36 protein-coding genes, 12 tRNA genes and 2 pseudogenes are annotated in these 40,995 nt (G+C 47.1%); 18 read left to right on the top strand and 32 right to left on the bottom strand.

All coding sequences use genetic code 11. The features are described from left to right. Window positions 1–132: 132 nt before the first annotated feature. The 13 genes from NFR98_RS10620 to NFR98_RS10680 all read right to left on the bottom strand — a co-directional run bounded on the left by NFR98_RS10620 (window position 133) and on the right by NFR98_RS10680 (window position 1,950). Window positions 133–206: transfer RNA gene (locus NFR98_RS10620), tRNA-Gly, on the bottom strand. A gap of 7 nt (window positions 207–213) precedes the next feature. After that, window positions 214–287: transfer RNA gene (locus tag NFR98_RS10625), tRNA-Pro, on the bottom strand. Between the two features lie 136 nt (window positions 288–423). Continuing rightward, window positions 424–497: transfer RNA gene (locus NFR98_RS10630), tRNA-Arg, on the bottom strand. A gap of 5 nt (window positions 498–502) precedes the next feature. Beyond that, window positions 503–587 (bottom strand) — tRNA-Leu (locus tag NFR98_RS10635). Window positions 588–648: 61 nt separating this feature from the next. After that, window positions 649–723, bottom strand: a tRNA-Gly gene (locus tag NFR98_RS10640). Window positions 724–738: 15 nt separating this feature from the next. Continuing rightward, window positions 739–820: transfer RNA gene (locus tag NFR98_RS10645), tRNA-Leu, on the bottom strand. A 7-nt stretch (window positions 821–827) separates the two neighbouring features. Continuing rightward, window positions 828–903 (bottom strand) — tRNA-Lys (locus NFR98_RS10650). Between the two features lie 5 nt (window positions 904–908). Then, window positions 909–983, bottom strand: a tRNA-Gln gene (locus NFR98_RS10655). A gap of 1 nt (window position 984) precedes the next feature. After that, a tRNA-Asp gene (locus NFR98_RS10660) sits at window positions 985–1,060 on the bottom strand. Between the two features lie 24 nt (window positions 1,061–1,084). Continuing rightward, window positions 1,085–1,156: transfer RNA gene (locus NFR98_RS10665), tRNA-Glu, on the bottom strand. A 21-nt stretch (window positions 1,157–1,177) separates the two neighbouring features. Then, window positions 1,178–1,268: transfer RNA gene (locus tag NFR98_RS10670), tRNA-Ser, on the bottom strand. Window positions 1,269–1,272: 4 nt separating this feature from the next. After that, window positions 1,273–1,347: transfer RNA gene (locus tag NFR98_RS10675), tRNA-Asn, on the bottom strand. Between the two features lie 111 nt (window positions 1,348–1,458). Continuing rightward, window positions 1,459–1,950 (bottom strand): SprT family protein, encoded by a 492-nt coding sequence (locus NFR98_RS10680; RefSeq protein WP_017551126.1) that lies wholly within the window; start codon window positions 1,948–1,950, stop codon window positions 1,459–1,461. A 149-nt stretch (window positions 1,951–2,099) separates the two neighbouring features. Between NFR98_RS10680 and cmpA the strand changes: the two genes are divergently transcribed. Then, window positions 2,100–2,216, top strand: a complete 117-nt coding sequence (cmpA, locus tag NFR98_RS10685; RefSeq protein WP_088775937.1) for a cortex morphogenetic protein CmpA — start codon at window positions 2,100–2,102, stop codon at window positions 2,214–2,216. Between the two features lie 22 nt (window positions 2,217–2,238). Here cmpA and NFR98_RS10690 read toward each other — a convergent pair whose 3' ends face one another. The 14 genes from NFR98_RS10690 to acpS form a co-directional block, all read right to left on the bottom strand. After that, a complete protein-coding gene (locus NFR98_RS10690; RefSeq protein ID WP_272955354.1) occupies window positions 2,239–4,416 on the bottom strand; it encodes a Tex family protein in 2,178 nt (725 codons plus the stop codon). Window positions 4,417–4,490: 74 nt separating this feature from the next. Next, window positions 4,491–5,084, bottom strand: coding sequence for a PP2C family serine/threonine-protein phosphatase (locus tag NFR98_RS10695; RefSeq protein ID WP_014096816.1), 594 nt, complete (start codon window positions 5,082–5,084; stop codon window positions 4,491–4,493). Between the two features lie 5 nt (window positions 5,085–5,089). After that, complete coding sequence (sigB, locus tag NFR98_RS10700) at window positions 5,090–5,869, bottom strand: RNA polymerase sigma factor SigB (RefSeq protein ID WP_014096815.1); 780 nt, start codon at window positions 5,867–5,869, stop codon at window positions 5,090–5,092. Continuing rightward, window positions 5,847–6,317 (bottom strand): anti-sigma B factor RsbW, encoded by a 471-nt coding sequence (rsbW, locus tag NFR98_RS10705; protein ID WP_014096814.1) that lies wholly within the window; start codon window positions 6,315–6,317, stop codon window positions 5,847–5,849. Before rsbW ends, sigB begins: the two co-directional genes overlap by 23 nt. Before the next feature lie 3 nt (window positions 6,318–6,320). After that, complete coding sequence (locus NFR98_RS10710; protein WP_026104587.1) at window positions 6,321–6,656, bottom strand: anti-sigma factor antagonist; 336 nt, start codon at window positions 6,654–6,656, stop codon at window positions 6,321–6,323. A 69-nt stretch (window positions 6,657–6,725) separates the two neighbouring features. Beyond that, the gene (locus tag NFR98_RS10715; RefSeq protein WP_017551130.1) at window positions 6,726–7,736 is read right to left on the bottom strand and encodes a PP2C family protein-serine/threonine phosphatase; all 1,011 of its coding nucleotides are present in this window, start codon (window positions 7,734–7,736) and stop codon (window positions 6,726–6,728) included. A 13-nt stretch (window positions 7,737–7,749) separates the two neighbouring features. Continuing rightward, window positions 7,750–8,151 carry an anti-sigma regulatory factor gene (locus NFR98_RS10720; protein WP_014096811.1) on the bottom strand — a complete coding sequence of 134 codons (402 nt, stop codon included), beginning with the start codon at window positions 8,149–8,151 and terminating at the stop codon, window positions 7,750–7,752. A 4-nt stretch (window positions 8,152–8,155) separates the two neighbouring features. Continuing rightward, complete coding sequence (locus NFR98_RS10725) at window positions 8,156–8,512, bottom strand: STAS domain-containing protein (RefSeq protein WP_014096810.1); 357 nt, start codon at window positions 8,510–8,512, stop codon at window positions 8,156–8,158. A 3-nt stretch (window positions 8,513–8,515) separates the two neighbouring features. Next, window positions 8,516–9,343 (bottom strand): RsbT co-antagonist protein RsbRA, encoded by an 828-nt coding sequence (gene rsbRA / locus NFR98_RS10730; RefSeq protein WP_014096809.1) that lies wholly within the window; start codon window positions 9,341–9,343, stop codon window positions 8,516–8,518. Between the two features lie 490 nt (window positions 9,344–9,833). Beyond that, the gene (locus NFR98_RS10735) at window positions 9,834–10,184 is read right to left on the bottom strand and encodes a type II toxin-antitoxin system PemK/MazF family toxin (RefSeq protein WP_013860680.1); all 351 of its coding nucleotides are present in this window, start codon (window positions 10,182–10,184) and stop codon (window positions 9,834–9,836) included. Window positions 10,185–10,188: 4 nt separating this feature from the next. Continuing rightward, the gene (locus tag NFR98_RS10740) at window positions 10,189–10,467 is read right to left on the bottom strand and encodes a CopG family ribbon-helix-helix protein (RefSeq protein WP_014096808.1); all 279 of its coding nucleotides are present in this window, start codon (window positions 10,465–10,467) and stop codon (window positions 10,189–10,191) included. A gap of 152 nt (window positions 10,468–10,619) precedes the next feature. Beyond that, window positions 10,620–11,771 (bottom strand): alanine racemase, encoded by a 1,152-nt coding sequence (alr, locus tag NFR98_RS10745; protein ID WP_014096807.1) that lies wholly within the window; start codon window positions 11,769–11,771, stop codon window positions 10,620–10,622. A 201-nt stretch (window positions 11,772–11,972) separates the two neighbouring features. Further along, complete coding sequence (locus NFR98_RS10750; RefSeq protein ID WP_014096806.1) at window positions 11,973–12,989, bottom strand: LolA family protein; 1,017 nt, start codon at window positions 12,987–12,989, stop codon at window positions 11,973–11,975. A gap of 140 nt (window positions 12,990–13,129) precedes the next feature. Continuing rightward, window positions 13,130–13,480, bottom strand: a complete 351-nt coding sequence (acpS, locus tag NFR98_RS10755; protein ID WP_014096805.1) for a holo-ACP synthase — start codon at window positions 13,478–13,480, stop codon at window positions 13,130–13,132. Between the two features lie 262 nt (window positions 13,481–13,742). Between acpS and NFR98_RS10760 the strand changes: the two genes are divergently transcribed. Next, window positions 13,743–14,360, top strand: coding sequence for a rhomboid family intramembrane serine protease (locus NFR98_RS10760; RefSeq protein ID WP_231111515.1), 618 nt, complete (start codon window positions 13,743–13,745; stop codon window positions 14,358–14,360). A gap of 323 nt (window positions 14,361–14,683) precedes the next feature. Here NFR98_RS10760 and cshA read toward each other — a convergent pair whose 3' ends face one another. Continuing rightward, window positions 14,684–16,111, bottom strand: a complete 1,428-nt coding sequence (gene cshA / locus NFR98_RS10765) for a degradosome RNA helicase CshA (protein WP_014096803.1) — start codon at window positions 16,109–16,111, stop codon at window positions 14,684–14,686. 398 nt (window positions 16,112–16,509) lie between these two features. Between cshA and NFR98_RS10770 the strand changes: the two are divergent. The 12 genes and pseudogenes from NFR98_RS10770 to NFR98_RS10825 form a co-directional block, all read left to right on the top strand. Further along, window positions 16,510–16,968: pseudogene (locus tag NFR98_RS10770) on the top strand (IS30 family transposase); the annotation flags it as partial. Between the two features lie 407 nt (window positions 16,969–17,375). Next, window positions 17,376–17,996 carry a LysE family transporter gene (locus NFR98_RS10775; protein WP_179234841.1) on the top strand — a complete coding sequence of 207 codons (621 nt, stop codon included), beginning with the start codon at window positions 17,376–17,378 and terminating at the stop codon, window positions 17,994–17,996. Window positions 17,997–18,363: 367 nt separating this feature from the next. Beyond that, complete coding sequence (gene pgmB / locus NFR98_RS10780; RefSeq protein ID WP_179234763.1) at window positions 18,364–19,047, top strand: beta-phosphoglucomutase; 684 nt, start codon at window positions 18,364–18,366, stop codon at window positions 19,045–19,047. Window positions 19,048–19,053: 6 nt separating this feature from the next. Beyond that, window positions 19,054–20,010, top strand: a complete 957-nt coding sequence (locus tag NFR98_RS10785; RefSeq protein WP_017551138.1) for a LacI family DNA-binding transcriptional regulator — start codon at window positions 19,054–19,056, stop codon at window positions 20,008–20,010. Between the two features lie 149 nt (window positions 20,011–20,159). Further along, a complete protein-coding gene (locus NFR98_RS10790; protein WP_179234764.1) occupies window positions 20,160–21,851 on the top strand; it encodes a glycoside hydrolase family 13 protein in 1,692 nt (563 codons plus the stop codon). A 19-nt stretch (window positions 21,852–21,870) separates the two neighbouring features. After that, entirely contained in the window at window positions 21,871–23,676 is a 1,806-nt protein-coding gene (locus tag NFR98_RS10795) for an alpha-glycosidase (protein ID WP_179234765.1), read from the top strand. A 195-nt stretch (window positions 23,677–23,871) separates the two neighbouring features. Continuing rightward, complete coding sequence (locus NFR98_RS10800; protein ID WP_014096796.1) at window positions 23,872–25,143, top strand: extracellular solute-binding protein; 1,272 nt, start codon at window positions 23,872–23,874, stop codon at window positions 25,141–25,143. Between the two features lie 382 nt (window positions 25,144–25,525). Further along, window positions 25,526–26,833, top strand: coding sequence for a carbohydrate ABC transporter permease (locus NFR98_RS10805; RefSeq protein ID WP_251460119.1), 1,308 nt, complete (start codon window positions 25,526–25,528; stop codon window positions 26,831–26,833). A 1-nt stretch (window position 26,834) separates the two neighbouring features. Further along, on the top strand, window positions 26,835–27,686 hold the full coding sequence (locus NFR98_RS10810; RefSeq protein WP_251460121.1) for a sugar ABC transporter permease: 852 nt from the start codon (window positions 26,835–26,837) through the stop codon (window positions 27,684–27,686). A gap of 96 nt (window positions 27,687–27,782) precedes the next feature. Then, a complete protein-coding gene (locus tag NFR98_RS10815) occupies window positions 27,783–28,625 on the top strand; it encodes a DUF1189 family protein (RefSeq protein WP_179234766.1) in 843 nt (280 codons plus the stop codon). Between the two features lie 29 nt (window positions 28,626–28,654). Beyond that, entirely contained in the window at window positions 28,655–30,937 is a 2,283-nt protein-coding gene (locus NFR98_RS10820; RefSeq protein WP_251460123.1) for a glycoside hydrolase family 65 protein, read from the top strand. Beyond that, a complete protein-coding gene (locus tag NFR98_RS10825) occupies window positions 30,934–32,601 on the top strand; it encodes a glycoside hydrolase family 13 protein (RefSeq protein WP_251460125.1) in 1,668 nt (555 codons plus the stop codon). The genes NFR98_RS10820 and NFR98_RS10825 overlap by 4 nt, the downstream gene beginning before the upstream one ends. Before the next feature lie 83 nt (window positions 32,602–32,684). Here the strand turns inward: NFR98_RS10825 and NFR98_RS10830 are convergent, their stop codons facing one another. The 3 genes from NFR98_RS10830 to NFR98_RS10840 form a co-directional block, all read right to left on the bottom strand. Further along, entirely contained in the window at window positions 32,685–34,061 is a 1,377-nt protein-coding gene (locus tag NFR98_RS10830) for a UDP-N-acetylmuramoyl-tripeptide--D-alanyl-D-alanine ligase (protein ID WP_179234769.1), read from the bottom strand. Window positions 34,062–34,187: 126 nt separating this feature from the next. Next, window positions 34,188–35,255 carry a D-alanine--D-alanine ligase gene (locus NFR98_RS10835; protein ID WP_014096789.1) on the bottom strand — a complete coding sequence of 356 codons (1,068 nt, stop codon included), beginning with the start codon at window positions 35,253–35,255 and terminating at the stop codon, window positions 34,188–34,190. 418 nt (window positions 35,256–35,673) lie between these two features. Continuing rightward, on the bottom strand, window positions 35,674–36,447 hold the full coding sequence (locus NFR98_RS10840; RefSeq protein ID WP_014096788.1) for a hypothetical protein: 774 nt from the start codon (window positions 36,445–36,447) through the stop codon (window positions 35,674–35,676). A 433-nt stretch (window positions 36,448–36,880) separates the two neighbouring features. Between NFR98_RS10840 and NFR98_RS10845 the strand changes: the two genes are divergently transcribed. The 3 genes from NFR98_RS10845 (at window position 36,881) to NFR98_RS10855 (ending at window position 40,249) form a co-directional block, all read left to right on the top strand. Further along, a complete protein-coding gene (locus NFR98_RS10845; RefSeq protein WP_014096787.1) occupies window positions 36,881–38,194 on the top strand; it encodes a hemolysin family protein in 1,314 nt (437 codons plus the stop codon). A 161-nt stretch (window positions 38,195–38,355) separates the two neighbouring features. Then, the gene (locus tag NFR98_RS10850) at window positions 38,356–38,784 is read left to right on the top strand and encodes a MerR family transcriptional regulator (protein WP_017551150.1); all 429 of its coding nucleotides are present in this window, start codon (window positions 38,356–38,358) and stop codon (window positions 38,782–38,784) included. Window positions 38,785–38,866: 82 nt separating this feature from the next. Continuing rightward, entirely contained in the window at window positions 38,867–40,249 is a 1,383-nt protein-coding gene (locus tag NFR98_RS10855; protein WP_014096785.1) for a hemolysin family protein, read from the top strand. A gap of 97 nt (window positions 40,250–40,346) precedes the next feature. Here NFR98_RS10855 and NFR98_RS15775 read toward each other — a convergent pair whose 3' ends face one another. Continuing rightward, the gene (locus tag NFR98_RS15775; RefSeq protein WP_013860706.1) at window positions 40,347–40,490 is read right to left on the bottom strand and encodes an Lmo0850 family protein; all 144 of its coding nucleotides are present in this window, start codon (window positions 40,488–40,490) and stop codon (window positions 40,347–40,349) included. A gap of 336 nt (window positions 40,491–40,826) precedes the next feature. Between NFR98_RS15775 and NFR98_RS10865 the strand changes: the two are divergent. Beyond that, window positions 40,827–40,995, top strand: a pseudogene (locus tag NFR98_RS10865) (ISLre2 family transposase); the annotation flags it as partial.

Genomic DNA, 40,995 nt, shown 5'->3' on the forward strand with positions numbered 1-40,995 from the left:
ACTCTCAGTAAAGATGTTTGATAAAAGCTCAAAAAGAATTTGACGTTTCGTTTTGTCCAGTTTTCAAGGAACAATCTCAATTAGCAACTTATTTAGTATAACATTACAACAAGTCACTGTCAACATAAAATTTGGAGCGGGTGATGGGAATCGAACCCACGACAACAGCTTGGAAGGCTGTGGTTTTACCACTAAACTACACCCGCATGCAAATCGGGAAAACAGGATTCGAACCTGCGACCCCATGGTCCCAAACCATGTGCTCTACCAAGCTGAGCTATTTCCCGCATTTCCCTGGTCTAAAAACTATCAAACCAACTTACAATAAGAAAAGGCCTGTTTTTTATAAAGTTTTCAACTGCCCGGTAAGCTCTGGAGCCTTTTACGCAGCTGTTAACAGATCTTTTTTGCATGAAAAAATAGCGCGCCCAAGAGGAGTCGAACCCCTAACCTTTTGATCCGTAGTCAAACGCTCTATCCAATTGAGCTATGGGCGCGTAAATGCGGCCGAGAGGACTTGAACCTCCACGGGATTTAACTCCCACTAGGCCCTCAACCTAGCGCGTCTGCCATTCCGCCACGACCGCGTTATTAACTTGACACCTTTATATTATATCAAAACCTTTTATGGATGTCAACTATTTTTTATGGAGCGGAAGACGGGATTCGAACCCGCGACCCCCACCTTGGCAAGGTGATGTTCTACCACTGAACTACTTCCGCGATTTATCAAATCAATGCGGGTGAAGGGAGTCGAACCCCCACGCCGTGCGGCGCCAGATCCTAAGTCTGGTGCGTCTGCCAATTCCGCCACACCCGCGGATAAATGGTGAGCCATGCAGGATTCGAACCTGCGACCCTCTGATTAAAAGTCAGATGCTCTACCAACTGAGCTAATGGCTCAAAAATGGCTGGGCCAGCTGGATTCGAACCAGCGCATGACGGAGTCAAAGTCCGTTGCCTTACCGCTTGGCTATGGCCCAATGGCGGTTCCGACGGGAATCGAACCCGCGATCTCCTGCGTGACAGGCAGGCGTGATAACCGCTACACTACGGAACCACTCATGATATGATAAATTTTAAATGACCCGTACGGGATTCGAACCCGTGTTACCGCCGTGAAAGGGCGGTGTCTTAACCGCTTGACCAACGGGCCGCGATGACTGCTTTGTATGTATGGCGGAGAAGGAGGGATTTGAACCCTCGCGCCGCTTACGCGACCTACGCCCTTAGCAGGGGCGCCTCTTCAGCCACTTGAGTACTTCCCCAAAATGGCTCCGCAGGTAGGATTCGAACCTACGACCGATCGGTTAACAGCCGATTGCTCTACCACTGAGCTACTGCGGAATAACAAGCAACATCTTGTCGACTCTTAACATTATAATGACGGGACACGAAGGTGTCAACCCTGTTTTAAAATTTATTTTTAAAGCTTGTTTCGAAGATGCTGCATGCCCATTATTTCCGGCCCGGTTCAGCATACGTTTTGTGCAGCACCAGTTTTCCACCGCATCTCCCGCAAACGTACCGGTTGGTGTTGACCTTTCTTTGCCTTTTATACAGGATGCCACACTCCGTACAGACATATTCGTAACGCGGGGACGGGCGGCTGGTCATGCGGGAAGCCGCTTTACTCGGCAGCACGGCACAATAGCGGGGCGCGTCCGTTTCCTTTAACAATTGTTTGAAGTCCGCATCCCGGTGCCTGTACCCTTTCCCTTCCAGATGAAGATGGTAATGGCAAAGTTCGTGTTTGATAATGCCGATCAGCTCTTTTTCTCCAAGTTCTTCTAAATATTTTTTATTGATTTCGATATTGTGGCTTTTTAACAAATATCTTCCCCCGGTGGTCCGCAGCCGGGGATTAAATGAGGCTGCATGCCGGAAAGGTTTGTGAAAATACTCCATCGATATTTTTTCCACAAGGCCTTGCAATTCCTTGTTATCCATGGCCGTATGCCTCCTTACTCATAATGAAAAATGGATGCCGCGGGCACCTGCGCTTTTCTTTTCACATGACAAGTTATTATAGCATATACTTTAGTAAAAGTGCGGGGGATTGGTTTTGTTTCAGCATTCAGGAACAAGGGGGCGTTTGTGTGCCGGTATGGTTTCAAAACCAAATACGGAGAGCTTTTTGCGAGAAAAGGCGCAGTGAAATTAAACTGCTGAATGAATGCTGGTTTTTTTACAATGAAAAGAAGATGCGCGTGTAACTGGCGCATCTTCTTTTCACTTTTAATCATTTGGAAGCATGGTGAGCGATAATCTTCCTTTTTGGACGTCCACTTTCTCCACCCATACGGTGACTATATCGCCGACTGAGACGATATCAAGCGGATGTTTAACAAAACCTTTACTTAATTTTGAAATATGGACAAGCCCGTCTTCTTTCACGCCGACATCGACAAACGCCCCGAAATCGACGACATTCCGGACGGTTCCTTGCATCTCCATCCCCGGTTTCAGATCTTCCAGTTTCATAATATCCTTTTTCAAAAGCGGTTTTGGCAATTCATCACGCGGGTCGCGGCCCGGTTTTTTCAAGGCTTCGAAAATATCTTGCAGGGTCAGTTCGCCGATGCCGAGTGTCTTTGCCATTTCCGGGACAGACAGTGTTTCGAGCGATTTGATCAGCTTTTCTGTCCCGATATCTGCTGTCGTCATGCCCAGTTCATTCAGCAAAGCTCTGGCCGCATCGTAGCTTTCCGGGTGGATCGGTGTTTTATCAAGCGGTTCTTCCCCATCCGGTATGCGTAGAAAGCCGATACTTTGTTCGTATGTTTTTGCGCCGAGGCGGGGAATTTTTTTCAGTTCGGCCCGGTTTTTAAATTTGCCGTTCTCATCGCGGAATTTTACAATATTGCCCGCTACAGTGCTGCTGAGCCCGGACACATATTGCAAAAGAGACGGGGATGCGGTATTGACATCGACCCCGACCTGGTTGACGGCTGTTTCAACGACGAAAGTGAGCGATTCATTCAGTTTCTTTTGCGAAACGTCATGCTGGTACTGCCCGACACCGACCGATTTCGGATCGATTTTCACAAGCTCTGCCAGCGGGTCCTGGAGCCTGCGGGCGATGGAGACGGCGCTCCGTTCTTCAACATGCAAATCCGGAAATTCTTTGCGGGCAAGGTCGGATGCAGAGTAGACGCTTGCCCCCGCTTCATTGACAATCATATAGAAAACATCTTCTTCTATTTCTTTTAAAATACCGGCAATCCATTGCTCGGTTTCCTGTGAGGCTGTGCCGTTTCCGATCGCAATGACCTCCACCTTAAAATCCCGGATGATGCTTTTTACAATCGCTTTGGCTTCTTCTGTTTTCGGTTTTGGCGGATGCGGGTAAATCACGCCGATTTTCAGCACTTTGCCCGTTTCATCCACGACTGCGAGTTTGCAGCCGGTCCGGTACGCCGGGTCAACCCCGAGCACCGTTTTTCCTTTTAAAGGCGGCTGAAGAAGCAGGTTCCTTAAATTCTCGGCAAAAATATGGATAGCCCGGTCTTCCGCTTTTTCGGACAGTTCGTTGCGGATTTCCCTTTCAATGGCGGGCTCAATTAGCCGTTTATAGCCATCTTCCACCGCTTCCTTGACGATGCCTGATGTAATGGAGGCTTCATTCCGGATCACTTGCCGGTTCAAATACGCCAAAATCCGCTCGGTGTCGGCCTCAATGGATACGCGCAAAATGTTTTCTTTTTCGCCGCGGTTAAGCGCAAGCACGCGGTGGGGAACGATTTTGCGGACCGGTTCTTCGTAGGCGTAATACATTTCGTATACCTTTTTCTCATCTTTTTCCGCGTCTTTGACGGTACTTGCCATCACGCCTGTTTTAAACGTTTGACCACGGATCCAGCCGCGGTATTTCGGCTCGTCCGAAACCATTTCGGCAATTATATCTTTTGCACCCTGCAATGCTTCTTCGGCAGATGCCACCTGCTTTTCCGCTGATACGTACGCTGCCAGTTCAGCATCCAGGTCGCCTTCAGCCGGAAACGAAAGCATCCAGCGAGCCAGCGGTTCCAGCCCTTTTTCCTTTGCAATCGTGGCCCTTGTCCGGCGTTTTTGTTTATACGGGCGGTAGAGGTCTTCTACCAGCTGAAGCTTTTCTGCCTGTAAAATTTTCCCTTTCAGCTCTTCTGTTAATTTTCCTTGCTCATCGATCAGGCGGATGACTTCCTCTTTTCGCTGCTCAAGATTTTGCAAATAGTTCCACCGCTCCATAATGTCACGGATCTGCACTTCATCGAGCGCACCGGTCATTTCTTTCCGGTAACGGGCAATAAAAGGAACGGTATTGCCGTCTTCCAGCAAACCGATGACATTCCGGATGCTCTTTTCCGGGAACTGCAATTCTTTTCCCAGCTGGCTGATAAGCCTTGCCTGTTTTTCTTCCAAATTAAACACCACACTTCTGATTACTCTTCTGTTATTTTATCATGCTTTACGGGCTGAAAAAAATTGCAAAATAAAAAAGCTTGCCTTTACTGCAAGCTCCCAATAATAAATGTAGCGTCGTCATCCATGGTCTGTTGTTCTTTTAACCGGTCGGCAATCCGTTCGATAGACTCACATTTCTTCAAAAAAGATTGGACATTCCGCTCTTTCACACCGTCTGAATGGATGACGAACCTGGAACCCGGTTCATAGTCAAAAATCTCGGTTTTGAATTGCTGCGGCTTGCCGGACAAGTACCCGGTAATCGGGATCGGATAAGTCAGTTTGCCGCCCGGTGCCAACATAAAAAAGCGGATGTTGCCGACACAGCTGTAAACAAATTGGCGTGATTTAAAACAGGCTTTGAAAATGGCAACCGCTGCGCCCCGCTTCCGGTACAAAGCACGATTGCATGCGTCCATCAGCGTGTCAACATCGTCATCCGATTGTTCTTTCACGACTTTCGCAACAGCCTGGGAAGAGTAGTAGGCAAATTCCCCGCTCCCCAGCCCGTCTGCCAGCACACAGAGGAAATAGTCATCCGTTGCCTTCATAAAATAGGCGTCTCCGCACAGGTCCCGGCCGGCCTTTGTTGTCTGAAATCCATATACTTCTACTTGCTTTGAACTAAGATAATTCATAATGGCTAATTCTCCACATGTTGCAGTTCACCTTCTATGGCGTCCCGCAGTTTTTTGATCGCACGGCGTTGCAGGCGCGAGACGTGCATTTGCGAAATCCCCAATTTCTCACCTGTGTCCTTCTGGCTTAAATTTTCAATATACGTGTAGTGGATGACCTGGCGTTCCCTCTCGCTCAGTACGTGCAACACTTTTTCAAGCACAAGCCGCTGGTTGACTTTTTCATATCCGTCATCTTCACTGCCAACCATATCCAGCAGGGTCACGGTACTGCCGTCTGAATCCGACTCAATCGAATGGTCAACGGAAAGTGCGTGGTAGCTTTTGCTCATTTCCATTGCTTCCAGCACTTCTTCTTCTGAGATTTCAAGATGTGCAGCAATTTCAGCGATTTTTGGCGAGCGTTGCAGTTCGTTCGTCAGTTTTTCAACAGTGGATTTAATCCGCGGGCCGAGTTCTTTAATCCTTCGGGGGACGTGGACACTCCATGTTTTGTCTCTCAAAAACCGCTTAATTTCTCCGATGATGGTCGGAATCGCAAAGGATTCAAAGCTTTTTCCAATATTCGGGTCAAAGCGCTGAATGGCGCCGAGCAGGCCGATAATCCCCACCTGGAAAATGTCCTCCTGGTAGGCTCTTCCTTTCGAATATTTGCGGGCAAGCGACTCCACAAGTTTCTGGTAGTGCGCGACAAGTATTTCCTGCGCCTCTTTGTCGCCGTTTTGCTGAAAAGATTGTATCAATTGATTGACATCAATCTGATCAGGTTGAGGCAGTTTTGACATTCGTCTCCACCTGCTCCCCTTGAAGGTACTTGGTCATCATGACTGTAATCCCGCCATCATAATGTATGCGGACTTCATCCATTAAACTTTCAATGAGATAAAGGCCCAATCCTCCTTCTCTCATAAATTCGATCTGCACATCTTCCGTGTAAGGCCCAGCAAGTTCCCTTACTTTTTCCAGATCAAAACTGTCTCCGTTATCGGAAACCATGACTTCAAGGCGGTCCGGATAGAGGCTGAAATCGATGCTGACTTCCCCGTCCTCCTTGTCCTTATAGGCATGCTGGACAGCATTGGTAATAGCTTCGCTCGCGGCGATCTTCAAATCCTCGATGAGTTCGTAATCAAATCCCATGCGGCTTGCAATACCGGAAATGGTGAGGCGGATGACTCCGACATATTCCGCTTTGGCAGGGATTTTCATACTGATATGATCAAACTCCTCCATGTCTCACACTCCACCTTCTATTTCGGTATTAATCTTCATGATGTCGGAAAGGCCTGTAATATCAAACAGCCGTTTCAAACGGTCGGAAAGCCCCGTCAACGTGAGCATCCCGCCGTTTGCCCGCAAGCTTTTAAACAAACCGACCAGAACACCCAGCCCGGTGCTGTCCATATATGAAACATTGGTTAAATCTATTAAAACTTCCAAACCTGCTTTTCCTTCATATGGTTCAAATGCTTCTCTTAATTTTGGAGCTGTAAATGCGTCAATTTCCCCCGAAATGGTTACGTTTAAGGTATTTTGACTTTCCTTTTCCTTTACATCTACTGCAAAGTCCATTTCTTTCACCTCTTTAACATTCATCACTAAGTGGTTCATACCCTTTCCGGGCTGATGGCAAACCTGCTTTTAGGCAGTTCTTTTTAAAATCAGCAAGGTAAAATCATCACACAATTCAAATTCCTGCCATCTTTCCAGCTCCCTGTACACATTTTCCACGATTTCCTGTGCGCTCTTGCGAATATTTTTCCGGATCAGGCCGGTAATCGTTTCCCGGCTGACAAATCCTTCCTTTGTCCGGCATTCCGTTACACCGTCTGACAACAGCACAATCATATCGCCGAGCTGTACATCTTTTATATATTCATGATACTTCGATTTTTTTTCAATGCCCAAAAGCAGCCCTTTTGCGATTAAATCCTCAAATTCATCCGTTTCCGCATGATAGTAAAAACCGGGCTCGTGCCCGGCGGATGCGTAGGAGAACTTATGTACTACCGGGTCATACATACCGTAAAACATCGTGATAAACATACTCGGGTCGACATTCTGTTCAACGACGCGGTTCAGATTTTCCAAAATGATATGGGGTTGGTGGCTGTATTCCGGCAAACTGTCCATCGCGTATTTGATCATGGACATGCAGAGCGCCGCCGGGATCCCTTTCCCGATCACATCCGCGATTGCAATGCCGATACGGCGGTTCTCATCTTCAATAAAATGATAATAATCGCCGCTCATTTGTTTGGCCGGCATGCTGATCACGCCAATATCAATGCCATCCTGCTCCGGGACATTCGCCTTGAGCAGGGTTTGCTGCATGCCCGCAGCAATCTCAATTTCGCTCTTCAGTTCTTTTTGTTTTGTCCGGAGGCTTTGCTGTTCCCTGTAAACGAGCCCGTAGGCAAGCATAACTTCCAGCAGGACATCAAAGGACTGCTGCACCGTTTTGGAAAGCCCGGGTTCGATTTGCTGCAAAACAGAGCGGTGGCACATAATCATGTCTTCAGGAGAGATCCGGTTTTCAATCAGTTTGCGGCTGAACTTCTCGCACTGGTACAGCGCCTGTTCATCCGGATGCTGTAAAAAATGGCTGAGAATCTCTTTATATTCCTGCTCCATTGCATCGCGGAAATCCATCTTTTTCCTCCTATCATCGTATCCACTTGATTGCGGTAACGGTTGTTCCCTCATTCGGCGCCGAAACGATATCAAATTCGTCCATCAGGCGTCTTACTCCCGGCAGGCCTGCCCCAAGCCCTCCGGATGTGGAATAGCCGTCTTCCATTACTTTCCGGATATTTTCAATCCCCGGCCCTTTATCTGTAGCGATCACTTTCAGCCCTTTTTTCCCGTCTTGCAGAACTTTCTCAATCCGGATTTCCCCTTGTCCTGCGTATATAAAAATATTGCGGGCGAGTTCGCTGATGGCCGTTGTGATTCTTGCCTGGTCGACAGCACCGAAATGGAGCTCCCTTGCAATGTTTCTCCCAAGCTGGCGGGCGGCCACAATATCCCACTCATTCAAAATTTTTACACAGGAATGGTTATCCATACAGCTAGTCCCCCAATTCCTGTTTTAATTTCTCCAGGCCGCTTTCCAAATCCAGTGCCGTCATGACGCCCTCCATCGTAATTCCCAACTCGATCAGGGTAATGGCGACTGCAGGCTGGATTCCGGTGATGACCACTTTTGCGCCCAGCATTTTGGACATATTGACCACATCGCCCAGCACTTTTGCGATGAATGAGTCAATAAAATCGATAGAGGTGATGTCGATGACAACACCGCTTGCATTCGTTTCGTATATTTTTTTAAGCAAATCTTCCTGAAACTCCAAAGCTGTCTGGTCATCAAGCTCCCATTGGATCGAGACCAGCAGGCAGTTTCCCAGCTTTAAAATGGGTATGCGCATCAATCAACCCTCCCATTCTACGATTTTCCTCCCTGTCATTTCAAGAGCCTGTTCAATTCCTCTTTGCAGTGTACTCGTTGTTGTAATATGATTTAATTTGATTCCCAAATTTGTTAACGTATGTGCAATTTCAGCACGGATGCCGACAAGCATGCAGCGGGAGCCGACAAGCCGGACAGCATTTGCCGCCTGAATGAGATGATGGGCAACAACCGTATCAACAACTGGCACGCCCGTAATGTCGATCAGTACCACCTCCGACTTGTTTTTCACAATGCCGTACAGCAGGTTTTCCATAATCTGTCTTGCCCTTTCCGAGTCAATGGTGCCGACTAATGGAAGGACGGCAATTTTGTCAAACACCGGAATCAAGGGGGCGGACAATTCCTTTAACGCACTTTGCTGAAGCGAAATGGTTTTTTCCCAGATGGTGGTGTAGGCATTGACAAATTCATTTTGAACGGCATTGGTCCATTCCCGGAAGATTTCCCAAAATTCCTGGTGCTTTTCAAACACGACATCCGGGTTGTTATTCATCATCAGGTTGTAAACAATATCCCCGAGAATTTGAATGCCAGTCGTTGCAAAAGTGAGCGGCCAGCCCAGTGTCACGATTCTTTCGGAAAACTCGCCGAGCTGTTTCTCGTATTCGTGATTGCCTTTCGTCAACCGCGCAAGAATCACTTCGACAAAATCCCGGCTTGTTTTTTCAAACACCACCCCTTCATCAAAATGAAACGGGGCACCGCCTTTTGCTTTCATGCTTTTCATCCATTCATCCAGTATTTCATCTTTATGTTCTGGTATAAATTTCGCTAAATATGATTGCATGATCAACCCTCTTTCCTCCGAACAGTTTGAAGCGCCCTTCTTTGACAGCCTGCTTTAGACATGCCGGGCTTTTCCGGAAGACTTGCACAAAAACAAATGAACTGCTGCCTTTCGCCCCGGCGGATGGCTTTTTTCTGAACCGGTTTGTTGAAAAAACACAGAAAAATCCATTTGATTTATAAGTTATTATATCTGTTTTTGCCGGCAACCGGAAAATATTTTTTATGTAAATGGCACAGAAATCGGGCAAAAGCAGCATTTTTCCGGAAATTTTCTTCGGTTTATCTTATAGCGTTATCATATACCCGTTTTCAGATAGGGTTAAACCACATTCGTTGTATTTTTTTTGAAGGTGGGTTTCGCATGTTTGACCGCAGCACGTGAAAAAATATGCTAAAACGGGCGACGGGATGATCTCTCTTTTGTTCCAGCTTATTTTAAGAATGGCAAAGCCTGCCGAATGAAAAAACGCCCTTTAAAAAGAGCGTTCCTAAAATTCGACCAGTCCCAGGCTGATTTGCAGGGCGTCGTCAATTTTTTCCATGACTTCTTCATCAAGATGCGTAATCTTATCCGTTAAGCGTTGTTTATCGATTGTGCGTATTTGTTCAAGCAATATCACAGAATCCCTTTCCAAACCGTAACGCTTTGCATCAATTTCCACATGCGTGGGCAATTTTGCTTTCTGGATTTGCGCTGTTATCGCGGCAACAATGACAGTGGGGCTAAAACGGTTTCCAATGTCGTTTTGTAAAATGAGGACAGGACGTACGCCTCCCTGCTCGGAGCCGACCACCGGAGATAGATCGGCGAAGTACACGTCTCCACGCTTAACAATCAAAGGATTACCCCCCGCTTACTAGGCTTTCAACTGTATGTTCTGCTTCGTATTCAGCCTGGATCGCTTCGGAGGCAATCGCCAAATTAATTTTTGCCATTTCCATGTAACCACGCCTCATCGTTTCGCGGATTTGGCGTTTTTTCCGTTCTTTTAAATACATTTTTGTGGCACGGTAAATTAATTCATTGCGATTCATATTTTCAGTTTCAGCAAATCCGTCCAATTCCGTCAACAGCTGCTGCGGCAAGCGGACTAAAATTTCTGTTGAAATAGGTTCAGACACCTGCTACACCTCCACGCACTAGACACCGTTTCTACTTTCCATTCCCTTTTCATCATACCATCAAATACACTATATGCAAAGGCCAAATCACCATTCCTGTCTATTATCGGCAAAAAAATCATGTCATTATTCAAAATTCGCCAAAACATTTTTCAACCTTCAAGGACCGGATTCGACACGTCCGCGACATCGTTCCCGTTTTTCAGGAAAATGCGCGGCACCCGGCTTGAAATGGAACAGGTAACCTCGTAGTTGATGGTTTCGAGCTTTTCGGCAATTTCGTCAACAGGAATGGACAAATCTCCCTGCTTTCCAATCAAGGTTGCTTTTGTCCCGACAGCAACCGGACGGGCAAGCTTGACCATGCATTGATCCATGCAAATCCTGCCGACAATAGGCGCTCTTTCCCCGTCAATGATCACTTCCTGACCTGAAAGCCTGCGGATCCAGCCATCTGCATATCCAATCGGCAGCGTGGCGATCCATTCATCGCCGGAAGCCTGATAAGTGGCACCATAACTCACCGTGTCCCCGGCATGGATTTGTTTCACATGCGTCACCTTCGTATGAAGGGAGAACGCCTCTTTTAACGGAAACGGCAAAACCGGCTTGATGGCGGGCGAAGGGGAGAGCCCGTACATTGCAATGCCGAAACGGACAGCATTAAACGGAGACTGGTCAAATCTCAAAGCGGCGGCGCTGTTTGCGCAGTGCACATACGGCGGGCGGTGTTCGAGGTTTAAAACCATATCCTGAAACTGGCTATATTGCTTTTCATACAAAGTCGTATCGATTTCATCCGCTGTCGCAAAGTGGGTAAAGATCCCTTCAAAATAGAAACAGGATTGTTGGTTCACGATTTTTTCCACTTCTTTTAATTCCTGTAGGGTTCTTACGCCAATCCGGCCCATTCCGGTATCACATTTAAGATGGACGGATAGTTTCCGCCCGGTTAAATACCGGCCTGCTTCCTCAAGCCAGTCTTTTTGAAAAACAGTCAGGGAGATGTTTTCTTCAGCCGCGACTCCGGCATCTTCCGGACGGGCTGCCCCCAAAACAAGTATCGGAGCGGTAATCCCTTTTTTTCGTAACGCGAGCGCCTCGTCCAAAAATGCAACCGCAAGCGCTGAAGCTCCGGATGCAAGCGCGGTTTTCGCCACATATTCCGCGCCGTGCCCGTAGGCGTTCGCTTTTACAACCGCAATGATTTGCGTATGCTCGGGCAAAAGCTGGCGCATATTTCCGACATTTTCCGAAATGGCATCCAAATCGACTTCCACCCATGTATCCCGGTAAAAAGCCATGATTACACTTCCTTTATGATTCCATATCCTGATTATCGAACGCGTAGCCAGCGTTGTCAATGGTTTTTAAAAGGAAGTCTTATCAAACCGGTTTGGGACGGATTGCCGAAAGCAACATGCTGTAACCGCATCAAGAAAAAAACCCGCAGAGAATGGCTGCGGGCTTGTGCTTTTAGTGCTTACGAACGGGTTATCCGCATTTTATTTTTCCGGTTCTCCTCCGACAGACTGGGCGACTTCCATCATTTCCGCAGCCGTGAGCGATTTGGAGGCAAGCGTATATTCGACACCGTTCACCGTCCAGGACAGGGAGTCGCCTGTCTTGATCCCGAACGCAAACCCGAGATCCGCCATTTCCCCGTTTGCAGGAATCGGTTCTGTGGAAGCAGCAGGGAGTACCTCTGCCTTTTCCTCAATCAGCGTATACGTTTTATCGCCCGTATAGGTCAAAATAACGCGCTTGCCGTTTGCAACGGCAACTTCCTGTTCATCGAGCAGCGTCGTCCCCCCGATTTTTGCCGTCGGATATTTTACCGAAAACTCTTTGTTGCCGACCTTTCCGTCCACCGGCACTTCGAGTTTCGCCCCTGTCATATTTTTTTTCGTGTCAAACGCGTTGCTGTCGAATTTTGCATTAAAATCCACTTTCGTAAAAAGCACACTGACAAGCGTATTGCGGTCCGTGTCCATCACTTTCACACTGACTGGTGCAAGCGTCCTTTTGTCAAAAGTAATTTGCTGGTACGGCAGCATCTTATGGTTTTGATAGCGTGTCTTCGTCTCAAACACATATCGGTTCTTTTTCACCGTCATCTTTGCCTCTTTATCTTTCAATATGTCTTTCACAAGTGATTCATAAAGGTACGCCTGGCTTGTGTTGTTCGGCCAGTCGCTTTGAAATTTGTAGCTTTTGTTGAGGGCGGGCGTGACCACAAACACGCCTTCTTTATTGCGCAAAATCATCTGGCTCTGCCCCTCGCCCGCATTTTTCAGGTTGACACGGTAATATCCCGGCCGGTTGTGCCAAACTTCAATATTGTATGTCCGCGGTTCATTGCCCGTTTTCAGCGTCATTTTCGCATTCAGCTTGTAGCCGTCCATCTTCTCCACTTTTTCATTTAATTTTCCGGCCACATCCTGCGGTTTTTTCGCTCCGCAGGCGGAAAGCAGAAAAATGGCAAACAGCGCCGCAAACAAAACCCAGTACTTTCTCTTCATCCTTTCAACCCCTTTATTGTCTCAAATCTTATGAAGAGAAAGGCTTCATCAAAAGCCCGTGCCTTGTCTCTCCTCTCTTACTCTGAATATATGAGACAACCCGGGCCTGTATGATGGGGAATTGAAAAAACGTTATAGCTTCAGTCTTCCAGAATCACTTGGGCGAATGCATATTCACGGCTGTGCGTGATCGACAAATGGGCATGGGGCTCTGCCGGCTTTGAAAAATACGGGCGGCCATTTTCATCTTTTGCGATTTCAATTTCCTGAAAAGACAACGCGCCCCCGATCCCCGTGCCAAAAGCTTTGGAATAAGCTTCTTTCGCCGCAAACCTGCCGGCCAGGAATTCAATTTTCCTTTTTTCTGTCAACTTGCAGAACTTTTGCTGCTCCGCTTTTGTTAAAATCCGCCCCGGAAACCGCGGCTGCCGTTCATACAGCTTTTTTATCCTTTCAAGCTCGACAATATCAATGCCAATTCCTTTGATCATGTGCTCACCTTCTGTTTTTCCAGAGTATAAACCACAAAATTTCCGATACCCGATTTTCACGCTGCTGCGGTGCCTCTGCCTTCCGTGAAAATATGCGCCGGTAAATCGTTCTGCTGGTATCCATGATGGCGGTTCGGCCCTTTTTGAAAATACGCGCCGGATTTGGGCTATCCCTTTTTCCATCCTGCTGGCGGTTGCGGTTAGAAGCAGGCCGGACGTCTAATTCGTCATTACCGGCATATGTATAAATAGAGCTTTTCCATTGAAAGGAGTATTTGCAATGCTGATCCGCCCGATCCGCTTTTCTGCTTTTATTGGTTCCTATCCCGTCGTATCTGCCATTTTCCTGGCCCAGTGCCTCTTGTTTGCGGCCATGCGGCTTCCGGTTTTACCAACACAAACCCTTTATGAAACACTGTCCGGTGTGAACCTTTATATTGCCCAAGGGGAAATATGGCGGCTTGTCTCCCCTGTTTTTGTCCATATTGATTTCAGCCACCTGCTGTTGAATTCCTTCTCCCTTTTGCTGCTCGGCCCCTGTCTCGAACGGCTGGCCGGAAAATGGAAGTTTACCCTATTATATTTTGGCTGCGGATGCTGCGCCAATCTCGCTTCTTTTTTTCTGCTTCCGCTTACCTATTCCCATGCCGGTGCGAGCGGTGCCCTGTTCGGCCTGATCGGCGCATATGTCGCCCTTGTCTGGGTCGGGGAAGATGTGCCAAAAACAAGCCGGCAAACCATTTTATCGATTGCGGTCATTTCCGTTGTAACGGCTATGATGCAGCCTGGTGCCAACCACACAGCCCATCTTTCCGGACTCGTTGCCGGCATGCTGCTCGGAGGCATGCTTTTGCAAAGAAAAGCGGCTTCTCCTGCTTAGAAAAAGTCAATTCTCCGGACTCATTGCCGGCGTGCTGCTCGGGGGAATGACTTTTACGAAAAAAACGGATTCTTCCGCTTTAAAAAAAGCCAATTCTTTTCAGCCGCATTACCGGCGTGCTGCTCGGGGGAAAGGCTTTTACGAAAAAAAGCGGATTCTTCCGCTTTAAAAAAAGCAACGGGAGCTGCCGTTGCTTTTTTAATGGGGCGCCGGCAACTTTTGCCATACCGGCATTTTTACTTGTAAAGAGTCGCAGCCGGATACAAACCGACCCGCTCGTAAAGCTGATGATGCTCTATTTTTTTGGCCCCGCCTTCGTTTGGTTAAAATGGTTTGCGGTTTGTTGTTGTTCTTCTCGGCTTTCTTCCCTTATTGTAAGACCCTTTGTAGGACCCTGCAGGCTTGCCCCGTCTGCTATGGTCTTTTTTATGCGGAAGCGGCCGTTCTTCTGAAATATGAACCGGTGTTTTATCCGGCTCTTTCGTCATCAGTTTCAAAGCAGCTGCCGTGACCTCAGCCGGGTCATATTCTGCAAGCAGCTCCTTCGCTACCGACATATATTCATCAATATTGCCTTCTTTGATGGTTTCCCCGATCCGTTCCATGGTGACGCGCTGCTGCCCTTCAAACGCTTCATCCCAGGTCGGCGGGCGCATCGGGAGCATTCTCTTTTTCGTTGTCTGTTCAACCGTTTTGAGATAGCCCATTTCCCGCGGCGTGACAAAGGTCATTGCCATGCCTTCCCGTCCGGCACGGCCCGTTCTTCCGATCCGGTGCACATAGGATTCCGGATCCTGCGGAATATCGTAATTGTAAACATGGGTTACACCCGAGATATCCAGCCCGCGTGCGGCAACATCGGTGGCAACAAGCACATCAATTTTCCCGTCTTTAAACTTCCGGAGTACCGATAAGCGTTTCGCCTGGCTCAAATCACCGTGGATACCTTCTGCAAGATAGCCGCGCAAGTTCAGGGCATTCGCCAGTTCATCAACTCTCCGCTTCGTGCGCCCAAACACAATCGCAAGGTCCGGAGACTGTACATCCAAAAGCCTTGACAATACATCGAATTTTTCGCGTTCCTGGACTTTGACGTAGTATTGTTCAATAGACGGAACGGTCATTTCTTTTGCTTTCACACGGACAAGTTCCGGGTTGTTCATGAAGCGTTCGGCAATTTTCCGGATCGGATCCGGCATGGTTGCCGAGAACAGCATCGTTTGGCGGTCTTTCGGCACGGTGGAAAGAATGGCTTCAATGTCATCAATAAAGCCCATATTCAACATTTCATCCGCTTCGTCAAGCACAAGCGTATGCACATGGTCGAGTTTCAAGGTTCCCCGGTGTATATGGTCAAGAATCCGTCCCGGTGTTCCGACAATAATTTGCGGATGGTTCTTCAGCGCACGGATCTGACGCGAAATATCCTGGCCGCCATAAACAGCCAGCACATGAACGCGCGAATCCTGGCCGATCCGGTACAATTCTTCAGATACCTGAATGGCAAGCTCGCGGGTTGGCGCGATAATGATTCCTTGAATATTACGGCTTCTATGATCAATCTTTTCAATTAACGGTATGCCAAATGCTGCAGTTTTTCCCGTACCTGTCTGCGCCTGGCCGATAATATCCTTCCCTTGCATGGTGAGCGGAATGGTGGCTGCCTGAATCGGCGATGCCTCTTCAAATCCCATTCTTTTCACAGCTTTTAAAATCGCCGGGCTTAAATTTAATTCTGAAAACTTCGTCAATCTTCTCAATCTCCTTCTAAACGTTCAACAGGGCCGCATGTCTTCCTTAGGGTTTTACCCTTTTCGGCAAAAAAATATACTCTTTTGAGCATTGTCAGCTAAAAGCGTAAACGATGTACGGTAATCGTAACATGAATACGGCAAGATTTCAACGAATATGGAGCCGTGGTTTTTTCACAATCATTTTGGGACTTTCAATTTTTCGGTACCAATGGTCGCCGCTATATTGAAAACTTCCTGCCGAAACCAGAATGCAAGGACAAAATTCCAAAAAACGGAACACAGGGAAGGCTCTTTTTCCATATTCCGTTTCAGCCTTCACATTCACTTGTGGAAGTAATCGTACGACATCGGCATTGGCCACATGTTGTTTGGGATTTAAAAAATCAGTTCGCCATACGGTTATAGGAAAGAAGACTAAAGATCAGGCCTTATTGACTCTTACTGAGCGCAAAACCCGTAAAGAAATAATTTTGAGAGTGACAGCCAAGGATAGTCTATCCGTTTCAGAAGTCATATCTCAGTTGAAAGTGTCTTACGGTAATCGGTTCTCTAAAGTGTTTAAAACCATTACAGCTGATAACGGTTCTGAATTTGCTGACCTCGGCCTTAGTGTTGAAAAAGATCTAACAGAGGTTTATTTTACACACCCTTACACATCCTGTGAACGAGGAACCAACGAGCGTCATAATGGCCTTATTAGGCGCTTCATACCAAAGGGGAGACCCATTTCCTCTGTGGCAGACGAAACCATTACCTATGTTGAAAATTGGCGTAACCATCTTCCAAGGAAGATCCTCAATTATCGTACACCTGAGGAGTGTTTCCAAATAGAGTTAGCTGGCTTAGCTTCTTAACCTTAAGCCAGCTAACCCAAAGGGTTGGTTTTTAGCAACTTGACAAAGAGTCTCTGCGGGCATGGCTACCAGCCATGAAGCCAGGTATACGGTACTGGCTGGGCCAACCAGGCTACCATGCCCGCCACTCCACGTCAAGTTGCGCAGCGTGTCCCGATTCTACTTAATCATGGGTTATCTGGTCTTTCAATACTTGTTGCATTTAATATTGCAATTTAAGATTTTTATTTCTTCAATCCACGGAAGAATAATGGCGCACTTTTAACCCATCGACTCTGTTTATGCACTTTCATCGTTTGGGTTCATTTTTTTCATTTATGGCATCCATTTTGCTTTTATTAGTTGTACAGGCTATGGTTTCTGAATACAAATATATCAATCGCATGATGGAAAGGCTGAGGAAAATGATGGAAAGCATGATTAGTTATATTTTTCTTGGGCTGTCGCTTGCTGCGCCGATCGGGCCGGTGAATGCCGCTCAAATTGACAAGGGGATTAAAAATGGCTTTCTCCACTCATGGCTGCTCGGAATCGGTGCCATGGCAGCGGACGGTTTGTATATGCTGCTCGTTTATCTCGGTGTCGTCCATTTGCTCAGCATCGGATTTGTAAAATCATTCCTTTGGTTTTTCGGATGCTTTGTCCTTACATACACCGGCATTGAAAGCATGATTGCAGCCAATCAGCCGATTTCCGGTTTGATGAGAAACAAAGAAAAATTGTCCAAATCATTCCTGACCGGTTTTCTGATGTCTCTGACCAATCCGCTCACCATTTTATTCTGGCTCGGCGTTTACGGTTCCGTGCTTGCAAAAACAGCTGAATCTGTAGGCCCGCAGCAGTTTCTCCTCTACAGCCTGGCCATTTTTTTGGGGGTGGCGCTGTGGGATTTTTCGATGGCTGCCGTCTCAAGCAGCTTCGGAAAACTGCTAACCAACCGTTTGATTCTTTTCATTTCGAGGCTGTCCGGCCTGTCTCTTGTCGGTTTCGGCATTTATTTCGGCATTCAGGCGGTCAAGAGTCTGTAGCATAAGCAAACAAAAGTCCCGCCGAACTCTTGTACCTTTTCGCTGGTTTTCCGGAAAAAATCAGCACGTTCTTGCTTTCCGCCCGCTTTTTTACCGTCCGGCCCTTTTTGCCGATTCAGTCACCTTTTTTTCAAATAAAGGGATGATTTCTGAAGTGGGCATGGAATCCTTTCATTTATACCGCGTTTTTCGAAATGCGCCGGATTTTTCCGGCTTTTCGCCGGTTCTTTCGCTTTTTCCGGATCTTTTTCGCCTTTTCGGCTGATTTCAGCAGGCAACTTGTATTTGTTCCCTAGTTTTCAAGAGAAATTTCCCGTATACTTATCATAAAAAGCAATCAAACTTATAAGTTGGAGGAGAATTGTCAATGGCAGCTTCACATATTCAAGCCGTTCTCTTTGATTTAGACGGGGTCATCACAGATACTGCGGAATACCACTACTTAGCATGGAAAAAGCTGGCTGATGAGCTGCAGGTTCCTTTTGACCGCCATTTTAATGAAGCGCTTAAAGGGCTCAGCCGCATGGACTCTTTAAAGAAAATATTGGAGAACGCCCGGCCGGAGCCTTCCCTTCCTGAAGAAAAGCTGAACGAACTCGCGGACAGGAAAAATGAGTATTACAAAGAACTGATCCGCCAAATTTCCCCTGCCAATTTGCTTCCCGGCATCCACAACCTGCTCGAAGATATAAAGAAAAGGGGAATAAAAACAGCGCTGGCTTCCGCGAGCAAAAACGCCATGTTTGTCATCGACAGACTGGGGATAGCTTCCTATTTTGATGAAATCGTGGACGCTGCCCGCATTCAGCACGGCAAGCCGGATCCGGAAATCTTTTTAACCGGCGCCCGCAAGCTGGACGCGGATCCGGCCTTTTGCATCGGGGTTGAAGACGCGGAAGCCGGGATCCAGGCCATTAAAGCGGCCGGCATGTTTGCAGTCGGGGTCGGCACGCCGGATAAAATGAAGCAGGCGGATTTCCTTGTTGAAGGAACCCGGGACCTTGATTTTGAAAAAATTGAAAGCGCATTTCTTCTGAAAAATAAAGGATGAGGCGTGATGGTTACCATTTCCGATGTCGCAAAACAGGCGAATGTTTCAAAGATGACGGTTTCACGGGTCCTTAACCACCCCGAACAGGTTAGAGATGATTTAAAAAAACTGGTATATGAGGCGATGGAGCAGTTGAACTATGTACCCAATTATGCGGCACGTGCCCTCGTCTCCAACCGTACCCAGGTCATCAAGTTCCTGATATTGGAAGAAATGGACACAACAGAGCCGTATTATATGAACTTGCTGGCCGGCATTGCCAGGGAGCTCGACCAAAACCACTACTCGCTTCAGCTGGTCACACGGAAATCGAAGGACATCGGCCAGTGCGACGGTGTGATTGCGACGGGTGTCCGCAGCCAGGATTACGATACCATTTTAAAAGAATTTTCCAAACCGGTGATTTTATTCGGGCAAAATGACAGAGGGTTTGATTTTATTGATGTGGACAATGAAAAAGGCGTACGGCTGTTAACAGAGCATGTCATTCGCCGCGGGTTTAAAAAAATTTATTTTTTCGGCATTGACCTGCAAGAGCCCTTTATGTTTGCGAGACAAAAAGGTTATCTGGATGCAACCGAAGCAAACGGGTTGCCGCCGTTTCTTTGCAGGGTCAAAAACAGTTCAAGCGCCGCCCAGCAAGAAGCGGAAAAAATTTTATCCAGCCGGAAGGAAAGATGCGCGTTTGTATGCGCAAGCGACCGGATTGCCCTCGGCGTGATTAGAGCCGCCCAATCGCTGCGGCTATCCATACCAAGTGAGGTTGCGGTCACCGGTTTTGACGGGGTGTTTCTCGACCGGATTTCCGCTCCCCATATTACAACCGTGCGCCAGCCCGTTGTAAAAATGGGAGAAGCATGTGCACGCATGCTGTTGAAAAAAATTCAGGAAAACGGGAAATCCCAAGGGCACCAGTTTTTTGAACCGGAAGTGGTCATCCGCCCCTCCACCGTCTGTGAATAAGCAGCCTTCAATCAGCTGCTTATTTTTTTTACAGTGCCGAAGTGAGCGCGAAGCATTTTGTTAACGGTAACACCACCGAAAAATTTGTTCCACATAAAGGGGTGATGATACGTTGAAAGGGTATAGAAGAAAAGTGGAGGTGAACCGCTTTGCAAGATGCGTGGTGGAAAGATGTCATTTATCAGGTATATCCGCGCAGTTTCAAAGATTCAAACGGGGACGGCGTGGGCGATATCCCGGGCATCATTGAAAAGCTGGATTATATCCGCGATCTCGGGGCAACGGCCATCTGGCTCAATCCAATTTTTGAATCGCCGCATGTGGACAATGGCTATGATGTCAGCAACTACGAAAAAATCGACCCGGTTTTCGGCACGATGGAAGATGTGGAACACCTGATCAAGGAAGCGAAAAAACGCGGGCTTAAAATCATTCTGGACCTTGTGCTGAACCATACGTCAGACCGCCACCCGTGGTTCCAAGAAGCGCGGAAAAGCAAAGAAAATCCGTACAGGGATTACTACATTTGGCATGACCCTGTCAAAGGGCGTGAACCGACGAACTGGGCGAGCTTTTTCGGCGGCAGCACATGGACATTGGATCAACAAACCGGGCAATATTATTTTCATCTGTTCAGCGACAAAATGCCCGATCTGAACTGGGAGAACAAAAAAGTGCGCGAAGAAATGGCAAAAATCGCCCTATTCTGGCTGGATAAAGGTGTGGACGGATTCCGGCTGGATGCGGTCATTCACCTGGCAAAGGACACCCGTTTTCTTCCCGTTAAAACAAAATCGGAAGAAGCCTTTGTGCTTGCAGAACAGTATTATGCCAACCTGCCGCGTGTCCATGATTATATCCGTGAATTTAACCGTACGATTAAAGCGAAGCATCCAGAAGCTTTTTTAATCGGGGAAACAGCTTCCGCCGACACGAAGCTTGCCCGGCTTTATTCAAGGCCGGACCGCGAAGAATGCGACTGCATCATTACCTTTAACTACTTAGGGTTTGACACAGAAGCAAAAAAACCTGGCATTCCGCAAAACTGGCAACAGGGAAAATGGGACTTGCTTGCTTTTAAAAAAGCGATGTCCCAGTGGCAACATGACTTGTACGGGGAAGGCTTCAATTCGCTCTACTGGAATAATCATGATATGCCGCGGGCCTTGTCGCGTTTCGGGGACGAAGGTAAATACCGGGAAAAAAGCGCAAAGATGCTTGCTACTTTGATGTATTTGCAATGGGGGCTGCCGATTTTGCTGCAGGGCGAAGAAATCGGCATGGTGAACTTGAAGCTCCCGCGGCTCCAAGACTATGAGGACCCAAGTATCAAAGGGCTTGCCACAATTGCGAAAAAGAAAGGCTATGCGGAGGAAGAAATTTTAAAAATGGTGCAACAGCGCTCTAAAGATACGTCAAGAGGCGCCATGCAGTGGAACAATGATCGATACGGCGGCTTTTCTACATATGCTCCGTGGCTCGGCATCAATGAAGATACGCGGACCGTGAACGTAGCGGCGCAGGAAAAAGATCCCGGCTCCGTGCTGCATTATTACCGGAAGCTGATCGAACTGAAAAAATCAATGCCTGTCTTTACGGCCGGCAGCTGGGAAATGCTGGCTGATGAGGACCCGGACATCTACGCGTATATACGGAAGCATGAAGGCAGCTGTGCCATGATTGTCTGCAATACATCGAAAAAACTGCAGACCTTTACCTGCCCGGAACTTACCCGCCACAGATGGGCATGTCTGCTCAATAACAACGGCGATCGCGGCAAAGCGGTGCTAAGCAAACTGGTGCTATCACCTTTTGAATGCTTTGTTTTATTACAAAAGTAGCATAAGAGGAGGAGAAAAGATGGAACTTGCAGGAATTTTTCATCAGCCGTTCAGCGCGGATGCGTATATATATGACAAAAAAACGATGCACCTGAAGCTGCGCACGAAAAAAGGGGACATTCAGAAAGCCGTCCTCATTTGGGGAGACCCGTATTTATTTAAAAAAAAGGAAGACGGGGAATACCACTGGGAATCTGAACGCCTTGAAATGGAAAAAAAGGCTGAAACAGAGGCGCACGATGTCTGGTTTGCCGAAGTCCGTCCGCCGCACCGCCGCCTGCAGTACGCCTTTATCCTTACCGGCACGGATGGCAGCGACATTTTTTATGGCGGGCGCGGCTTTTACCCGGCAAATGAAGATACACTGCGGGTGCCCGACTATTATTTTAAATTTCCGTTTATGCACGAAACCGATATGTTCAAGGCGCCTGACTGGGTGAAGTCCACCATTTGGTACCAGATTTTTCCTGAACGGTTTGCAAACGGAAATCCCGCCATTTCTCCGGAAAATGCCCTGCCGTGGGGAAGCAAAGACCCGGGCGTGGACGACTTTTTCGGCGGCGACCTCGAGGGGATCATCGGCCATCTCGATTATCTCGCCGATCTTGGCATTAACGGGATTTATTTGACGCCGATTTTCGAAGCCCCTTCCAATCATAAATACGATACATTCGACTATTTTACGATTGACCCACATTTCGGCGATAAAGAAACATTCCGCAAACTGGTGGAAGAAGCCCACAAGCGCGGGATCCGGATTATGCTCGATGCGGTGTTCAACCATATTGGGAAAAATTCAAAACAGTGGCAGGATGTGATGAAAAACGGGGAGAAATCGCGCTACAAAGACTGGTTCCATATCCACTCTTTCCCGGTCCGCGAAGGCGAAAACGGGAACATTGACGGGCATGATACGCTTTCGTTTGATACGTTTGCTTTTACGACAAGCATGCCGAAGCTGAATACGGCCAATCCCGAAGTGCAACAGCATTTGCTCGATATTGCGACTTACTGGATCCGTGAATTTGACATCGACGGCTGGCGCCTTGATGTCGCCAACGAAGTCGACCATGCTTTTTGGAAAAAATTCCACCAGGCTGTTGTAAGCGAAAAACCGAATGTTTTTATTCTCGGCGAAATTTGGCATGATGCGTGGCCCTGGCTTTTAGGCGATGAGTTTCATTCGGTCATGAATTATCCATTTACGCAGACGATAATTGAATACTTTGTGGATGAAAAAATTTCCGCCGAAAAACTGATGCACAGCCTCAACCAGCAGTTTATGCATTATACGCAGTCCAACAACGAGGTTTTGTTTAATATGCTTGACAGCCATGACACCCCGCGGATTTTGACAAAGGCAGGCGGCGACAAGCAAAAGGTGAAGCTTGCCCTTGCCTTTACGTTCGCGCATACCGGTTCGCCGTGCATTTATTACGGCACCGAGGTCGGAATAGACGGCGCAGGTGACCCGCTTTGCCGGAAATGCATGGTCTGGGATGAAGACAAGCAGGACCGCGACATGCTCGCATTTATGAAAAAGCTGATCCGCTTCCGGAAAGACCATCAACAAACCTTGACATACGGCGATCTCGTCTGGCTGAAAACCGATAACGAAAAACAAGTGGTCAGCTTCCTGCGCAAAGGGGAAAAATGCACCTTGCTGTTTGCCTTTAACCGGTCGGACCAAGAACAGGCCATCCCGTGGAGCGAGCTGGATGTAAAACCGGACACCGTAAAAGACGCGTGGGAAAACAAACCGGTTTCAAGCAAAACCCTTGTCCTCCCGCCAATGGACTTTGCGATTCTGGAAATCACAAACTGACCCTGACCGTAGCGTTCTTGAAACCCATTCGTCGCTTCCCATTGCGATTTTAAAAATCACAAACTACCCCTCCCCCCTGCCGGATAATTGGCAGGGGGCTTTTCATTTTGTTACCGTTAACAGAAAATTTTACATTGTAACCGTTTTCCACTCTCTTCTATAATAAAGTTGTACCAAAAAAGGGAGGTTCATGAAATGAAAGTATTCAAGAAGCTGTTCGTGCTTACGCTTGTCTTGGGCGTCATCATGGCGCTCGCCGCGTGCGGGGGATCGAAAAAAACAAACAGCGGATCTTCTCAAGACAGCGGTGGCAAAAAGACGCTCACGGTTTCCGTGGAAGAATCTTATGCCGATTATGTCAACAGTATTAAGGGCGATTTTGAAAAGAAAAACAATTGTACTGTAAAAGTGGTCAAAAAGCCGATGTTTGACCAGCTGGAAGCACTGCCTTTGGACGGCCCGGCAGGAAAAGCCCCAGATGTGATGCTCGCTTCTTATGACCGGATCGGCGGACTCGGCCAGCAGGGGCATCTGCTTAAACTGTCCAAAAAAGATGTTAGCGCCTATGATGCAAAAGACCAGCGCCAAGTCATGATCGACAACAAAGTTTACGGCGTCCCGTTCGTCATTGAAACGCTCGTCCTTTATTACAACAAAGATTTGTTGAAAAGCCCGCCAAAAACATTTGCCGATCTTGAAAAATTGGCGAAAGACAGCAAATATAATTTTTCATCCGAATCCGGAAAGAATACAGGATTCCTTGTTAAATGGACGGACTTCTACTATTCTTACGGCTTGCTCGCGGGTTACGGTGGCTATGTGTTCGGCGATAACGGCACAAACACAAAAGATATCGGGTTGAACAATGCCGGTTCCGTAAAAGCCATTACGTACGCCACACACTGGTTTAAAGATATTTGGCCAAAAGGAATGAAAGATACAAAAAGCTCCGGCGACTTTGTAACAGAAGAATTCTCAAAAGGCAAAGCGGCTGCCGTCATTGACGGTCCTTGGTCGGCGGACACCTACGCGAAAGCAAAAGTAAATTACGGCGTAGCCCCGATCCCGACGCTTCCAAACGGCCACAAGTACGAAGCATTCGGCGGCGGAAAAGGATGGGTTGCTTCCAACTATACGAAAGAACCGAAACTTGCGGAAAAATGGATTCAATACGTCACCAACTCCGCAAACAGCTACAAATTCTATGAAAAATACAAAGAAATCCCTGCCAACCCGACTGCGCGCGAAAAAGCGGCTGCGACAAATGATGAACTGACAAAAGCGGTTGTTGAACAGTACAAATCCGACCAGCCGATGCCGAACGTTCCGGAAATGGCAGAAGTCTGGACCGGTATGGAATCGACGATGTTTGACGCAGCGAGCGGCAAGAAAACACCAAAGCAGGCAGCCGATGCAGCGGTGAAGACGATCAAAGACAATATTTCCCAAAAGTATTCCAATAAATAATCCGCTTTATCCATTTCCAGGTGGGGATACGCTCCACCTGGTTTTCAAAATATGGTGCTAGGCCGTTAGCAGGTTGAAAGCCGTGTAAACTTCCAGGTTTGGCGTCCATGTTGCAAAAAGCACCAGTAACATAAGTCAACTGCGCGTATTTTCAAGATTGGCATCCGGACCACAAAAATCTGCTGCCAACAAAAAATGAAATATTTTCAAAAAGGTGTCCCTGCCGCAAAACTGCAGCGCTGTATCACATGGACGTAAGACCAAGTCATCCATTTGCAAAAGGCACAAAGTAGCCATGTTTCGCTCATTTTCTATAGCTGCAGCATGAAAATCTGCCAGCGGGATTTTTTGGAAAGACCAATATAGAAACGAGGTAATCAAAATGGAAACCGAACCGAATAAACTGAAGGATGTCCGAAAAGCCGGCTTCTTCTCCCTGATTCCGGGGCTCGGCCAGTTTTATAACAAGCAGCCTTTTAAAGGCGTCCTTTTTCTGGCTATTTTTATCCTTTTTGCCATCCAAATGATCGTAGCAGGCATCCCGGCAATAAACGATTTTATCACGCTGGGTTCTGTCCCGCGGGTTGACCATTCGCTGTTTCTGATGATCAAGGGTTCCCTGCAAATCATTTTGATCGCAATTTTTCTAGCTTTTTATTTGCTGAATATTTATGATGCCCGGCGTGTTGCCGCCATCTGGAACTTAAAGGGGACAGCCAACACATCCACCAAGGCCATTTTAAAAAACGCATGGGATGCAGGCTTTCCTTATTTGCTGACGATTCCGGCCTATGTGGCCATGACATTCGTCATCATTTTTCCTGTGCTTGTGACGCTGTTCACTGCTTTTACAAACTATGATTTTTATCATATTCCGCCTTTCCGCTTGATTGACTGGGTCGGGATCAAAAATTTCTTAAATATTTTTTCGCTTAGCTCGTATCGGGCCACGTTTACAAGTGTGCTCAGCTGGACAATCATCTGGACATTATGCGCGACCACCGGCCAGATTGTGCTCGGCATTTTAACAGCCTGTGTGGTAAACCAGCCTTTTATCAAAGGGAAAAAGCTGTTTCGGATCATTTTTTTGCTGCCATGGGCGGTGCCGGCCTTTATTACCATTATGAGCTTTTCCAACATTTTCAATGACAGTATCGGTGCCATCAATGCCCAGGTCATTCCGCTGCTCAACCATCTTCTGTTTACCGACATTCCGGCCATCTCGTGGAAAACGGATCCGTTCTGGACAAAAGTGGCCTTGATCATGATCCAGACATGGCTCGGTTTCCCGTATATTTATGTGATGGTCACCGGCGTTCTGCAGTCGATTCCGGGCGATTTATACGAAGCCGCCATCATTGACGGCGCGAATTTCTGGCAAAAGTTCCGCAGGATTACCCTGCCGATGATTTTATTTGCCACCGCGCCTGTTCTGATCACCCAGTACACATTTAATTTCAATAACTTCACGATTATTTATCTCTTTAATAACGGCGGGCCGGGCAGTGTTGGAGCGGGGGCCGGGTCGAGCGATATTTTAATTTCCTGGATTTATAAACTGACGACCGGGACATCGCCGCAGTACGCGATGGCCGCGGCGATTACCCTTATGATTTCATTTATTGTAATTGCCGTCTCGATGATCGCCTTTAAAAAGACGAACGCTTTCGGCAATGAGGAGATGATGTAGTATGAAGGCGTTAATGAAAAATCAAAAATTCACCCGTTTCTGGAACCGGTTTTTCACCTATGCGTTTTTAATCCTGTTAAGTGTGATCATTCTGTACCCGCTGCTGATTACGGCGTCGTCTGCTTTCCGGGAATCCAATATCGTTTCCTTCCAGCTGGATTTTCATTCCCATTGGACATTGGACAATTTTCGCCAGCTGTTTACCCAGACGCTGTATCCGGAATGGTATAAAAACACGCTTATCATCGCGGTTGCAACGATGGTTTTGCAGGTCGTCATCGTGACCCTTGCTGGCTACACTTACAGCCGCTACCGTTTTAAAGGAAGAAAGTACAGCCTTGTCTTTTTCCTGATCATCCAAATGGTTCCGACAATGGCGGCCCTGACCGCATTTTATGTACTGGCGAATATCCTGGACGCGCTGGACACGTACTGGTTTTTAACCTTGCTTTATGTTGGCGGCGGCATTCCGATGAATACGTGGCTGATGAAAGGGTATTTCGATACGGTGCCGCGCGATTTGGACGAATCTGCAAGAATTGACGGGGCCGGCCATTTGCGCGTATTTTGGCAAATTGTGCTCCCGCTTGTTAAACCGATGCTTGCCGTCCAGGCACTCTGGGCATTTATGGGGCCGTTCGGGGATTTTTTGCTGGCCAAATTTTTGCTCCGGACACCGGAACATTTAACCGTGGCAGTCGGCCTCCAGCAATTTATTTCCAACCCGACCCAGCAAAAGGTGACGCTCTTTGCTGCCGGCGCCATTTTAGCCGCGCTGCCAATCTGTATTTTGTTTTTCTTCCTGCAAAAAAACTTTGTATCCGGGCTGACGTCGGGCGGCACAAAAGGATAAAGGGCGTAACGGGATGGACAGCTTTAACAGCTGCCGGTCCGGGCGGAAAAAACTTGTAAAAAACATAGCATACTTTATTGAAATGTGGGATTGCTTATGGAACAGATTCAAAGATTCCCTGCTGGTTATTTTGCGACGATCGTTTCACCCGTAAAAATCTTCCGGCACCGGGGCGCGCTTGGCGTTTGGAAACTGATTCTCATTTTTTTCTTTTTAAACGCCTGCCTGATTGCCCCGCTTTCACTCTCTTTTGCGCGGGCAGGAAATATCAGTTTAAAGCAAGTGGCGCCGCATTTATACGAAGCAGTGCAAACCGGATATACCGGGCAAAACGCCGTCCTTTCCTTTCAAAACGGCATGCTCCAATCCAGCAACGCGTGGACAAAGGATCACGGAGATACGATTATCTCCTTTGACCCGGGCAAAACCGCTGCCGTTTCAGAAAGCCGTTACCATACAAAAGTCACGCATTACAAAAATGCGCTCCTTTTCCGGAAAGACCGGCTCATTCTGGCTGATGAAAACGGCTTTGGCTTTTCCGTCCGCTACCCGGCCGGAAACGAGAAGATCACGATCCAAAACGGCCGTGACCTTGCTTCTTTTGCCGGCGCTCTCTGGTTCCGGCAATATAAAGTCAACCTGATTCCGCTTGTTTCATGCCTGATCGGAATCCTGTTTCTTTTCAGCAATATACTTTTAATGGGGGCAGTGTCCCTGATACTTTGGCTGACACGTTTTTCAAGTTCTTCCGGCATCCGGTCATTGAGACAGGCTGCAACCATTACACTATCTGCAGCAGGGGTTCCGTCCATTATTGCCATGTTGGCAGGCTTTGCCGGCGTAGGTGCTGCAACGATGATGATGATCCAATCACTGGGCATGGTGCTTTTCATTGCGATGATTTTTTTAAAAACAAAATTTCTGGCGGACGACATGTAAATACAAGATGCTGACGAGGAGGATTTCTCATGTATTATAACCGGCTTTTCGATGTAGATGAATGGACTTTAAAAACAACGAAGCTCCACCGTGAACATATTCGGCTTCAGGAAAGCATCACTTCTTTAGGAAACGGCTATATGGGAATGCGCGGGAATTTCGAGGAGTCTTATTCCGGGGACCATCACCAGGGCACGTATATTGCAGGGGTCTGGTACCCGGATAAAACAAGGGTGGGCTGGTGGAAAGTCGGCTATCCCGATTATTTCGGAAAGGTCATTAACGCAGTCAATCTTGTCGGGTTGCGCGTCTGGATTGATCAAGAGGAAATTGACCTGTTTCTGGACCCGCTCGAACAATTTCAACTGGAACTTGATATGAAAAATGCCGTCTTGCGCCATTCCTATCTTGTCGAAAAGTCCGGCAAGAAAGTCAAAATTGAATTTGAACGTTTTTTCAGCATTGTCTATAAAGAAATTGCCGCGATCCGAATCCGTGCCACCAATCTTGGCAATCCGGCCGTCCTCACGTTAAAACCTTTCCTGGACGGCAATGTCAAAAACGAAGACGCCAATTATGATGAAATGTTCTGGACGGAAATCCAGTCTGAAGCAACGGAAGACAAGGCCGCGGTTGTCACGGAAACAATTGAAAACCCGTTCGGTGTTCCCCGTTTTACCGTAGCTGCCGCCATGGGCAATCTGACGGAGGCAACGCTTGCTTCCTGTGAGTCGGATACGCTTTATGCCGGCCACGTATATGAAAAAACGCTCGGCGAAAACGAGTCGCTCCTTCTGGATAAAATCGTTTCTGTCACGACAAGCCGGGACTATGAAAAAGATGCGCTCCTCCCCCGCGCCTACGAATTGCTTGAACAGGCTTTGGAAAACGGGTACGAAAAGCTGTACGAGGAGCACGCAGCAGCCTGGCATAAACGGTGGGAGAAAGCAGACGTCCGCATTTCCGGCGATCCGGAAGCCCAGCAAGGGATCCGCTTTAACCTATTCCAGCTTTTTTCGACCTATTACGGCGATGATCCGCGCTTAAACATCGGCCCGAAAGGTTTCACCGGCGAAAAATACGGCGGCGCGACGTACTGGGATACAGAAGCCTATGCCGTACCCATGTATCTGGCCGTTGCCACGCCGGAAGTCACAAGAAATTTACTGCTCTACCGCTACCATCAGCTTCCAGAAGCGTATGAAAACGCAAAAAAACTCGGGCTGAAAGGCGCTTTATATCCGATGGTCACCTTTACCGGGATCGAATGCCATAACGAATGGGAAATCACATTCGAAGAAATTCACCGGAACGGCGCCATTGCTTATGCCATTTACAATTATGTCAATTACACCGGCGACAAAGACTACATCAGCCAGTACGGGATTGACGTCCTCGTCGGGATCAGCCGCTTTTTCGCCGACCGTGTCCATTTTTCCGAGCGAAAGAAAAAATACATGATCCATGGCGTCACCGGCCCGAACGAGTATGAAAACAACGTCAACAACAACTGGTACACAAACCGGATTGCCGTCTGGACGCTTAAATATACCCTTGCGTCCCTTGATTTTACCGGTGCGGAAAAAGCAGCCGCGCTGAATATTACGGAAGAAGAACGCGCGCATTGGCAGGATATTATCGACCGGATGTATTTTCCGTATGATGAAGAGCTGGGCATTTTTCTACAACAGGACGGCTTCCTGGATAAACCGATCAAACCAGTTAGCTGCCTCCCGAAAGAAGATCTGCCGCTCAATCAGCACTGGTCATGGGACCGGATTCTGCGCTCCTGTTATATTAAGCAGGCTGACGTACTGCAAGGGTTTTATTTCTTCAATGATGCGTTTACAATAGAAGAAAAGCGGCGCCATTTTGAATTTTACGAACCGCTCACCGTCCATGAATCGAGCCTCTCCCCGTGCGTCCATGCGATTCTAGCGGCTGAGCTTCGAAAAGAAGACAAAGCGGTCGAACTGTATAAGCGCACGTCCCGGCTTGATCTTGACAACTATAACCATGATACGGAAGACGGGCTGCACATCACGTCCATGACCGGAAGCTGGCTTTCCATTGTCCACGGGTTTGCCGGCATGCGCACCTTCCATGAAACATTGTCGTTTGTGCCGTTTTTACCGAAAGACTGGGATGAATACGCATTTAAAATCAATTACCGGCACCGCCTCCTTGAAGTGAAAGTAAACAAAAAAGAAGTCACCATCTCCCTTTTGGAAGGCGAACCGCTTGAATTGAAGTTATACGGGGAATTCATCCATCTAACAAATACGTACACGAAGGAGTATGGGCTGTCATGACAGAATGGTGGAAAAAAGCCGTTGTTTACCAGATTTACCCGCGTAGTTTTTATGATACAAATGGTGACGGGATCGGCGATTTGCGGGGAATTATGGATAAGCTCGACTATTTGAAGAAACTTGGGATCGACTGCATCTGGATCAGCCCGGTGTACGACTCGCCGCAGGATGACAATGGTTACGACATCCGTGACTACCGCAAGATCGACAAGATGTTCGGGACAAATGAAGATATAGACCGCCTGCTTGACGAAGCCCATGCACGCGGGATTAAAATCGTAATGGATCTTGTCGTGAACCATACCTCCGATGAACATGCCTGGTTTGTCGAAAGCCGGAAATCGAAGGATAATCCGTACCGCGACTTTTATTTTTGGAAAGACCCGAAACCGGACGGCACCCCCCCGAACAACTGGGGTTCGATGTTTTCCGGTTCCGCCTGGGAGTACGACGAAACAACCGGGCAATACTATTTGCACTATTTTTCAAAGAAACAGCCTGACTTAAACTGGGAAAACGAAAAAGTGCGGAAAGAGATTTACGATATGATGAAGTTCTGGATGGATAAAGGGGTGGACGGCTGGCGCATGGATGTGATCGGCTCGATTTCCAAGTTTCTTGATTTTCCTGATTATGAACTTCCGGAAGGGCAAAAATACGACATTGGCAAGTATCATGCAAACGGGCCGCGCCTCCATGCGTTCATCCAGGAAATGAACCGCGAAGTGCTGTCGAAATACGACTGCATGACTGTCGGGGAGGCCATTGGATCCGATGTCGAAATCGCCAAGAAATATACGGGGCCGGACCGCCATGAACTCAATATGATTTTTAACTTTGAACATATGGATGTCGATACGAAACCAGGCAGCCCTGCCGGCAAATGGGCTCTGAAGCCTTTTGACCTCATTGAATTGAAACAAATCCTTTCCCGCTGGCAATATGCGCTCGCGGATACCGGCTGGAATGCGCTCTACTTTGAAAACCATGACCAGGCAAGGGTTGTATCGCGCTGGGGCAATGATACAACGTACCGGGCGGAATGTGCAAAAGCGTTTGCCACCATTTTGCACGGACTGAAAGGGACCCCTTTTATTTACCAGGGGGAAGAAATCGGGATGGTGAATGCCGCGCTTGAACTCGAAGAATATGATGATATTGAAATCCGGAATGCTTATCAAGAACTCGTACTGGAAAATCAAATCATGACGAAGGATGAATTTTTAACAGCTGTCCGAAAAAAAGGACGTGACAATGCACGGACGCCGATGCAGTGGGACAGCGGTCCGAATGCCGGATTTACAACCGGAAAACCGTGGCTTAAAGTGAACGCCCGCTATCCGGAGATCAACGTAGCAAAAGCGCTTCAAGATTCGAATTCGATTTTTTATTACTATCAATCTCTGATCAAGCTGCGGCATACATATGATGTGTTTACAAACGGCCGGTATGAGCTGCTGATGCCGGACCATCCGCATTTGTACGTATACACGAGGGAGAATGAATCGGAAAAGCTGCTCGTTGCCGCCAACTTAAGCGAAAACACGGTAAGCTTTGATCAACCGGATGGCAACTGGAACCTGCTGCTTGGAAACTATGAAGATACTGGCACAAGCACGCTGTTCCGCCCGTATGAAGCGGCCATTTACTATCTGGAAAAATAGTTTTTTGCGTGCGGTTTTTGCCCGATGGCCTTTTTATGCAAAGAGCCTCCATACTGCGTATGAGGGGCTCTTTGCTGTTTCCTTTATGAAACTGTAATGGCCTTTACCACTTCTTCTAGCTGCATGCCTCTTGAGGCTTTGACCAGAATCAAATCGCCGGCTCCGATTTTTCCTTTCAACATATCGATCAACCGCTTCTTGTCCTCAAATGCAAACACACGGTTGTCCGGAAAATCGCAAGCATCCGCGATCAGACGGCCCAACTTGCCATATGTAAAAACAAAATCAATTTTTTCGGGATTCAAGTCGCAGCCAACCTCCCTGTGAAACGCCGCTTCCTTTTCGCCCAGTTCAAGCATATCCCCGAGCACGAGGATTTTCCGGCCCGTTCCTTCAAACTGCTCCACAAGCCGGATGGCCGCACGCATCGACGTCGGGCTTGCATTATATGCATCGTTGATAATTTTTGAACCGTTGATGCCGTCCGCCATTTCCATCCGCATTTCGCTCAGCCTCGTTTTCCCAAGCCCTGCGCGGATTTCCTCAAATGGCATGCCAAACTCGCGGCCGGCAAGAATGGCGGCAAGCGAATTGATGACATTGTATTCACCAAGGACCGGCAGATAAAAATCGATATCTTCCGATGCATTTGTCCGGAACGCGCTGCCGCTTGTCTCTTGTTTCCATTCCACCGGATAAAGATCATTTCCGTGCCCTTTGCCAAACGTCTTTGTTCGGATGCCGGTAATGTTTGGCACCCGTTCCTGCAAAAGCGGTTCATCCCCCATATAGATCAGCAGCCCGTTTTCCGGAAGGCCTTCTGTAATTTCGAGTTTTGCATCGGCAATCGCTTCACGGGAACCGAGATTTTGAATATGCGCCTCACCGATATTTGTAATAATGGCCACATCCGGGCGGGCAATCGATGTGAGGAAAGAAATTTCCCCTTTTGCACTCATGCCCATTTCCACTACGGCGATTTCCGTGTCTTCATCAAGGGACAAAAGCGTTAACGGAACGCCCTGGTGGTTGTTAAAATTGCCTTCCGTTTTTTGCACTTTAAATTTTTCGGAAAGGACGGAGGCGACCATATCTTTTGTTGTCGTTTTGCCGTTGCTGCCGGTAATGCCGACAACTTTTGCCCGCAAGGCGTTCCGGTAGCTTTTTGACAGTTCTTGCAAGCTCTTCTCTGTGTCTTCCACGATAAGAAGCGGCACGTTCGCCGGCGGGTTTGGCACATCTTTTTGCCAGAGGGATGCAGCTGCGCCTCTGCGGAACGCGTCTTCCACATATTGATGGCCGTCCGCATGTCTGCCAGTAAGCGGCACATACAGATTCCCTTTTTCGATTTTGCGCGAATCAATGCATACGCCATGTACAAGCGTTTCGTTGTGCTGCAGTTGTTCCCCGTTTTCCACATGGATCATTCCGGTCATTTCCCGGATCGTCCGTCTGATCATTTTCGCTCTTTTCCTCCTTGAAAACAGAACGGGAACCATTCAGAATGGTTCCAAACTAAGATTTGGAAAGTATCTCGTCCGCTTAAAATTCAGAACGGGAACCATTCAGAATGGTTCCAAACCCCGTTACAAAGTATATTTAATCCGCTGTTTTTCCGCATGTCGCTCCAGGGCAAGTTCAATCAGCTTTTCGATCAGCTGCGGGTAATCCAGCCCTGCCTCTTTCCACAGAAGCGGAAACATGCTGAACGGTGTAAATCCGGGCATCGTATTGATTTCATTGATGATCACCCGTTCGTCTTCTGTCACAAAAAAGTCAGCACGCACCAGCCCCGAGCAGTCGAGTGCTTTAAATGCTGTAATCGCAGCTTCGGTACATTTTTTATACACTTTTTCGGGAATATCGGCCGGAATGATTAACGCCGTTTCCCCGTCTTCGTATTTCGCTTTATAATCGTAAAAATCTTTTTTCGCGACAATTTCGCCGGCAACGGAACATTGCGGATCGTCATTCCCGATCACGCCAAGTTCAATTTCCCTGGCCGTGACGCCTTCTTCGACAATGATTTTCCGGTCGTACTGAAAGGCTTCCTTAAATGCTGCTTCCAACTCCGTGCGGTTTTTACACTTACTGATCCCGACGCTTGAACCGAGATTCGCTGGTTTGACGAAACAAGGGTAGCCGGTCTTTTCTTCCACTTGTTGAAAACAGGTTTCGAGCGCATTTTCCCATTCACTCCGGATAAAAGAAACATATTTCACTTGGTCGAGCCCGGCTTGTGCAAACAGGTTTTTCATAATTACTTTATCCATTCCGGCTGAAGAGGCAAGCACGCCGTTTCCGACATACGGCAGGTTTAACAGTTCAAGCATGCCCTGTACGGTGCCGTCTTCCCCGTTTGGCCCGTGCAGCAGCGGAAAAATGACGTCATAGCCGCCTTTTTCACCCGATACAGTGGTTGACAGCGCATTGGGGGCCATTTTCTTTCCGTCACGGAACTCAAGTTGTTTCACGGTTTCAACAGGTCCGGTTAAAAGCGGCCCTTTTATCCAGTCCCCTTCCGTTGTAATGAAGATGGGGTAAATATCGTATTTTTCGTGATCCAAGGCCTGTATTACAGCTTTGGCGGTTTGCAGGGATACTTCGTGTTCAGCGGATTTCCCGCCGTAAAGCAAACAGATTTTCTTTTTCATTGTCATCCTCCATCATACGAACAGGATATTCCTATTTTAACATTTTACACACCCGGTGTGCGCCAAATTTGCCATTTTGATTTGTTCAGTTTCTTCCCTATTGTATGGCAAAACGGGCATTTGTGTAACACGATTTGTTCAGGATTTTTTTAAAGGGGGCTGTTTCCCGTTGCGCTTTGCGACTTGAAAGATGGTGCCCGTTAAAAAACGCCGTCGTCTGCAGCCCTAAAGATGGTTTTACTAAAAAGGTTTTCCGCCGCTATCCATTTTAAAAATAAAACAGGACCCGATACCATTGAAATGCGGGGGATCGGCCCTGACGTTGAAGAGGATTTTGCATCATGAAAAGCGGGGTGGCTTCCTTCCCCGCTTTTCTATCGTAAAACGCGCCAGCTACTTTTCACTGCAGCATGGACGTCTAATGAATTAAAATTTTCCATTCCTGCATCCTGCGATCATAGACCATTTTTCCATCGATTGGCGTGCCGGAGATGGCGGCATATTCTTCGTGCATTTCATCCATATCATGAAAATCGCCGATCGTCCAAAACGGGATTTCAATTTGCACCCGGGTCTGCACGGCATATTCCATCGAAATAACCATCCCTTCCTTCATCTTCTCCGAAAGCGGCAACAGCACCTCCACCGGGATAGCGGGCAATGCTTTCCGCTTTTTCCGCCCGAACAGAAACGGTTTCTCTCCTTTGATCCTGTTGATCCGCTCGGCAACCACATAGCCAAGCATCGCATAAAAATCACGGAAAGAACGGAAATAAATTTTGCTGTAGTAGCCGTCATCCTGCGATAAATAGACGAAATGGTTATTTAATTTCCGGTAAAAAGGCATCCGCAAATGATGTTTCATATGGCTCAGATACAGCAGTTCCGCAATTTCATACCCCTCCAGCAGATCGAGCCCTTCCTCATCCTCAAAATCCACCCAGCAAAAATCCCCGTAGCTGTAAATGTCTTCTTCTAGCAGGCGCCCGATCGTTTCCTCATCCGCATATTCAAACAGCGTATGTAAATTTACAGTGCCTGCCTCAAATTGATGACGGAGAAGAAGGAGATTCGTCAAATTGGGAAAAGCATGGTAAAATTCATAAAAACAGATGCCGTGCAATAAAACATAGTGATTCACTTCATTCGCGTGAACATATATGAGCTCCCTGTTGCCACCATGGTTTTTCAAACGATTACCCCCGATTGTGCAGAACATGTTATGGACTAAAACCTGCCAGTTCTCATAATTTTATTTTAACAAATTTGGCAAAAAAATTGGATTTTTATTTCATTCCTATCTGAAAATCGTGCATCCTTTATCCTCACTGATGATTATAATGTATTTCCACTAAATGCAAAACCATATACCCCCTAAACCAGTATGATCATTTTTACCGGGAGAAGATGCGCCTTGTGCTTGCAGTTCTGATTGAAATGATTCAAAATATGGATAGGAATATACAGAAAACGACGAATTACTTTCTTGTTCCCGGGCAAGCCCCGTTTTTTCTCCTGTTTTTCGGGAACAGTATACAGGAAGAGTCTCTTAAGGAGGTGCATGTCTTGCCGAATCAGGGGCCATGTAAAACGATTCGTTTTTGCATCTCTTGGCAGGACAAACCATGCTGACGATCAAATTGCTTATTATTGTCTTATTAATCGGGGCCAATGCGTTTTTTGTCGCCTCGGAATTTTCTCTCGTAAGGGTGCGAACATCGAGAATTGACCAGCTCATTGCGGAAGGCAACAAAAAAGCCGCTTCCGCCAAAAAAGTAATCTCCAGCCTGGACAGCTATCTGTCGACAACACAGCTGGGCATCACCGTGATTTCTCTTGTTCTTGGGTGGCTGGGCGAGCCGACATTAAGGGTGATTTTTAATCCGCTTTTAATCAAACTCCATGTTCCCGGGACACTCATCCACGTGGTGACCTTTATTCTTTCTTTTCTCATCATCACCTTTTTCAGCGTCGTGGTTGGGGAGCTTGCACCGAAAAATATTGCTATCCAGACAGCAGAAAATATTGTGCTGCTCGTCGCCAAACCGCTGATTTTCATCAACAAAATCATGTATCCCTTTACGTGGACGCTGAACAAGTCTTCGCGGCTTGTGACAAAAGCGCTCGGTTACGACATGCAATCGGACAATGAAATCACCCATTCGGAGGAAGAACTGCGGATTATCCTGTCGGAAAGCTTAAAAAGCGGTGAAATTAACCAGTCCGAATATAAATATGTCAACAATATATTTGAATTCGATAACCGGATCGCAAAAGAAATTATGGTCCCCCGCACAGAAGTAGTGACGGTCGACAAGAGTGACCGGATTGCCGATCTCATCCGGCTGGCACAATCTGAAAAATATACACGCTACCCGGTTACAGACGGGGACAAGGACAATGTCATCGGCGTGCTCAACATGAAAGAAGTGCTGACGGATTGTGTTTCAAACCCGGATCTCAGGGATGATGCGACGATTGAACCGTATATTAATCCGATTATCCATGTCATTGAAACGGTACCGATTCAGGGTGTTCTTGCTCGCATGCAAAAGGACAACACCCATATGGCCGTTTTACTGGATGAATATGGCGGGACTGCCGGCATTATTACAGTCGAGGACATTTTAGAGGAAATCGTTGGTGAAATCCGGGACGAGTTTGATACGGATGAAATCCCGCTTATCCAAAAGATCGGGGATGCGCATTATATTTTGGACGCCAAAGTGCTGATTGAAGATGTAAATGACCTCCTTGCGATCGAAATTCCCGATGATGATGTGGATACGATCGGCGGATGGCTGTTGACACAGAAATACGATTTAAAAAAGGGCGATTCCGTGCCGTTCCAATCGTATGACTTTAAAGTAAAAGATATGGAAGGTTCGCACGTCCTGTATGTGGAAGTATCAAAAAAACAGGAAGCAGCTTCCTCCTAACGGGGGCTGCGCAACCTGGTTTTTCCTGCTTTTGAATAAATTGAATTTTCCTAATTACATTTTATTTCTAACCGATACGTTTGACTGTATGGTATTTATGTTTTATAATAGTCGTAATATAAGTGTGCTTTTTCAGAGATTGGGGTGATTCCAATGGGGCTTTGTACCGCATCGGGGAATTAGCATCCATTGCCAATGTTTCAAAACGGACCATTGATTACTACACCCGGCTCGGGCTGTTAAAACCACAACGTACCGGTGCAAATTACCGGATTTATGACGAAAACGCCGTAAACGAACTGCAGTTTATAGAAGAATGCAAAAAAATGCATCTTCCGCTGAAGGCGATCCGGGCCAAACTGGAATGCAGAAGGAACGGCATATTGAATGCACATGCCTTAATCCAGCAATTGAACCTCTTCTCCGAACAGCTAAAACAGCTCAATACGGAACTGAAGGATATAACACCGAATCTGGAAAAACTGCCGGAAGCGCAAAAAGAAACATTGCGCAATCAATTATCGGGAGACAGCCTGGCACTCGTCCAGTCCCTTTCCTCCATTTTAAACAGGGAAGTGGTTTGGCACTAAAATCGGGAATAGAATCATTCAATTTTGTAAAAATACAGGAGGTGACTCCTGCCCCGTCTCTATTCGGAGCAGGGAAACTTATTTGGACATATTTAAATTGGTGCTGATTTTTATATTAATCGCACTTTCCGCTTTTTTTGTAGCTTCAGAGTTTGCAATCGTAAAGATTAGAAGTTCCCGGATTGACCAACTCATCGAAGAAGGAAACAAAAAAGCGATTTCGGTAAAAAACATCATCACAAATCTTGATGAGTATTTATCGACCTGCCAATTGGGCATCACCATCATTTCGCTTCTGATCGGATGGATCGGAGAAGAAACCGTATCGCATCTTCTCGCCCCCGTGTTCGGGCTGTTGCATCTTCCGGAGTCTTTTGGCGCCGTTTTCTCCGTCATCCTTGCCTTTGCTGTCATTACCTTTGTGCATGTTGTGGCAGGAGAACTTGCACCAAAAACAGTTGCGATTCAAAAAGCGGAAACCATTACGTTTCTTGCAGCAAAGCCGTTAATTTTGTTCCACAGGCTGATGTACCCGTTTATTTGGCTATTGAACAGTTCTGCCGGCCTGATTACAAAAATGGTTGGGATGGAATCCGCATCCCGGCATGACGTCGCCCATACGGAAGAGGAATTGCGGTTTATCCTGTCTGAAAGCTATAAAAATGGTGAAATCAATCAATCAGAGTTTAAATATGTAAATAAAATTTTTGAGTTTGATAACCGGATTGCGAAAGAAATTATGGTGCCAAGAACCGAGATTGTCTCCCTTTCCAAAGGTGATTCCCTCCGGACGTTCATGGACCTCGTGCAGGAAGAACGGTTTACCCGCTACCCTGTCATTGACGGAGATAAGGACCATATTATCGGGATCATCAATTTAAAGGAAGTCTTAACCGATGTACTGAAAAAACAGGCTCCCCCTTCGTCACTGGAAGCGTATGTCCGGCCGATTATCCGCGTGATCGACACGATTCCGATTAATGAGCTGCTCGTCATGATGCAAAAAGAGCGCATTCACATGGCCGTCTTGCTTGATGAATACGGCGGCACGAGCGGCATTGTGACGGTCGAGGATATTTTGGAGGAAATCGTCGGTGAAATCCGTGACGAATTTGACATGGATGAGGTGCCGCTGATCCGGAAAGTCAAGGACGGTCACTTTATTATCGACTCGAAAGTACTGATCAGTGAAGTGAATGACCTGCTCGGCACACAAATTTCCGATGAAGACATTGATACCCTCGGCGGCTGGATTTTAACCAAAAAGATCGAGGCGAAGCAGGGCGACACGGTTGAATTCGGGGATTACACCTTTACGATCAGTGAAATGGAAGATATGCATATCCGCTATATCGAGGTGAAAAAGAAAGCGGCACGGCCGGCGGTTCAAACTGCAAAACAGGAACCCGTGTCCATGCTTCAAAATGAATCCGGACATCCTGAAATGTTAAAAGCTTTTGAGTAATGGAAGGCAGCAAAAACCTGCCTCGGTGCAAGCCAAAACCAAAAAAACGCGGACGATCGCTTGGTCGCCCGCGTTTTTCCGCTCCGCAAAACAGGAATTAATGTTTTTTGTAAACCGGTTGCAACTTTCTCCCTTCCAGCACTTCGAACAATTCCAGCCGGGATTTCGTAAAAGAGGTTTTAATTCCCATTTCCGAAAAGGCCGATATCATCTTTATTAAATGATCATGGTTTTTTTTCATACGACCACCTCATCTATCATGGATTTCCGTACTGTTTCCTTATCTGTATATGTATTCCCATCTATATAGGATTTTACACGGCATTTCTTAAAGTTTTATGAAAATTTTCTTGTCTTACTCTTAATATAGCAAAAAAATTAAAAAAATATAAGGGTTTTCATCAAAATTGTTTGATTTCCTTTCATAAGTCTGCGAGAAGAACAAATAGACCGGTTGCAGCTGTCTCCTTGTATGTGTAAAATTTTACTCGAAGGGGCAAATGAGTGGAAAAAAATGGGAAGACACTCTATCATCTAAATGTACACCTTGAATGAACATCTAGAGAGAGGTCTTCCCATGGATATTATATCAATAATTGCTGGATTATTAAAGGGTACAAAGAGTCTTATGGAATTTGAAGAACAAATTAAAATTCTGATGCAGAAGGTTTTTACACAATGGGTTGGGGATGTATTTGAGGAGTTAGATAAAACAATTAAACAAAAGAAGTTGGAGGAAGGCTGGG

It is taken from the genome of Weizmannia agrestimuris (assembly GCF_943193165.1).
Classification (GTDB): domain Bacteria; phylum Bacillota; class Bacilli; order Bacillales; family Bacillaceae_C; genus Weizmannia; species Weizmannia faecalis.

Excerpts from the sequence above, each read along its gene's own strand:
- NFR98_RS10680 (WP_017551126.1), bottom strand. The coding sequence starts at position 1,950 with ATGGATAACAAGGAATTGCAAGGCCTTGTGGAAAAAATATCGATGGAG.
- NFR98_RS10695 (WP_014096816.1), bottom strand. The coding sequence starts at position 5,084 with ATGAATTATCTTAGTTCAAAGCAAGTAGAAGTATATGGATTTCAGACA.
- sigB (WP_014096815.1), bottom strand. The coding sequence starts at position 5,869 with ATGTCAAAACTGCCTCAACCTGATCAGATTGATGTCAATCAATTGATA.
- rsbW (WP_014096814.1), bottom strand. The coding sequence starts at position 6,317 with ATGGAGGAGTTTGATCATATCAGTATGAAAATCCCTGCCAAAGCGGAA.
- NFR98_RS10710 (WP_026104587.1), bottom strand. The coding sequence starts at position 6,656 with ATGGACTTTGCAGTAGATGTAAAGGAAAAGGAAAGTCAAAATACCTTA.
- NFR98_RS10715 (WP_017551130.1), bottom strand. The coding sequence starts at position 7,736 with ATGGATTTCCGCGATGCAATGGAGCAGGAATATAAAGAGATTCTCAGC.
- NFR98_RS10720 (WP_014096811.1), bottom strand. The coding sequence starts at position 8,151 with ATGGATAACCATTCCTGTGTAAAAATTTTGAATGAGTGGGATATTGTG.
- NFR98_RS10725 (WP_014096810.1), bottom strand. The coding sequence starts at position 8,512 with ATGCGCATACCCATTTTAAAGCTGGGAAACTGCCTGCTGGTCTCGATC.
- rsbRA (WP_014096809.1), bottom strand. The coding sequence starts at position 9,343 with ATGCAATCATATTTAGCGAAATTTATACCAGAACATAAAGATGAAATA.
- alr (WP_014096807.1), bottom strand. The coding sequence starts at position 11,771 with ATGGCTTTTTACCGGGATACATGGGTGGAAGTCGATTTGGATGCCATT.
- NFR98_RS10750 (WP_014096806.1), bottom strand. The coding sequence starts at position 12,989 with ATGAAGAGAAAGTACTGGGTTTTGTTTGCGGCGCTGTTTGCCATTTTT.
- acpS (WP_014096805.1), bottom strand. The coding sequence starts at position 13,480 with ATGATCAAAGGAATTGGCATTGATATTGTCGAGCTTGAAAGGATAAAA.
- NFR98_RS10775 (WP_179234841.1), top strand. The coding sequence starts at position 17,376 with ATGGAAAGCATGATTAGTTATATTTTTCTTGGGCTGTCGCTTGCTGCG.
- pgmB (WP_179234763.1), top strand. The coding sequence starts at position 18,364 with ATGGCAGCTTCACATATTCAAGCCGTTCTCTTTGATTTAGACGGGGTC.
- NFR98_RS10785 (WP_017551138.1), top strand. The coding sequence starts at position 19,054 with ATGGTTACCATTTCCGATGTCGCAAAACAGGCGAATGTTTCAAAGATG.
- NFR98_RS10795 (WP_179234765.1), top strand. The coding sequence starts at position 21,871 with ATGGAACTTGCAGGAATTTTTCATCAGCCGTTCAGCGCGGATGCGTAT.
- NFR98_RS10800 (WP_014096796.1), top strand. The coding sequence starts at position 23,872 with ATGAAAGTATTCAAGAAGCTGTTCGTGCTTACGCTTGTCTTGGGCGTC.
- NFR98_RS10805 (WP_251460119.1), top strand. The coding sequence starts at position 25,526 with ATGGAAACCGAACCGAATAAACTGAAGGATGTCCGAAAAGCCGGCTTC.
- NFR98_RS10810 (WP_251460121.1), top strand. The coding sequence starts at position 26,835 with ATGAAGGCGTTAATGAAAAATCAAAAATTCACCCGTTTCTGGAACCGG.
- NFR98_RS10815 (WP_179234766.1), top strand. The coding sequence starts at position 27,783 with ATGGAACAGATTCAAAGATTCCCTGCTGGTTATTTTGCGACGATCGTT.
- NFR98_RS10820 (WP_251460123.1), top strand. The coding sequence starts at position 28,655 with ATGTATTATAACCGGCTTTTCGATGTAGATGAATGGACTTTAAAAACA.
- NFR98_RS10825 (WP_251460125.1), top strand. The coding sequence starts at position 30,934 with ATGACAGAATGGTGGAAAAAAGCCGTTGTTTACCAGATTTACCCGCGT.
- NFR98_RS10830 (WP_179234769.1), bottom strand. The coding sequence starts at position 34,061 with ATGATCAGACGGACGATCCGGGAAATGACCGGAATGATCCATGTGGAA.
- NFR98_RS10835 (WP_014096789.1), bottom strand. The coding sequence starts at position 35,255 with ATGAAAAAGAAAATCTGTTTGCTTTACGGCGGGAAATCCGCTGAACAC.
- NFR98_RS10845 (WP_014096787.1), top strand. The coding sequence starts at position 36,881 with ATGCTGACGATCAAATTGCTTATTATTGTCTTATTAATCGGGGCCAAT.
- NFR98_RS15775 (WP_013860706.1), bottom strand. The coding sequence starts at position 40,490 with ATGAAAAAAAACCATGATCATTTAATAAAGATGATATCGGCCTTTTCG.